Annotated in this window: 46 protein-coding genes, 1 tRNA gene and 1 pseudogene (1 of these 48 running past the window's edge); 17 read left to right on the forward strand and 31 right to left on the reverse strand. The window is 40.1% G+C overall.

All coding sequences use genetic code 11. The features are described 5' to 3' along the window. Window positions 1–56: 56 nt before the first annotated feature. A complete protein-coding gene (locus HMPREF2794_RS04015; protein WP_055269571.1) occupies window positions 57–2681 on the reverse strand; it encodes a hypothetical protein in 2625 nt (874 codons plus the stop codon). 405 nt (window positions 2682–3086) lie between these two features. Between HMPREF2794_RS04015 and HMPREF2794_RS04020 the strand changes: the two genes are divergently transcribed. Both HMPREF2794_RS04020 and HMPREF2794_RS04025 read left to right on the forward strand, forming a co-directional pair. Beyond that, window positions 3087–3662 (forward strand): helix-turn-helix domain-containing protein, encoded by a 576-nt coding sequence (locus HMPREF2794_RS04020; protein WP_008761981.1) that lies wholly within the window; start codon window positions 3087–3089, stop codon window positions 3660–3662. 35 nt (window positions 3663–3697) lie between these two features. Continuing rightward, complete coding sequence (locus HMPREF2794_RS04025) at window positions 3698–5347, forward strand: AMP-binding protein (RefSeq protein WP_055269570.1); 1650 nt, start codon at window positions 3698–3700, stop codon at window positions 5345–5347. A gap of 87 nt (window positions 5348–5434) precedes the next feature. On the opposite strand, the gene HMPREF2794_RS04030 is transcribed toward HMPREF2794_RS04025, so the two are convergent. After that, a complete protein-coding gene (locus tag HMPREF2794_RS04030; RefSeq protein ID WP_055269569.1) occupies window positions 5435–6517 on the reverse strand; it encodes a mannose-1-phosphate guanylyltransferase in 1083 nt (360 codons plus the stop codon). Window positions 6518–6681: 164 nt separating this feature from the next. Here HMPREF2794_RS04030 and HMPREF2794_RS04035 point away from each other — a divergent pair. Together HMPREF2794_RS04035 and HMPREF2794_RS04040 are read left to right on the forward strand one after the other, a co-directional pair. Then, a tRNA-Leu gene (locus HMPREF2794_RS04035) sits at window positions 6682–6765 on the forward strand. 175 nt (window positions 6766–6940) lie between these two features. Continuing rightward, window positions 6941–7750 (forward strand): Fic family protein, encoded by an 810-nt coding sequence (locus HMPREF2794_RS04040; RefSeq protein ID WP_004291350.1) that lies wholly within the window; start codon window positions 6941–6943, stop codon window positions 7748–7750. Window positions 7751–7775: 25 nt separating this feature from the next. Here the strand turns inward: HMPREF2794_RS04040 and HMPREF2794_RS04045 are convergent, their stop codons facing one another. The 12 genes and pseudogenes from HMPREF2794_RS04045 to HMPREF2794_RS04100 all read right to left on the reverse strand — a co-directional run bounded on the left by HMPREF2794_RS04045 (window position 7776) and on the right by HMPREF2794_RS04100 (window position 21085). After that, window positions 7776–8516 (reverse strand): NERD domain-containing protein, encoded by a 741-nt coding sequence (locus tag HMPREF2794_RS04045; RefSeq protein WP_070750979.1) that lies wholly within the window; start codon window positions 8514–8516, stop codon window positions 7776–7778. Between the two features lie 9 nt (window positions 8517–8525). After that, window positions 8526–8969 carry a hypothetical protein gene (locus HMPREF2794_RS04050; RefSeq protein ID WP_004291348.1) on the reverse strand — a complete coding sequence of 148 codons (444 nt, stop codon included), beginning with the start codon at window positions 8967–8969 and terminating at the stop codon, window positions 8526–8528. Between the two features lie 55 nt (window positions 8970–9024). Next, on the reverse strand, window positions 9025–9744 hold the full coding sequence (locus HMPREF2794_RS04055; protein WP_005649593.1) for a hypothetical protein: 720 nt from the start codon (window positions 9742–9744) through the stop codon (window positions 9025–9027). Between the two features lie 318 nt (window positions 9745–10062). After that, complete coding sequence (locus tag HMPREF2794_RS04060) at window positions 10063–11466, reverse strand: mobilization protein (RefSeq protein WP_009037362.1); 1404 nt, start codon at window positions 11464–11466, stop codon at window positions 10063–10065. 210 nt (window positions 11467–11676) lie between these two features. Further along, window positions 11677–12633, reverse strand: coding sequence for a toprim domain-containing protein (locus HMPREF2794_RS04065; protein WP_009037361.1), 957 nt, complete (start codon window positions 12631–12633; stop codon window positions 11677–11679). 232 nt (window positions 12634–12865) lie between these two features. Continuing rightward, window positions 12866–14056: a primase-helicase family protein gene (locus HMPREF2794_RS04070; RefSeq protein ID WP_004291344.1), complete on the reverse strand. Its 1191-nt coding sequence runs from the start codon at window positions 14054–14056 to the stop codon at window positions 12866–12868. Between the two features lie 4 nt (window positions 14057–14060). After that, window positions 14061–14375 (reverse strand): helix-turn-helix transcriptional regulator, encoded by a 315-nt coding sequence (locus HMPREF2794_RS04075; RefSeq protein WP_007763424.1) that lies wholly within the window; start codon window positions 14373–14375, stop codon window positions 14061–14063. A gap of 169 nt (window positions 14376–14544) precedes the next feature. Beyond that, window positions 14545–15486, reverse strand: a complete 942-nt coding sequence (locus HMPREF2794_RS28810) for a DUF6043 family protein (protein ID WP_009037360.1) — start codon at window positions 15484–15486, stop codon at window positions 14545–14547. A 7-nt stretch (window positions 15487–15493) separates the two neighbouring features. After that, window positions 15494–16831 carry a site-specific integrase gene (locus HMPREF2794_RS04085; RefSeq protein ID WP_009037359.1) on the reverse strand — a complete coding sequence of 446 codons (1338 nt, stop codon included), beginning with the start codon at window positions 16829–16831 and terminating at the stop codon, window positions 15494–15496. Window positions 16832–17231: 400 nt separating this feature from the next. Further along, window positions 17232–18419 (reverse strand): annotated as a pseudogene (locus HMPREF2794_RS04090) (DUF418 domain-containing protein). Between the two features lie 161 nt (window positions 18420–18580). Then, window positions 18581–19357 (reverse strand): class I SAM-dependent methyltransferase, encoded by a 777-nt coding sequence (locus HMPREF2794_RS04095; protein WP_055269566.1) that lies wholly within the window; start codon window positions 19355–19357, stop codon window positions 18581–18583. A gap of 78 nt (window positions 19358–19435) precedes the next feature. Continuing rightward, window positions 19436–21085, reverse strand: coding sequence for a sigma-70 family RNA polymerase sigma factor (locus HMPREF2794_RS04100; protein WP_055269565.1), 1650 nt, complete (start codon window positions 21083–21085; stop codon window positions 19436–19438). 294 nt (window positions 21086–21379) lie between these two features. Here HMPREF2794_RS04100 and HMPREF2794_RS04105 point away from each other — a divergent pair, with 294 nt between their 5' ends. Both HMPREF2794_RS04105 and HMPREF2794_RS04110 read left to right on the forward strand, forming a co-directional pair. Then, the gene (locus tag HMPREF2794_RS04105; RefSeq protein WP_070751020.1) at window positions 21380–23332 is read left to right on the forward strand and encodes a dynamin family protein; all 1953 of its coding nucleotides are present in this window, start codon (window positions 21380–21382) and stop codon (window positions 23330–23332) included. Between the two features lie 10 nt (window positions 23333–23342). Next, entirely contained in the window at window positions 23343–24512 is a 1170-nt protein-coding gene (locus tag HMPREF2794_RS04110; protein ID WP_070750981.1) for a hypothetical protein, read from the forward strand. Window positions 24513–25085: 573 nt separating this feature from the next. Here HMPREF2794_RS04110 and HMPREF2794_RS04115 read toward each other — a convergent pair. From HMPREF2794_RS04115 to HMPREF2794_RS04170, 12 genes are all read right to left on the reverse strand, one after another. Further along, window positions 25086–26567, reverse strand: coding sequence for a serine/threonine-protein kinase (locus tag HMPREF2794_RS04115; protein WP_070750983.1), 1482 nt, complete (start codon window positions 26565–26567; stop codon window positions 25086–25088). Between the two features lie 15 nt (window positions 26568–26582). After that, complete coding sequence (locus HMPREF2794_RS04120) at window positions 26583–27647, reverse strand: PP2C family protein-serine/threonine phosphatase (protein WP_010535597.1); 1065 nt, start codon at window positions 27645–27647, stop codon at window positions 26583–26585. Window positions 27648–27653: 6 nt separating this feature from the next. Beyond that, window positions 27654–29393, reverse strand: coding sequence for an FHA domain-containing protein (locus HMPREF2794_RS04125; RefSeq protein WP_070750985.1), 1740 nt, complete (start codon window positions 29391–29393; stop codon window positions 27654–27656). Window positions 29394–29410: 17 nt separating this feature from the next. After that, window positions 29411–30685, reverse strand: coding sequence for a protein kinase domain-containing protein (locus HMPREF2794_RS04130; protein WP_070750988.1), 1275 nt, complete (start codon window positions 30683–30685; stop codon window positions 29411–29413). Next, a complete protein-coding gene (locus tag HMPREF2794_RS04135; RefSeq protein ID WP_070750990.1) occupies window positions 30682–31515 on the reverse strand; it encodes a double zinc ribbon domain-containing protein in 834 nt (277 codons plus the stop codon). The genes HMPREF2794_RS04130 and HMPREF2794_RS04135 overlap by 4 nt, the downstream gene beginning before the upstream one ends. Window positions 31516–31591: 76 nt before the next feature. Further along, window positions 31592–32272 carry a BACON domain-containing protein gene (locus tag HMPREF2794_RS04140; protein ID WP_246839584.1) on the reverse strand — a complete coding sequence of 227 codons (681 nt, stop codon included), beginning with the start codon at window positions 32270–32272 and terminating at the stop codon, window positions 31592–31594. A 104-nt stretch (window positions 32273–32376) separates the two neighbouring features. Then, window positions 32377–33912 (reverse strand): serine/threonine protein kinase, encoded by a 1536-nt coding sequence (locus HMPREF2794_RS04145; RefSeq protein ID WP_070750994.1) that lies wholly within the window; start codon window positions 33910–33912, stop codon window positions 32377–32379. A gap of 388 nt (window positions 33913–34300) precedes the next feature. Further along, window positions 34301–34573, reverse strand: coding sequence for a CXXX repeat peptide modification system protein (locus HMPREF2794_RS04150; RefSeq protein ID WP_070750996.1), 273 nt, complete (start codon window positions 34571–34573; stop codon window positions 34301–34303). A gap of 23 nt (window positions 34574–34596) precedes the next feature. Next, on the reverse strand, window positions 34597–35352 hold the full coding sequence (locus tag HMPREF2794_RS04155) for a CXXX repeat peptide maturase (protein ID WP_234076468.1): 756 nt from the start codon (window positions 35350–35352) through the stop codon (window positions 34597–34599). Window positions 35353–35553: 201 nt separating this feature from the next. Next, window positions 35554–36750, reverse strand: coding sequence for a radical SAM peptide maturase, CXXX-repeat target family (locus HMPREF2794_RS04160; protein WP_070751000.1), 1197 nt, complete (start codon window positions 36748–36750; stop codon window positions 35554–35556). A 64-nt stretch (window positions 36751–36814) separates the two neighbouring features. Further along, window positions 36815–37108 (reverse strand): hypothetical protein, encoded by a 294-nt coding sequence (locus tag HMPREF2794_RS04165; protein ID WP_130061598.1) that lies wholly within the window; start codon window positions 37106–37108, stop codon window positions 36815–36817. A 209-nt stretch (window positions 37109–37317) separates the two neighbouring features. Further along, the gene (locus HMPREF2794_RS04170; protein ID WP_070751004.1) at window positions 37318–39141 is read right to left on the reverse strand and encodes an Ig-like domain-containing protein; all 1824 of its coding nucleotides are present in this window, start codon (window positions 39139–39141) and stop codon (window positions 37318–37320) included. 670 nt (window positions 39142–39811) lie between these two features. Between HMPREF2794_RS04170 and HMPREF2794_RS04175 the strand changes: the two genes are divergently transcribed. After that, window positions 39812–40564, forward strand: coding sequence for a LytR/AlgR family response regulator transcription factor (locus HMPREF2794_RS04175; RefSeq protein WP_070751006.1), 753 nt, complete (start codon window positions 39812–39814; stop codon window positions 40562–40564). 211 nt (window positions 40565–40775) lie between these two features. Beyond that, window positions 40776–41459, forward strand: coding sequence for an energy transducer TonB (locus tag HMPREF2794_RS04180; protein WP_010535585.1), 684 nt, complete (start codon window positions 40776–40778; stop codon window positions 41457–41459). A gap of 119 nt (window positions 41460–41578) precedes the next feature. On the opposite strand, the gene HMPREF2794_RS04185 is transcribed toward HMPREF2794_RS04180, so the two are convergent. Beyond that, entirely contained in the window at window positions 41579–42571 is a 993-nt protein-coding gene (locus HMPREF2794_RS04185) for a FimB/Mfa2 family fimbrial subunit (protein ID WP_070751021.1), read from the reverse strand. Window positions 42572–42687: 116 nt separating this feature from the next. Between HMPREF2794_RS04185 and HMPREF2794_RS04190 the strand changes: the two genes are divergently transcribed. The 3 genes from HMPREF2794_RS04190 to HMPREF2794_RS04200 all read left to right on the forward strand — a co-directional run bounded on the left by HMPREF2794_RS04190 (window position 42688) and on the right by HMPREF2794_RS04200 (window position 44219). Next, on the forward strand, window positions 42688–43311 hold the full coding sequence (locus HMPREF2794_RS04190) for a hypothetical protein (RefSeq protein ID WP_055269552.1): 624 nt from the start codon (window positions 42688–42690) through the stop codon (window positions 43309–43311). A 51-nt stretch (window positions 43312–43362) separates the two neighbouring features. After that, window positions 43363–43926 (forward strand): cob(I)yrinic acid a,c-diamide adenosyltransferase, encoded by a 564-nt coding sequence (locus tag HMPREF2794_RS04195; RefSeq protein ID WP_070751008.1) that lies wholly within the window; start codon window positions 43363–43365, stop codon window positions 43924–43926. 71 nt (window positions 43927–43997) lie between these two features. Beyond that, the gene (locus HMPREF2794_RS04200) at window positions 43998–44219 is read left to right on the forward strand and encodes a DUF2795 domain-containing protein (protein ID WP_002558131.1); all 222 of its coding nucleotides are present in this window, start codon (window positions 43998–44000) and stop codon (window positions 44217–44219) included. A gap of 81 nt (window positions 44220–44300) precedes the next feature. On the opposite strand, the gene HMPREF2794_RS04205 is transcribed toward HMPREF2794_RS04200, so the two are convergent. From HMPREF2794_RS04205 to HMPREF2794_RS04215, 3 genes are read right to left on the reverse strand one after another with little or no spacing between them, the layout of a single operon-like run. Then, complete coding sequence (locus tag HMPREF2794_RS04205; RefSeq protein ID WP_022300889.1) at window positions 44301–45488, reverse strand: porin; 1188 nt, start codon at window positions 45486–45488, stop codon at window positions 44301–44303. A 15-nt stretch (window positions 45489–45503) separates the two neighbouring features. Further along, the gene (gene ansB / locus HMPREF2794_RS04210; protein WP_070751010.1) at window positions 45504–46562 is read right to left on the reverse strand and encodes an L-asparaginase 2; all 1059 of its coding nucleotides are present in this window, start codon (window positions 46560–46562) and stop codon (window positions 45504–45506) included. Window positions 46563–46591: 29 nt separating this feature from the next. Next, complete coding sequence (locus tag HMPREF2794_RS04215) at window positions 46592–47902, reverse strand: anaerobic C4-dicarboxylate transporter family protein (RefSeq protein WP_010535579.1); 1311 nt, start codon at window positions 47900–47902, stop codon at window positions 46592–46594. Window positions 47903–48079: 177 nt separating this feature from the next. Between HMPREF2794_RS04215 and HMPREF2794_RS04220 the strand changes: the two genes are divergently transcribed. Next, window positions 48080–49513 (forward strand): aspartate ammonia-lyase, encoded by a 1434-nt coding sequence (locus tag HMPREF2794_RS04220; protein ID WP_022300890.1) that lies wholly within the window; start codon window positions 48080–48082, stop codon window positions 49511–49513. 113 nt (window positions 49514–49626) lie between these two features. On the opposite strand, the gene HMPREF2794_RS04225 is transcribed toward HMPREF2794_RS04220, so the two are convergent. Next, the gene (locus tag HMPREF2794_RS04225; protein WP_010535577.1) at window positions 49627–51078 is read right to left on the reverse strand and encodes a calcineurin-like phosphoesterase C-terminal domain-containing protein; all 1452 of its coding nucleotides are present in this window, start codon (window positions 51076–51078) and stop codon (window positions 49627–49629) included. A gap of 260 nt (window positions 51079–51338) precedes the next feature. Here HMPREF2794_RS04225 and HMPREF2794_RS04230 point away from each other — a divergent pair, with 260 nt between their 5' ends. The 5 genes from HMPREF2794_RS04230 to HMPREF2794_RS04250 form a co-directional block, all read left to right on the forward strand. Beyond that, on the forward strand, window positions 51339–52709 hold the full coding sequence (locus tag HMPREF2794_RS04230; RefSeq protein WP_010535576.1) for an FAD-dependent oxidoreductase: 1371 nt from the start codon (window positions 51339–51341) through the stop codon (window positions 52707–52709). 280 nt (window positions 52710–52989) lie between these two features. Then, window positions 52990–53955: an SMI1/KNR4 family protein gene (locus tag HMPREF2794_RS04235; protein WP_055269550.1), complete on the forward strand. Its 966-nt coding sequence runs from the start codon at window positions 52990–52992 to the stop codon at window positions 53953–53955. Window positions 53956–54092: 137 nt separating this feature from the next. Beyond that, complete coding sequence (locus HMPREF2794_RS04240; RefSeq protein ID WP_010535574.1) at window positions 54093–54668, forward strand: porin family protein; 576 nt, start codon at window positions 54093–54095, stop codon at window positions 54666–54668. Window positions 54669–54870: 202 nt separating this feature from the next. After that, window positions 54871–57327, forward strand: a complete 2457-nt coding sequence (gene priA, locus HMPREF2794_RS04245) for a replication restart helicase PriA (protein ID WP_055269592.1) — start codon at window positions 54871–54873, stop codon at window positions 57325–57327. A gap of 58 nt (window positions 57328–57385) precedes the next feature. Beyond that, on the forward strand, window positions 57386–57671 hold the 5' end (the start) of the coding sequence (locus HMPREF2794_RS04250; protein ID WP_010535572.1) for a DUF4091 domain-containing protein. 1511 nt of this gene lie beyond the right edge of the window; only the first 286 of its 1797 coding nucleotides appear in the window; its start codon is at window positions 57386–57388; the stop codon falls past the right edge of the window.

The following is a 57671-nucleotide window of genomic DNA, read 5'->3' on the forward strand; positions in this document are numbered from 1 at the left end:
GTTGTGCCAGCGTTTTGACACAACCTCTTTTTTTATTGTCTTCAATGAAGGGTGGATTAGTATTTTATGCTGTGCACATTGATTGCAGCCGGCTGTCCGTTGTATAGTGCTTCACAACTAATTGTCAGGAATGTAGACGAGTTCGCATTATTACAGCGAATGATGGCTTTTCCATTCTTGTCAGTGGTAACTTTAGGGTTCCAATAGATTGTACGGCGGTGGTCATTGCCTTGTCCTTTACTGATATCCGGATAATAGGGTGAATAAAATTCGATAGGTTGGGAGTAACCTTGGATTTGTGTGTTTCGAATACCACGTGACTGGTACTTCTTTTCCGGGTCCCAATTGTCGATAGTAGTGATATAGCAAATTGCATAGCTATTCTTTTTTCTATCAAAGGAAAAGGGGGAATCTAGATAACTTTTTAAGGCTTTTTCTTCAAAAGGGGAAAGTCTGGAAGTTTCCAAATGTTGTTGTAGGCTTTCATCACTTAGATAAAAAGTCTTGTCGTCATCTATTCCGGCTGTAGCTGACGGACCGTCGCAAATCATAACAGATTTTATTGCATCAATGCTTTTATCTATAAAAAGTTCTCGATCAAATATCGGATAAAGGACTCCATTTACCGTACATAGCATTGGATGACCGTTATATGACATGGTCAACAATGGAAAATCTGCATCCCAACTGGATTTTACTTGAATATTAGAATTCAGTGTCGCCATTAACCAAGGAAAATAATCCATGAATCCTCCTCCATCACGTATCTGGTCCAATTCCTTCGGTATATCATAATAGGCTCTGACAGATTGTTCAAAAGCGAGAATTTTTTTGTATTTTGTACGCTTGGCTTTCACCATAACCTGATTCAATACGTGGGCATCGTGTCCTATAATAGAATCTAAATAAAGAGAATCGGAGAGATGGCTCCACCAACTAAGAGCACTTATGTCTTCCCATTTTGGATGGAACTCTTCGTAGCTATACTTACGCAAATCAGGTGCAAAGTTACGAAAAAGTAATATGTTTGTTTTCCGATTCAACTTTTTCCCTTTCCGGCGAGTTTGGAAGATTGCACTCATGGATCCAGTAAAGGTATCCATTGGGATATGGAAAAATCCCAAAGAGTCTGTGAGAGTAAAGCCTGCTGCCGATACTGTGTCTTGTCGGGCAATAACACTTACAAGTATATCTTTCTGTTCTTTGTTTCTTAGAAAAGATGTTATCTGTCCGTGTAAGGTTAACCTTGTTTCTGGCAAATAGGCAGGCTTTTGGGGAATACTACTGATGGCTTGGCTTATATCATATTTTCTCCATCCGTGAATCATCAGTAAGATGTCTAGTGCCACTCTCCGCTTGGGGGAATGGTCTACGAAATAATATCCGGGTTGATGGATATATCCTTTCAGATCTGATGTAAGCAGCAAATCTGTATAAATCGTCTGATCGAATCGTTGGAAATCTGATTGTAAAGCGTCTCGGATGGCTACGGAAAAGTGTCCTTGTATCGGTTTACCGGTATTGTCTTTCATTGAGATATGGTATTCAATAGGTTCAAAAGGATAGTACAATGCATTGGGGGATGTGGCTGTTAACTGTAAAGATGGAGAAGGCATCACATAGCAAAAACGCTCGCATAGCGTTGCCCCATTGCTATTCATTAAAGAGAGTTGTATGACTCCTCCCGGCAATCCCTGAGTGGATAACGGGAGATGATATACTGTTTGATCTTTAAAATCAATGGTCTGATACATGAGCGGACGTCCTTGATGTGATATGAATAAAGCCAGTGTATCTTTGAGACTTGTCGAATTTCTGAGAACTTTGATGACTAATGCTTTTTCTTTAGATGTCACATTTAGCACATATCCTCTGGGTAATGCCTTTGGCAGCTGAAATGAGTATTTTTTATCTTGATAGGTCACTACAGCTTTGGCTTGTTTGTCTGTAGGGGTGTATATAAAGCATCCCATACCGTTGTGGAGGGTTGTAAATTGCGCAAGTTCTACATCATCCGGCCCATAAACAGTTCCTGAAATGCCTACTGTACCTTCTTCTTTACTTGTCGCTTCGAATGCAACGACTGAAGGTATTCCCTCTACTAATTGTCCACCTTCCGGGAAGAATCGAATCATGAAATCTTTTTCTTTTGAACGTGGACGTTGCTTCATAGATTCGTCCATTCGGTAGGTGATGATGCTCCGGTTTTCGTCTACTTCGCTCCTCCGTTTTCTATATACAGGGATCGTACGCGAGAAATATTGCTTTTCACTGAATGCCAACATCCATTTCGTATAAGCCCTAATCTCATAAAAACCGGAGAATAAGGCTTTTGTCAGTATGAATTGTCCTTCTCCTTCTCCATCCCGCAACTGTATAATTTGTCGTTCGGCAGTATTTCCTAGTTGGTCTAATAGTTCTACATAAAGTGGGGTACTGATTGGGCTAGGCTGGTTTTGCTCGGCCGTTACTACGTATGCCTTATACCATATTGTGTCTCCGATGTAGTAACTGGTGTTGTCCAAATGTAGATAGGCCTTCTCGCGTGGATATGCATCAGCGTAGGCTTGTGAACGGGCAAAGTAAGTTGCGAATATCGAATCCGCAATTTGCTGGCTATGAATTTGCACGGCTATACTTGATAGGAGGCAAAGGAGGGTGATTATGGGGCGCCGATTCATTGCGTTTTGAGTGATTAGTAATTTGAAGGTAGTGGAACGTCAAATGTTAACATAACTATACTTGTTTAGTCACGAATAGTTGCAAAATGAACAGTTGGACCATAATGACTGTGAATTGATTGTGTGTGTTCATAAGCTATATATATTTAGAGGTTTAACAATAAGTACTTATGATCTATAGTTTTACAAGAAAGGAAAAAATAATGATAATATGAAAATTCCGAGTTTAATTAGTGTTAATCTCCAGTCTATATATTACTTAATCCATTTTCAAGGCAGGTAGGTGAAAAGAGATATATTATGGGAGATATTTTAGGATTATAATTGTGTTCATCTAAAGATTTTGCTATTTTTGCAACCTAATTATTCTAATTTATCACCTTTGCTAACTAAAAAACTTTCAATATGGATACGAGTAAGATTGTTGGAGAGAAAATTAAAGCGCTCCGGGAAGATAAATCAATAAGTATAGAAGAATTGGCACAGCGTTCGGGTTTGGCTATCGAGCAGATCGAACGTATTGAGAATAATATCGATATACCTTCGCTTGCACCACTAATTAAAATAGCGCGTGTGTTAGGCGTGCGTCTGGGTACTTTTCTTGATGATCAGGATGAAATCGGTCCTGTGGTATGCCGTAAAAAAGAGGCTAAAGATGCCATCAGTTTTTCCAATAATGCGATTCATTCACGCAAGCATATGGAATATCATTCGTTGTCTAAATCGAAAGCGGACCGTCACATGGAACCATTTATCATTGATGTGATGCCGACAGAGGACAGCGACTTTGTGCTTTCTTCTCATGAGGGAGAAGAGTTTATTATGGTCATGGAAGGGGTTATGGAAATCAGTTATGGTAAAAATACCTATTTGCTGGAAGAAGGTGATAGCATCTATTATGATTCCATCGTTCCCCATCATGTACATGCTTACGAGGGACAGGCTGCTAAAATATTGGCTGTAGTCTACACACCGATTTAAAAAAATATCAGGTATCAAATATTAAGAATAATCTCATGCAATTATTTGAACGTACTCTTGGACAATGGCTGGAACATTGGGCCGAAGAGACTCCCGATAAGGAATATATCGTATATTCCGACCGTAATCTTCGTTTTACCTGGAGTCAGCTGAACCAGCGTGTGGATGATATGGCGAAAGGACTGATCGCTGTTGGTGTGGAACGTGGTACTCATGTCGGCATATGGGCAGCGAACGTGCCCGATTGGCTGACATTGCTGTATGCCTGTGCCAAGATTGGTGCGGTATACGTCACAGTAAATACGAATTATAAGCAGTCTGAACTGGAATATCTTTGCCAGAATTCTGATATGCATACACTTTGTATCGTTAATGGCGAAAAGGACAGTGACTTTGTGCAAATGACGTACACGATGCTTCCTGAATTGAAAACCTGCGAACGCGGTCATTTGAAGAGTGAACGTTTCCCATATATGAAGAACGTGGTATATGTCGGTCAGGAAAAACATCGGGGAATGTATAATACGGCTGAGATATTGCTATTGGGGAATAATGTGGAAGATGACCGTCTGACTGAACTCAAAAATCAGGTAGATTGCCATGATGTGGTAAATATGCAGTATACATCAGGAACTACCGGTTTTCCGAAGGGAGTGATGCTGACTCATTATAATATTGCCAACAACGGTTTTCTGACTGGTGAACACATGAAGTTTACGGCTGATGATAAACTTTGTTGTTGTGTGCCGCTGTTCCATTGTTTTGGAGTGGTGTTGGCTACGATGAACTGTCTGACTCATGGTTGTACGCAAGTGATGGTAGAGCGGTTTGATCCGCTGGTAGTGCTGGCGTCCATTCATAAAGAACGCTGTACGGCCCTCTACGGGGTGCCTACTATGTTTATTGCCGAGTTGCACCATCCGATGTTTGATCTGTTCGATATGTCTTGTTTGCGTACTGGCATAATGGCCGGTTCGTTGTGTCCGGTTGAACTGATGAAACAGGTAGAAGAAAAGATGTATATGAAGGTTACCAGTGTATACGGACTGACAGAAACAGCTCCCGGTATGACTGCAACCCGCATCGATGATTCGTTTGATGTACGTTGTAATACGGTAGGACGTGACTTTGAATTTACTGAAGTCAGAGTAATTGATCCCGAAACTGGAGAAGAATGTCCGGTAGGTGTGCAGGGAGAAATGTGCAACCGTGGATATAATACGATGAAAGGATATTATAAAAACCCGGAAGCTACGGCTGAAGTGATTGATAAAGATAACTTCTTGCATTCGGGCGATTTGGGTATTAAAGATGAAGACGGAAATTACCGGATCACCGGGCGTATCAAGGATATGATTATTCGCGGTGGTGAAAATATCTATCCGCGTGAAATTGAAGAATTTCTTTATAAGCTTGATGGAGTAAAGGATGTTCAGGTAGCAGGTATTCCCTCTAAGAAATATGGTGAAGCGGTTGGTGCATTTATCATCTTACAGGAAGGAGTGGAAATGCATGAGTCAGATGTACGTGATTTCTGTAAGAATAAGATTTCCCGTTATAAAATACCGAAATATGTCTTCTTTGTGAAAGAATTCCCGATGACAGGTAGCGGTAAAATTCAGAAATTCAGATTGAAAGACCTTGGACTGCAACTTTGTAAGGAGCAGGGGATAGAAATTATTTAAATGAAGAACTAAAAATGAAGAATGAAGAATTGCTATGCAGCATATAGCGCAGCTGATTCTTCATTCTTCATTTTTAGTTCTTCATTCTTAAATGAAATCGTCTCCCAGTTGCATCTGGGCGTCATTTACATACTTGCGGATGGAATGTTCTTCGTCTTTACGGCAAATTAGCAGGACATTGTCCGATTCAGCTATCAGATATCCTTCCAGTCCATCGATTACGGCGAGTTTACCTTTAGGGAGTACGATCATATTATCTTTTCCATTGTATATCAAAGAATGGCTTTTTAACGTTACATTGCCTTCCCGGTCTCTTTCTGACAAATCGTAGAGTGATCCCCATGTGCCCAGATCAGACCATCCAAAGTCGCCCAAAGATACATATACATTGTCTGCTTTTTCCATGATGCCGAAGTCGATGGAAACATTGGGACATGCAGGGAAGTTTTCTTCAATAAATGCTTTTTCTTTGTCGGTGGCATAGATGTTTTTTCCTGGTGCCAGTTTGGATGCTAATTCGGGAAGAAGGATTTCTGTGGCTTTTATGATAGTATTGACATTCCACATGAATAATCCGGAATTCCAGTAAAATTCACCGCTTTCTACGAATACTTTTGCCAATTCCAACTCCGGTTTCTCGGTGAATGTCTTTACTTTGTAGAAGCCATCGCCAGTTGGTTCGTCAATTTGTATATAGCCATATCCGGTTTCAGGTCGGTTGGGTTTGATTCCCAATGTCAGTAACTTCTCAGAGTGAGAGACGAATCCCAATCCTTTAATGATTGCGGCACGAAATTCTTCTTCCTTTAAAATCAGATGATCTGAGGGGGCAACTACGATATTCGCATTCGGGTTTAAAGCACGGATATGATAGGCAGCCCATGCGATGCATGGAGCCGTATTTCTTCTTGCCGGTTCCAATAATATCTGTTTCTCATCCAATTCGGGAAGTTGTTCCTTTACCAGATCGGCATACATTGCATTGGTAACAATAAGAATATTTTCGGTCGGGATTACTTTTTGAAAGCGGTCGAAGGTCTGTTGCAGGAGTGAACGACCGGTTCCGAAGAAGTCAAGAAATTGTTTGGGCAATGTTTTGCGGCTAAACGGCCAGAAGCGGCTACCGATACCACCACCCATAATCACGCAATAATTATCCATGTTTGTCATGATAGTGACTCTATTTTTAAATGTTTTTGCTAATGTACGGTTTATTCTCTAAATACAGAAGTCTTTGGGGCATGTTTTATTATTTTTTGCTCCTTTTTTTACTCAAACTATTGTGGAATCAAAATATTGTCGTATCTTTGCACCGCAATTGAGAAATCAAGCATGCCCAGATGGCGGAATCGGTAGACGCGCTGGTCTCAAACACCAGTGGATTCACTTCCATCCCGGTTCGACCCCGGGTCTGGGTACAAGAAAGAAAGCTAAGTATTTGATAATTCAATACTTAGCTTTTTCTTTTGCTTGAATTTTCCCCACATTTTCCCCACACGTGCAAAAAATATAGCAGTAAGTCATTATTTCTTTTGGTTGAACGTAGTAAATAAGTTACCTTTGAAAAGAAATAAAGCCTATTAAATAAAAGTAATGGAACAAGGTGTTTGGCAAGAAATAGAACTGTTGTACCAGAAGTTTCAAAAACTTGGTATCAGTGAAGCGGTGGACTATGACAAGTACTACCTTTATTCTCTCATTACCCATTCCACAGCCATAGAAGGCTCAACGTTGACCGAACTTGATACGCAGCTTCTCTTTGACGAGGGAGTAACAGCGAAAGGGAAACCGCTTGTGCATCATCTGATGAATGAAGATTTGAAGCAAGCGTATGAACTTGCCAAAACTGAATCAGGCAGTCTTGTACCTATAACTCCTGCTTTTCTGAAAAGGTTGAATGCAATGTTGATGCGTACTACTGGCAGCGTTCACAGTGTGTTGGGCGGCTCTTTTGATTCTTCTAAAGGAGAGTTCCGTCTATGTGGTGTTACGGCTGGTGTTGGTGGACATTCTTATATGAACTATTTGAAAGTTCCTGCTAAGGTGGATGAGCTTTGTGCGATTCTTCAAGAGAAGCAAAAAAAAATGGGAACACTTCGAGAACAATACGAATTGAGCTTTAATGCCCACCTTAATTTAGTAACTATTCATCCGTGGGTGGATGGCAACGGAAGAACGGCTCGATTACTGATGAACTACATCCAATTTTGCTATCACCTTTTTCCGACCAAAATATTTAAAGAAGATAGAGAAGAATATATTCTTTCCCTGCGCCAATGTCAGAATGAAGAAACTAATCAGCCGTTTTTGGACTTTATGGCAAGGCAGTTGAAGAAATCACTTTCTATAGAAATTGAACGATTCAATGTATCACGAAAGAAAGGGTTTAGTTTTATGTTCTGATACTATATAAAACAAGGATTGCTATTTATGAGTTTATGGTAAACTTGCATGTGGGAAAGTTTGAACATTCATAGAAAGTGCCGTACTTGCCTTTCCTCAAAATGAGATGTCCTCCGCATTGAGGACAAACACCTTGATTTATTAGGCGTGAACTTCTGTATTGCCGAGCCTTTGCGTTATGCTTATGCTGTTTTAGTTTCTCTTTATCAGCGATTATGCGATTCTGGTTAATTGTCTGTATTATCCAATTTATGGTCTCCTGATTAAGAACAGCAGTTCTGTATTGTAATATAGCACGTTTTAGATTATATCTGTTTACAACTATGTTATTGTCAGCATGCACTTTTAATTCCGCACTGTTATTGAAAACGACAATTGGAATAAAAAGTATATCCGTTGAACATTTGAGCAAATGATGCAAAAATCTTACATGTCCAGCGTTTTGTTTTATCGGATTGTAAAATTGATGTTTACTTTTATAGATGGTTTGCGTCCAGTATTCACCGTTCTCTCTGCCCAAAATCCAACCTTTATATCCCTTTGTTTCAATTACAAAGACACCATAAGGTGAAACTGCAATATGGTCAATTTGTGTTGAATATCCGTTACTTTCGAATAGTAAATCATTAAAAACAACATACTCTTCTGGTAACTCTTGAATCTTGTTATTCACAAGTTTTTCAGAATACTTGCCTTTCCACATTGGCATCTTCAATTTAATAAAGATTACCACTGCAAAAAAGATAACGGTGATGGCAATATGCATATTACTGATTTAATAGATTCTTTTTATCCATCTTTTACTTGATTCAAATCCCCATTGAACATGCCATCTTCTTCCTGTTACTTTATCTAACAAAAGAAATTGATATATATTTTTTGTTGGATATAATTCAAATGTTCCACAGCCTGTACCAAGAGATAGGTCTTCGTTATTAAGGGTTGCAGAACCTTCTTTATCATCATCCAAAGACCATTGTACAATTTCTATTTTCCCCGTCATTGTATCTAATTGCAGAAAATTATATATATTTTCTGTTGGATATAGTTTGTATCTATCAAGTCCATGCATACGAAAATCTATATCTTCTACAATAGCATGTATTTTAATCAAAGTAGAATCATTAACTGTTTTGGTATGTGAAATGGAACTTTCATTTTGTGCAAAAACACATAATGGAATTAAAAATAAATAAAAAATAATCGTAAGTTTCTTCATAGGTAAATCATTTAAGTGATTAAAATTAAGGGTAATAGTATAGCTATTACTGTATTTATTTCTTCCTATTTACATCCCATTTGAAAGTATAAATATAATCTCCGATGGGAATGTTTACAATCAAAATCTTACCTTTTTTCCTTTTAATATTCATATAGCCAATAATAGCTTCATCGGGATAAATAGTTGTGGTTTTTAAATATCCTTGTTCACGTATAGTTCGGTCATTATCCATCATTTGTCCTAATGTAAGCATTTGATTGGTAGATGCGACATTTGCTTGGTATGCTGCATTAGCGTCATAATGATTGGTTATGGTAGTGTAAGCATAACCATTAGAAGAATAAGACGTAGAATAGGATGTTGAATATCCTGCTGTTCCTGCATTAATGCCGGCAGAGATTCCATATAATGCCATAGCCCATGCTTGTGAGCGTTTTATTTTTTTTTGATATTCTTCATTTGTATATACTTCAAGTTTTAAAGTATCATCTTTTTTTGTTAGTAGATTAGAGTGTACGCTATCAGGTTGGAATACAATTGGGGTTTCACTTAAATTCTTGATAAAAATATCCAAGTGATAGTATTTTCCATAATCATCTTTTTCCTCAAAGCATGAAAGACCTACAACAAAATCATTTTTGTTTAAATAAGCCCAAAATTTTCCATCATTATATTCTGTCAGGATAGAATCGTTTTGGGGGTATATGAATGTTTGGGCTTTACATATGGTTGAAAGCAATAAAAATATTACCACGCATATATTCTGTTTCATATCAACTAACTGTTTTAATTATACACCTCCAGCTGCCACAAGGACTTTATAATATCACGAAGCGTGGAACTGTAATGCCACCTCTTTGAATGAAGGTCCTGAGAAAACCTTTGTGTACAGATGTAACAATAGCAGCCCACGCTATAGCGTGAGAACCACTATGCTATTCTTGTACACGTTTGAAAGTTTCTCAGGTTTTCATTCGCAAGAAATAAGCATAACGCTTCTTCTAAATTCTAATATGTCTTGGAAAGAGTAGCCTCAATCCGCTTACAAAGATATGCAATTTTATTGAGGTACAATCAAATACTATCAAGATTACATTCTGAATCCTCTACTTTTTCTTGGTTCTTCTGCTGATTGTCGCAAACCATGCCTTAATTTTTCCCATTGCTCTTTGAACCATTCACCTATCGGCTGCCTGTTTATAGTTAGCACTAATTTGTTTTCATCAACCGAACTCTTCTCTATCTTGAAAACATCATTCTTGATTTCAAATCTTCGTCTATGCTCTTCGGAATAGATTTTTCCATTACACCTGATAGCTTCTTTTTTGGTCAAAAGACTGTTTACCATATCTTTGGTAAATCCGATGGCATAGCAAAGCTTTTCCATTCTCAACATCTCTTTGAGCAATGGAAACCAGTTGAATGCTTTTTCAAGAATGGTGTTCAATCGCGATATTTCCTTGTCTTTGGCTTCAAGCTCTTGATTATGTATTCCTTGCAGGTTACGAATCTGCTTGCCATGCTGTTCCTGCATTTGTTGTATCTTGGCTTTTAATTCATCAATACCTTTGTCACGCTTGGCAATTTCATGATGTAAATTCTCGTTGGTTTGTTCCAAATCTTTCAATTTACCGCTGCCGAAAAGAGAACCGACACCGCTGGTTATGGCAGTGGCTACATCGGTAGCTGCACTTTTGAGTTTGTCCGTGCGTATCTCTGCTTTTACCTGTTTGAGTTCCTGCTCGGCAAGGCTTACCTGTTGTTCCTTGTGTCGCTTGGTTTCCTCTATACGTTGCAGTTCAGCTTTCTGCTTCTCTATGATGAAATCGTTTCGTTCCAAATGCTCCTTACCCGTGACAGCTTTTGCCTGACCACGTTCCATCAGGAGAATATCGGAAGCCAAGGTCTGCATGGTTGCCATATCCTCGTCATTGAGCTTTCGGCTCTTTCCGGTTTCATGGTTCATCCAGTCGAATACGATATGAGCATGATAGTTCGGTTTGAACCATCTGTTTCCGACTTGGAAGCTCTCTTTGTCTTCTGCTTCCGGCTGACCGTTCAGCCAATGCCCTTCGTCTTTGTGCAGGAAAATTTGTAGCGGAGTGATACCCCAGCGTCTTTGGCACTCTTCACCGAATTTGCGTACATCAGCCAGTGTGGTGTCCGGTCTGATAAGCAATACTCCTTCACGGATGGGTGAACATCCCGCCACCTTGATAATTTTTCCATTCTTTCCCTTGCGTTCCCTTTCCTTTTCCTGCATGGCACGTCCGGTCTTTTTCTTGACCATTTGCTTGATATTGTTATAATGAGTTTGCAGTTCGGGAGTGCCGAAGTCGGGGTTTATCCACTGTTCGTTATCGGTGGAAAGTTCGGGAACGACATAGATTCTGGACTCCCCGATATTACGCATATACTCGGCAGTCCTTCGGTTGTGCGCCTCGCTCGATGCGATTCTGCAAGGCTTGATATGTATGCTTGATTTTGTTGCCATAGCTTCTTTTCTTTGTTTGCAATTGATTATTCTGCTTGCTTTCGCAGAGGGGTTCTTAGGGGTAACCCATAAGCGGAGATTGCAAAGAGAGGGTCACTCTTTGCTCGGGGTTCTCAGGGGTGAAACGCCCTGAGTGGGTCATTAGGGCAAAGCCCTAATCCCCTCGGGAGAGCCCACAACTACGAAAGCGGAGCGTGTAGTTATAGTGGGCTATAACCGAAAGCCGTTTTTCTTTTTCGGTGACTGGCTGCTCACTTCTTTGACGGATTGGAGCTGCCCTTTTTTCTCAGCCTGTTTCTGTAAGTATTCGTTCAAGTCCTTGCATCCGCTGTAAGTCTGTGAAGCGTCACGGATGTATTGGTCTCTGCCGTATTCCTTGCGGATTTGTTGGAGGGCTTCCATGCCTGCATGGTCGTTATCAAAAAAAAAGTGGATGCGTTCGTAGCTGCCCAACGGATAGAGAGCTTTATTCACATTCGATACGGAATTTAATACGATATAGTCCTGTCCGTCCAACTCCGGATAATTTGGGCAGCTCTCCTGTCTCAATGTCAGAAAGGAGAGGTAGTCCATAAATCCCTCGAACACATAACAGGTATTCCTCGCTTTCCCAGACTGTCTGATGTGGGAGATTTCCTTTGGAGCGATGCAGCCCTTGAAATAGCGGTTGCGAACCTCAAACCCACCCGAAGCATTGGGAAAGGCGATGGCAAAGTACCGCTTGCCGTTGTGGGTGAAACGGGCTTCACTACATTCTCTTTTCGCCAGTTCTGTATTTATTCCTCTACCTTGTAAGTAGGCAAGCAGGGCAGGAGATGACAGCGGAACAATCTCCAACTGTTGGAAGCTCGGCTCAGAAGAGCTTTGCTTGCCAAAAGAAAAAGATACCGGGCGCACGTGCGGTGTCTGCTCTGCTATCCGTTTCAAGATGTAAGGTACATGGTCGGTAGCGTACAGATGTGCAGCTAGTGCAATGATGTTTCCGCCCTTTCCCAAACCGAAGTCATACCATTGTTCACGTTCGGTATTCACTTTGAACGATGCTTCACTCTCTTCCCGAAACGGAGATTTGTACCAAAGGTTGATACCTTGTTGTTTTACTGGTGAATAACCCAAACTGTGCAGGTAGTCGGCTATTCGTATGCTTTTAGCTTCTTCTATTGTCATTTTCTTGCGGATTTGTTGGTGAATGAAAAAATGATGATTTGATGAATTTGGAATTTAACACACTGTTAAACAGCGTTATATCGGCTCATCTTTTTCTCATCAGATTGCTTGCCAAAAGAGAAATGATGTTTTCTTTTTTCATCAGCAATCGTTGTTGATGAGTGTTTGATGAATACATATCTATCTGTAAGGCAATATATTACTTCCCTTATTCATCATTTCATCAAAATAATTAGATAGCGGTCAGTTGTTCTTTCGTTACCGTATAAAACCGACCAGTTTTCCTTTTCGGCTCATAGTGGCACTCACGATGGGGTGCGAACTCATAAGCGGTGTAGGATAGCGAATTGTGTGCGGAAGTAAGTTTCCATACTTCCTGCACAACTTTCCTCACTTGATACTTTTCAACCTTGACCTGTGAATAGAGTAGCAAGGTTACAAGGTCGTTCAGGCAGAATGATACGCTTTCCACGTTCATGTTCGACATGATGTCAAGCAACAACTCGGTCATTTCTATTTCCAGTCGGTTGCGGTTGCTTCGGATTATTTTCTGCAAGGCTGCGGTATGTGTCAGTCTTGGGTTGAACCACATACGGCTTTCCTGTGTTGTGGATAGTTCCCTTTGGGTCAGGAAATAAAGAAATGCGGGTATTTCCGCTTTTAGCTTTTGCAGAAAGTTGGTATCATCACTCTGCAACGGCATTATCTTCCGCACCCAGTAGCGTGTTTCTCCTGCGTCTATGAGTATGGGCAGATATTCGTTGTTGGAACATAGCACGAACTTGGCGAAGAAAGCAATCTCCGTTCGGTCTTTGCCTTTGGCTTCCACCTTGTAGGTGAAAGTGGTGCTCAGGTTTTTCAACCGTTCGCTGTCTTCCCTGCGGTTGAGCAAAACTTCGTCCACAACGATTAGCAGCTTTCCTGCCCAGTCGGAATTGAATTGGCTGCGGAAATCTTCGTTGGTGTTGAAAGTCACGTTGTTCTCAAACACGGCTTTCAGGAAGTTCAAGAACGTGCTTTTGCCTGTGTTGCGTTCTTCTGAAACAAGTAGGACAATAGGCAGCTTCTGTGTCGGCTGTAGATACAGCAGTTGCATATAGTCCATACCCAGCTCGTATTGTTCCCCGAAGATGTGTCGCATCAAGGATTGGATGTGGGAGAAGTCCCCCTGCTGCGGTTTATGCTCTATAGGCTCGTAAAGGTTCAAAAATCCCTCAATCTCCTTTTGGTAGTTCAAATGGTTGGGAACGGTGCAAAAGCCGTCATACTTGGGGACGGTGGCAAGATAGTTCTTTCCATAGTCCTGCCGTAATGTGCTGTTGTTCCATACGACACGTTTCTTTTCATAACCGCCATTAGCGCATGGCTGATTGACCACCTTGTATAAAGTTGTTCCTACGCGCATATATTCTTCCTCCTTCATAGGCTTAGATTAAAGGGTTGTGTTCACCTAAAATTCTCTGAATGTCGGATTGTCGGTATCTGACCTTGTTTCCAACCTTTACAGGCTTCAGATAGTTTTTCTTAGACCAGTGCCAGAGTGTGGTATCACAAACACCGCACATCTTTTTCACTTCCTCTTTGGTTAGATACTTCTCCTTTCTTGCTTCCGCAATGGCGGTAGAAAGTTCATGCTTCGCACGGCTGATTAATTGGTTGGAGAATAATAGCAAATCTTCTCCTGTTACTTCCAACTTGATGTTGCCGTTCCCGTTTTGGATAATTGCCAATAAATCTGTCATAGGCTTCTTGAAACTGCCGGTTGTAAGACTTCCCGTTTCGGCAGTATTATAAACGAAAAGCCACTACCCCGATTAGGATAGTGGCGCAAATATATAATGAAAATCAATCGTAAAACAATGATATTCAATTCGTTAAATTCGTAAAAATGAAAAGCGAATTAAACGAGTTTCAATTGGATAGATAGGCTTTCAATTCCTCGATGGCTTCATGGTCTTCACCAATGTCTTTTACCAGTTTCTTGCTGTTTCCAAGTGGTGAAATGAGATTTTTGTATGCTTTCTGGATGCCTCTTTCGTGGACGATTTCTTGTTCCTTGAACTGCTCGTGCAGTGCGTTTCTGAAAGTCTTGATGGGACACTTCCGCATGAAGCGGTATTCCACCAGTGCGATAAACAGCCGTGCTATATCTGTTTCCGTAGCATGGGTTTTCAATCGTGTGCCAATTCTTTCAATCAGTATGTCATGCCTTTCTATCAGAAGTTCTGGCAACGTGCGTGTGTCGGCTTTGCGTCCTGCGGTCTTTGGCTGTTCTTCCTGCAACATATCTGTTTCTTCCTCGTCCATGTCTTCATCTTCTTCTATTGCCCATTCCACAAGAGAGTTTTCCTCAATGGCTTTCTGTTGCTTCCTGAATACTTGCCAGTCCTCTTTGGTTCTCATGCCATTGGCGATGCTTTTTCTGATAATGAATTTGACCATGCCGGAAACAAGCCATTTGTATAAGGTGGGAATATCCTTTCTTTTGGTCAGTTCCTCACCCTGTTCCACCATGCACTCATAGCTTCGTCCGTAATAGAGCCATGCAAGCATGGCAGGAACAATGCTTCTCTTGTTCGGGGTATGAAACTCATTCACTATTTTCTCGGCAAGGTCTGATTGTAAAAGAACATTTTCCAGTTCCTCGAAATCAGGGTTTCTATCATCGCCTATTCTCTTGCGTGCTGCTTCTTTATATTTCGGAACAAGCCTTACAGCCGTATTGAAAATATTGAAGAACCCTTTGAACTTCTTGTCGTTCATTTCTTCTACGAAATCGGCATATTCATCCGGATGGCTGTCGAGCCATTCCTTTATCAGTCTTTTGAAATTGTCATATTCCTGTTGTCCCATACAAGTATCAGTCTAATAGTTTTACAAGGTCTTTCTTCATTTCTTCGTCAATATCCCTGTATCGTCTGAAAGCCTTGCTTCCCTCCTTGTGTCCCGACAGTGCGGAAACAAGGTTCGGGTCTTTCACTTTTTTATAGATATTGCCGATAAAAGTACGTCTTGCCAAGTGGCTGCTTGCCACTTCATAAATCGGTCGTTTGATTTCGTTGTGCGTCAACGGATCTAAGATTGTTACGATGCGGTCAACTCCAGCCAACTTGAATATCTTTTTTATGGCGTCATTGTACTTTTGTTCGGATATGAACGGCAATAGTTTCCCCTCATATTCTTTGTAGCGTTCAAGGATTTCTTTCGCTTTGTCGTTAAGTGGAACACGTACCGTAACCGGATTCCCCTCTTTGGTTTTCTTGGGAATATACTCTATGGCTTCATTGACCACATTTAGTTTGGTCATTCGGTACAAGTCGCTCACTCTGCATCCTATCAGTGTCTGAAATATGAATATATCTCTCTGTATTGCCAGTTGTGGGGTAGCTGAAAGGTCGGCATTGAAAATTCTATCTCTCTCTTCAAGTGTTATATAATAAGGTGTACCGTATGTACATTCTTCTATTGGGAATTTGTCGAAAGGTCTGTTTGTGGTACGCTTGTTATCGAAGCACCACAGGAAGAATGTGCGTATTCTTGAAAAACAGTCTATCAGCGTGTTCTTGCTTCTGGGCTGTGGTGTCCTCTTTTCGGGAATGGCTTCATAAATGCTCGGGTAAAGTTCATAATACTGGTATTCGTTCTGAAAGAAATCCCACATATCCCGAAGCGTGTCAGGTGTTACCAAATCCACGTCAAAGATAAAGCCCTTTTGTCCTCTCTTTGTAGCCCTTACATATAGTTCATAACGCAGTAAGGCTCTTTTGACAACCCGGAAATTTTTCTTTCGTACTTCCGACAAAGGGTGCTTGTTTAGAAATTCATCGAATAGTTCTCCAATGGTAGGCTTGATAACCACTTCCTCCGGCAAAAAATATTTTTCAGGATGGTAAAATTTATCAAGTGTTGTTTTTAGCCATTCTTTGTCTATTGCTTCCTTTTCTTGTTGATATACCTTCTCGATATAGGTTTTCAACTGGCGTATCTCTTCATTTATATGGGTACGCATTTCTTCATTGCAGACAGCTTTCGTTTTTACACATTCGTCTTTATCATCCCATAGATTGGGATTGATGGCTAACTGAGTAGGAGCAACGGAGTCTAACTGCCTTCCGTTTCTAAAACGGACATAGATTGTAGCCATGGATTCTGTATCATATCGCTTGGCTGCTTTTTTAATGATAAAGGTTACTTTCATAGACTTTCAGGTTGAATTTTACTCTGCTGCAAATATAGATATTTTCCCCACATTTTCCCCACATCTGCTAAATATTTTGCAATTCGATTAACTTGGATTAAAATTTAATAGAATTGTAATATATTGAAATACAGTGTAATTGCGGCGTTTTCCCGCATTTTTCTTTTTACCCACATTTTCCCCACTTTAATTATTTCAAATGCGGGTCTGGGTACCACGAAAAGCTAAGAATTGAGTAATCAATTACTTAGCTTTTTTGTTATAGGGCATTTCTTTCTAATGTGCACTATCAGAAGTTTCCCGATATTTTCTATAGACTGTGTTATTTGCAGCAAAAATACTAAAAAGGTGCAATTCACTTTTACGATGAATTGCACCTTTTCTTATCTCTCAGTATCATTTATCCCTTACCTACCTTTATCCAGGTTGCTTTCTTCCATAGCCATTCTAATGGACCCTGACGATGTGAACGAAGCCACCAATTGCAGAAAAAGTATTGTATAAAGAATACACTTACACCGATAAGAATACATGCTGTAATGCCTGTATGCAGATAAAGTCCTAATCCCCAGTTGTAAAACAAGAACCCTCCGATTAAAGATTGTGACAGGTAGTTGGTCAAGCTCATGCGTCCATAAGGTGCAAATTTATGAAGAACATTCTTAAGGGTTGTCAGGTAATAAACCAGTATGATACCTGCAAACATGATTCCTGTAAATGCAATATTTGACAGTGACTTGCATAGAAGGACAGAAGGTACAAGTAGTGCTTCGCGACTTATAAAGTCGGGGAGTATATTTATCAAACCATAAATGGGGAAAAAAGCGGTAACGGCTATGATGAATACTTTAATCCAGATTTTTATATTCTTTTCTGAATAGAGAAACGCGTTGCTACGCCCAATTATCATACCTACCATAAACAGACCGGCGGTTTGAGTAACTCTTCCGTGTAATAGCATCCAACCCATATTGGCAACATTACCCGTCCATATGGCAGTTTTGCACATTTCGAGGAAAGAACCTTCTTTTTGAGCAGCATTGACTAACTCCCAGTATGGAGCATCAAGATCAGCATTGATAATATAGTCGGGGTTGATGAGTGCATAAATTATTTGTCCCAACTCAATAGGCTGCAGGAGAAGAATAACTGCTATGATTGTGACTGTGCGGGTAGAAAGCCGACAGACTGCGATCAATACATAGCCCAACAATGCATAGAGTATCAATATTTCACCGGGAAATAGGGCAGAATTGATGCAGGCTATAAAAAGAAGTAATACTAACCGCCAGGCAAATCGACCACGAAAATCTTTTCCTTTTTGTTTTTGTGAGTTGTCTTGAATAAAAAAGCTAAATCCAAAAAGCAATGCGAAAATGCAGTAGGCTTTACCGGAGAAGGTAAAAAACACACTGTCCTAGATTACTCTGTCTGTAAATATCAGAAAGTTGCAGGTTTCTTCCGGAAAGCTATTAAGACTGAACCGTTCGATAAAATGGATAAGAGTAATCCCCATTACGGCAAAACCACGTAATACATCTGCTATTTCGATACGATTATTACTGGGTAGTGTACTAGATAAGTGCATACTTTTTAGAGTTATAATGTTAACATGTTTTTTATTTCAGATGCAAATTTAACGTACGCCCTCCATATTTCAGGAAAAATACTGTTCAATAAAGAACAAAATATGACCTTCAGGGGCTTTGTAGCATCTTGGAAAAGGCAATGTTTTATAGTTGAACCATGCTATGTTGGTTTTATCAAATAGAAACAACTGGTACTGAATACATTTCTTATGAAAGGAATATGTGCGATTATTCTGTTTAGTTTGCGTGGGGCTAGTCCAAATTTAATTTTGTAGTGCGGGTTGATGAAGTATAACTGTTCATTGATGATTTGATAGCCAGTCTGTTTTACTGTTTTTCGCAGCATTTCTATTGTACATCTGGTCTGTTTGATGGTTAGCAATTCTTGGATCGTGCTTTCTTGTTCACTGAAGATTCTCAAAATTCCTTGATATAAAATGCGAGGTAACAGATGGATAAATGGCATATGAGAGATAACTTTACTTCGTGCAATCTGCTGATGACCGCCAAATGGCATTTGCCAGGCAGGAAAAGCGATGAAGATAACACCGTTGGGAGATAGATAATTCTTTAAGCTGTGCAGAAATAACTCTTTGTTGTCGATGTGTTCTATTACATCATGTATGAGGATAAGCGGGAAATGTTTCTGTAAATCATTTAATAAGAAGATATCAGAAGCAATAAAAGTTCCTTTTTGCTTTTTGGTAATGAAGAAGTTTTTTGCCTGTTCAATTCGCGAGACGGCAATATCGATTCCAATGGTGTCACAACCTAGTTCAGCGAAAGGAAGCAGATTTCCTCCTTCGCCACATCCTACTTCCAATACCTTGTTTGGCAGGTTGCCGATATTCTTTTTTATATAAGGTATATAATAATTTCTCGTAGTGTGAGCTTGTTCCTCAAAATAACGTTCGCGGTTTGTATGTCGTTCCTGCATTTGATTTGTCAATTGTTTCTAGGGTTTCTATAGTTATGATTCACGATCGGCCAGAAGACTGCATGACAGAATGACTTTTTACCAGGAAAAACGAATACCTACAGGAACGGTGAACGTAACCGGATGTTCTTTTCGGATGGTACGCAATGAACTTCCATCGGGAATATAATAATTGATAGTTGGTTCTATGTAGATGCTGGTATGGGGTGTAAACTGATATTGTACACCTGCGCTTGCATTGACTGACCATTGTAAAGGCGCCTCTAATGTCTGATAACCTAAATTAATGGGTACACTGTCTGTTACATGGGAAGTATGCAGTGTACTTTTTAACGGGATCTCCATTTGGAAACCGGCTGTCGAGTAGAATGAGAGCCGTTTGTAATTTCCAAGTCGGTAAGAAATACGGAAAGGGATACCGATATAATGGAGCTTCTGTGTTTCCTGAATGCGGTATTCTTTTCCTGTGGTGAACTCTGATTTTAGATAGGTATATTGCAGTCCGGTTTCTATGCTCCAGTGGTGGCTGAGTTTTTTGTTGAATGAGAGCCCGAAAGTGATAGGGGTATCATGATGCTGATGTTCTATAATCCTTCCACTATTGTTCTTGGCAATTGTCATTAGCGTCAGCGAATCACCTAAAGTCCCTTCTTGATGGCGGGTGTTTAAATAGTCATAATATTCTTCCCAGGTATTGACTTGTTGGGGGAGCCCACTTTCCAAACCGTCAGAGTGTGGTGTTGCTATCAACTTATATAGGTTTTGTGCCAGCTGAGGCCCAACTGACCCTGCCAACATTATTTTCCATTTTCCTGCTTTCTTCTTTGGGGGTGAGGCAAATTTTCGGCTTGAATATGAGAAGGCAATCGTTTGGTCTGTAGGCTCCCATATAAAAGACGGTTTTACGGCAGGCAGTTTATCTGCCGGGTCTTTTCTTTCAGAGATGGCAGATGATATTGTTGCGGCTGTGTCTGATGCCAATCGGGGAAGATTTGTTAAAGTGATATTATAATGCTCCTCTTCTTTGTAATGGGGGATATATCTGGAAGAAATTGTATTTTCATTTTCCGGCTTCTTCTCTATTTTCGATTTCCGGATAACATTTTTCGCCCAATGATTAGTTTTAGTATCTCTTCTTTTCCAGTCCAAATAGTCATGTATCATTGGGAAAAGGAACAAAATCACTAATATGAGAATCTGTTTGTAATCAGAAATCATCTTTTTAAGTAATCCTTTTGCCCTGAATAATTGGGAAGAGGAGGAATGCGGAGCTATATTCAGCAGTTTTCCTATTTCCTTGTGAGACAAACCTTCCAATATTGCCAGTTTGAATACTTTGCTATATCCTTCCGGTAACTTCTCGACCATTTCTGCTATCTTATCATAAGGAATGGAATCAGATAATGGAGGATTATCGACAGGTTCCTCTTCTTCCGCAATGTCTGATAGGGAAATAGAAGTGTTTGCGCTATTTTGGTTAAGATATCTTAGTGATATATTCTTCATGATTGCCCCCATCCAACTTTCCAGTTTCTCAGGGGTACGCAGTGAATCAATCGAAGTGAAAATGACAATGAATCCGTCGTGTAGGAGATCTTGTGCGATTTGTTTGTCTGGCACATAATGAAGGCATATTTTCATCATCTTGCCCGAATAAGTTTTATAAAGCAGGCCCAAAGCCAGCTCATCGCCTTCTTTACATAAATCTACAAGTTCTTTTATATCCATGTGCATGTATTATTTTAATATGATGGATAGAAACCCGAAAGACTGCATGACTCTTTCTGTTTTAACATTTATAATATGTGGCAACATGTTGGATACAAAGAAGTGAGACGCTTAGTTACTTCATGATTTTTAGCGGTTTAAGAGTCCGTTCTCATCAAATAATAGAACTTTACCGCCAGTAATTTACTTTTTTGTGGGCTATACATTTTTTATTTCCCGGCAAACTGCTAACTTTATCTCAATATTATAATAATGCATGGAACAGCGGTTGCGCTATCATTGAAATTCTTGTTTATGAGTAAATACAAATTTATAGAAGAAAAAGTAGAAACAATGTCTCTGCCGGAGCTCAGGGTATTCTTGAATATACTGAAGAATAAATCTCAGGAATTGATGTCAACACTGGAGATAGCGGGGAGGATAAAGGACCTGGAGATTGTTTATAAGTCTATTCAGAAACTGACAAATCGTGCTTCTGAATTTGACGGAGGCTCTTTTCTTATATTGGTGGTTGGACCTGTGAAATCGGGAAAATCTACTTTAGTCAATCTGATAGCACACGCTCATGTCAGCCCCACTCATTTTCTGGAGTGTACGGTGCGTCCTTCTATCATATCAAAAGGACAGGAAGAATCCATTACTTCCATCTTCTCTACCGCCGATAAAGTCAAAAGGTTGGAACAGTTTGACTCGGTCATTGATAGTCTGCGCGGATTTGAGAAACTGGAAAACATTCCCGAGATAGGTATCGAGAAGAAAGAACTGAATGATATTAATTTGGATGCCTGTGTTTCACTGGCTTTGGAAGAAAGCGTAATTAATGCGGATCATACGTTGGTGACATCTATAACAACGTCCGGTGGGGAGCTTCTGAAAGATAATATATTTTTGGTGGATATGCCCGGACTGGACGGTGGATATGCAAATCTGGATAATCCCATTTATGAAACGATTTCTCAAAGGGCAGATTTCGTGATATTTGTGCAAAGTTCAAATTCTGCTATATCGAAGGTTTCCAATCGTTTTCTGAAATTGTTGCAGGAGAATAATCCGAAAGTTCCGGTTTGTCTTCTGCATAACGTGTTTGAAGCGGCCTACTGGCATTCGGAAGAGGAGAAGCAGGCAGTCATTAAAGCGCAGGTAGAATTTGCAGAGAATGAAATGGGGAGACGGAATTTCCAGTTAAAGGGGAGTATATACAGCTTGAACTTGGGCAAAGTGGCGGATGCTGCCAGTTATGAAGGGGTGGAAAACCTTCAGGAAGAAGCTGCGAAGTTTCAGGAATTTGAGAAGGACTTGTATGGCAAGGTAATCTCTAATAGTACTGACATACGTCTGCGAAGTGTAATAGGAAGAACACTGAACCAATTGGAAAAACTGGATAACTCAGTCAGTGACCTGATAGGCAAACAGAAAGCAATCGATGAAGAATACCGGGCTGCGGCAGCTTCGTTTGACGAATTACTTCATCAGGCAAATGAGCTTGGTTATGATGGGGGTGATTTTAGGAAAATGGTGCAAGTGTATATTGATGATGATTTGAAAGAGTTTGTGGAAATCGTGAAGGAGTATTATGACTCCGCATGCAATTCCGCCTATGCAGGTGGAGCAAAGGGAAAGGAGGCGACCCGCGCCATTGTTACAAAGTTTATGGCTGATTCGTCAGCGGCAATAAAAAGCAAGTTTCTTGATTCTCATGAACATAGCCTGGTCCGGCAGTATCTGCGGAAATTGTCTAATTTGAAAGATGATGTGTCTTTTATAGAGAAGATGAATGCTTTCTTGAAACAAAAAGGTTGTATGACTTTTGAATCAGTGTCGCAAGTAGCAGATTTCCCGATGGTCGATTTTGATTTACAGGGGGCTTTTGATGTGAAGAATATCAATCATCCGACGGTTCCACATATCGGAATCCCCAATCCTTTCGGAACGTATTCGATAGCGGAAATTCAACATTTTCTGAAGAAGGCGCTGGAGTGCATCACCGGAATCGATCATACGCATACGGGAAGAACAGTCAAGGGGTATCTTCAGTTGACTGTCGGGAAGAGTATATGCAAAGCTGCCAATGATCTTTATGATCAGTATGTACCTGTACGTAAGCAGTGTATCATTGATTTTCTGGAACGGCAAAAAGAGGCGTATCTGGGAGAATTGGTTCCTGATAAAGAAGAATTTGACAGGAAAGACGCATTGCTTCGGTCGATAAACACACAAGTTCAGAGTTTTAAAGATTCAATAAGATAAGAATAGGTCTATGAAACGAAATTTATTAATTATCACCCTCCTGTTTTTAGGCTCTTTTGTGATATTATTGTTGGGTAATATCATTATAATAGGTGAGAAAATCGCTTCCTTATCTCATGTAGCATGGGCAGAGTATGCTTTTTACGCATTGATTCTGATTGTATTTTATGCTGTCGTTATACGTCCGGTGATCCGGGTGCATCGTGCTCCGCAGATGCCGGCTTTGTCTATTGACGGAGAGTGGGATACGGCACAACTTATAGCGTTCGGGCATAAGCTGGCGGATAATTGCAATTATATATCTAAAGATAAAACGTGTCCCGAGTTAAGAAAGCTGCATCAGCAGAAACTACGTGAAGACTTGGAACGTTATGCTACGGATAAAGAAGAATTGGTACAGATATTGAGTGATGAGTTGAAATTGCGTATTGAGGGTGGAGAATTGCGGGAAGCTTCAGGACCACGTGCAGAAGATATGCATTCAGTCCGTATCATTGGGATCAACCGTCGTATTATAGAATGGGCAAAATCTGTTTTTATGATTACCGCCATCTCGCAGAACGGAAGACTTGATACTGTCTCAGTGCTTTATATGAATTATAAGATGATAGAGGATGTGATCATTGCCTCCGGTTTTCGTCCTACCCGGCAACAACTGTTCCGGCAGTACGTCAATATATTGGTTACTTCTCTGATGACTTTTGTTGCATCCGAAGTCTTTAATGATATGGGTTCGGTTGCTCCCTTCGAATCATTGGCAGACCCATCCTCGGATGCTGCGTCCGATATAGACTTGTCCGATGCTGCTGTTGATGGAGCCGATGTAGATCCGGATGATATTGGTGATACCGTTTCGGGAGGTACCGGCTTTTTGAGTATTCTGTTCGGCGTGAAAATTCCGGGTGTAGTCATAGGTTCTATATGTGATGGAATAGTCAATTCACTGATGACTTTGCGTATCGGTTATGTGACACGTAACTATCTGGTAGATGGAATGAATTCATTAAATGGGATCAAGGCCAAAAGAAAAGCGAAGCGTGCAGCCGTGAAGGAGGCACTGAAATCTTTGCCTAAAGTTGTCGTGGTAGGTACTTCTTTTGTGGGAAAGGGAGCGATGAATATTATTCTGAATATTATTGGCGGTAAGAAAGTGAAGGAAGTTGATGAAACGAGTCATTAAATATAACTTAAATTTGATATAAATCAGAATCTTTTCATTGGAATCGACTCAAAAGGTTGATTCTGTCTCCATTCTTTTTCTTTTGGAAGAAGTAATCTTCGTGGGTGGAGATAATAGATGGAAATAAAAGACTTTCCCATTTTTTATATTCTCTTTCACCATCTTCTGAGGCTCTTTATTGCATTGGTAGTTTATGCTGGTTTGTTCGTTATCTATTATAGGTTTGCGTGTTGTCTGTTAATAGAAAAGCTCTTCTCTTCCTATAGTAAAGTTCCTTTCTTTGGGCAGTAAAGTTGTTTTTTCTAATGGTAATCTATAAACGCAAGCTTCGTTTATAAAATTGCAAGCTTCGTTTTTATAAATGAAGGTTACGTTTATAAAAACAAAGCTTGCGTTTATAGTTTGTAATAGATAAAAATTAAGTTATCTATTAGAGAAAAGGAAGTTTAGTTCCGATAGAGTGAAACTTATCTATTAATACTTCAGGTGATAAGCATTAATGATTTGGACTACACAAGTGGTGACAGGTGATAGAGAAAAGGATGAAAATAATCTATATATTGGAATTGGTGCTTATAGACCGAAACTTACTCTAGTGCTTTTTTTGACGTGTATTTCCTGTGCCGGATGACTCTCCATCATTCCGGACTCTATTTGTTGAATTGCCCTTTTGGCTTTATAAGCGAACTTTCCTTTGGGATATTGTCGCAGATATTTCTCATAATCGGTTATGGTCTGACAATTGAGGAACATATGTTCTTCCTCTTCTCTTTTGACTTTTTTTGTATCAGGAGCGGGGGAAACGATTTCTACTTTAGGCTTTGGACGTGACCAGGAAGGATGCTTTGCTACTATTTCTTCCGTTTTAGGTTGTTCCGCTTCTATAGTATCTACACTTATTGGGGCGATTACTTTATTCTTTTGTATTTCTTTTTTTATGCTGTCTTCTGTCAATATCCTAATTTTCTGTTTCACAAATTCAGCATGGGATGAGGCAGGATAATGATTCAGGAAATGTAGGAAATCTTCTGTTGTTTGGCAGGCATTATATCTGCGTTCTTCCTCTATACTTCCGAAGAATGCGGAAACTCCTTTGATCAGCATGAATAGGAATAATATGCTGAGAATAATCCATCCTGCCATGCGTTTGTTTATATTGGAGAGACGAATTCTTTTTTGTAAACGTGATGGTGCTGGTGGGAGTGGAGGTGTTGAGGTATGTACCGCTGATGGTGAATGCAGATGGTTTACTTCTTGCTTTAGCATAGAGTTAGCATAGTTATAAGCTTGTTGAGCTGTGGGACGATCCCATGTGTTAAGCGAGAGACATGCATGAAGAAACTGGTCCAGTTGGGGAGAATAGCCGTTATCTAAGGCTGGGATACGTGCACCATTCAGTTGGACACAACCACCCATACCTTCCCATAAAATGTGACCGGTCAGCAATTCGTAAATACTCATGCCTAAAGACCATATGTCGCTGGTACCTGCAATAAATGGTTTCTCAGAAAAGTGTTCCGGTCCCATATAAGCAAGTGTTCCGGAACTTTTTACTTTGTTAGTACTTTTACGGAAAGTATGCTCTAATTTGCGGCTAATGCCGAAGTCGGAAATGATAAATTTACCATCATCACCGATTAGAATATTATCGGGCTTTATATCCTGATGGATGATTGGCGGGTTTTGACTGTGCAAGAACATGAGTCCGCATGATACGTCACGTATGAAATGCCAGATTTGCTTTTCGGACATTTTACCGATCAAGGTAGCGGAGGAACCATTGGAACAATAAGGCATTATCAGGAACGGACATCTTTCGAATACATCAAAATGATTAAGATGTAATAAGTTGGGGTGATGCAATTTATAGGCAAGTTTGAACTCTTCTCGAAAGTCTTTTATGCCGTTATCATCTAACAGGCCATAAAACTTTATGGCAACTTCTACATCTGCCAATGTGTTTCGGGCTAACCAGACTTCTCCGAAGCTTCCTGTTCCTAACTTTTTCTTCAGCTGATAATGTTCAGCAAATATGTCGCCACTGTTGAACTGCATGTTTTTTTAAGTTTGTCAATCTGGTTGAAGAGAGATCGCTGAGGTATCTGTTTCTGTAACAATGACTGTATCTGCCGGATCAATCTTAGTTTTCCACTTTGCATATAGCTGTGGGTTTTTATAAAGATACCCCCCCAGTAACAAAGCTAAGGCAAAAAGTAATAGAACTATTTTTCGAAATTTATGGTTATTTGGTTTGCTGAATACAGTGTTGTTCAGATTAGCTTTGGGCTCGTCCGTCTCTTTCCGGATAATGTGACAAAGTACTATCGTAACATTGTCATATCCGCCGACAGCAAGAGCGGCTTCTATCAGTTGGTCTTTACAGGCCACCAAATCATTTTGATTTTCCTCAATGATTTGCATAATTTCTTCATCGTGACATAAACCGCATAAACCATCGCTGCAAAGCAGAAAAATGTCATCGTTTTTTAGATTGTAAGAGCGGAAATCGGGATTGGAACGATTGGTCGGATCGCCTAAACAACGAGTTATGACATTGCTATAGGGGTGGTCAAAAGCATTCTCCGGATCCAGCTTGCCTTGATCGACCAAGTCTTGTACGTAGGAGTGGTCCTTGGATAAACGGCAGAATCCCGAATTGCCATTGAAAACATAGCAGCGGCTATCACCGCACCAGCTAATATAGGCTTTTTCGTTTAATATCCAGGCAATGACAATAGTAGTACCCATGCCTTGGGTACTACTATCTTCTTTACTTGCATTGACAATATTTAAATCAGCGGCTTTAATAGTCTTGGTCAAGAATTCTTCAATAGCTTCTTCTGTAGCCATCTCACCTTCAAATGTTACGATCTTGTCCAGCTTTTCTGGCGTAAATGCGTTTTGCACCGTCTCAATGGCAATGGCGGATGCAACTTCTCCGGCGTTAGTGCCACCCATTCCGTCAGCTACTACCAGTAAAGTGCCATACTTGCCTAATGGAATGGTTTCGGAGGATTGAGGAATGATCCATTCCGATTGGCTTAAATCTCGGTTTACTACGAAGTTGTCTTCGTTGTTTTTCCTGACTAAACCAACATCGGTGCCTGCCGCTAATTTAATTTCTATCTCAGACATAATTTATTAATGTATTACATTTCTTATTGGAACCAATCGGTCTTTGCCTTGGACACTTCCTACCATGACACCAACAACTTTATATCCTTCCTCGTCTAAATGAAAAGCCGGTGAACCATAATAACCTTGTTCGCCTACTCTATTCTGTAATATGATAGTACCATTATTGGTATCATCAATGTTAGTTCTGTCATTGAAGTGAGACGGGATAGGATTGTGAATATTAGTGTTACCTGTATATCCGACCATATGAATTTCAGAACCTCCACTTAGATTGCCGGATGCTGTTGCATCAAAAGGTATTCCTTCTCCATAAGTACCTTTACCTCTGATATAAGCGTAGCTGCGAGAAGTCGGTGAATATATTTTGACTTTTACGTAGTTTCTACGGCTATATGTGAATTTAATACCTTGTTTCCTTAATAATACTCTAAGTGATTTTGTTACTTCTATTTCGTGAGTCACATCATCATAGCTACGATCAACTTTAAAGTCGGTATTAACAAATGTGATGGGTTTTCCTGTGCCTTTTGTACTATATGCGCGATAATGGATAATAACATTACAACCTCCTCCGACGCATTCGGCTAATAGTCTGCGCCACAGTTCTTTCCATTCAGTATTTGTGAAAACCCACGGCTCTACGTTTTGCCTGTCTGTAACAAATGTACCATTGTCAAGCATAAAGCCTGTTCCGCATACTATGTCTGATAGTTGAATGCCTGGATCAAAACTGATACCGTCTTTTTCTATATCTATTCGGTCAATCTTAATGGTATAGATGTGATCATAATAATCTTTCAGATCTTTTGAAACATTACTGTTTTGTTCTTCTGCCACATCCGATTCTACATTATCTTGAATTTTCGCCTGTTGAGTTGTCTGTGATTTATAACTGGCTTCTTCTGCTGCTGGTGTTGCATTTTCAGCAGCTATGGTGCTCGAAAGGTTGTCCAAGTCAGATTTTACTTTATAGAAACTGGCATTTACATTGCCTAATTGATTATTTACACTAGCTAACTGTGACTTTAATGCTTCTGTATTTCCATCACTATTTCGTAGTTTAGCTTCTAGTTCCCGTTGTTGTGTTTCTAAAGTTGCGCGTTCTGTTCCTAGTGAGTCCAACTGATTTTGATAACCTCTTAATTGCAGTTCTTGTTGTTCAGTTTTCTCTGCCAGTAACTCATTTTTCACACCTAAGCTGTAGTTCCATGCAGCCAGACCGGCAACAGCCAGTACAAAAACAATGCCCATAATAGTCAATGCCGTCTTGTAGGGACGTAGAGCCTGTTTACGGAAAAGGCTCATTCTTTCCGTCAATCCGATGCTGGAAGTTAATGCTTGGCGACCTTGCGGAACAATAAATCCCAAACGTGGTCCTCCTACAGATAGTTGTATCTCATCTCCGGTTTGTAAATAGTAAGAACCATTAATCGGATGTCCGTTCACTAACGTCGGATTGGAGTGTGAGAGATGAATTAATTTCCAATTTTCACCATCACGTACAATTGCAGCATGTTTGCGGCTCACTGTTTCGAAATTTTCATCAAAGCGTACTTGGCAGGAGGCATCTCTACCTAGTTCTACTTGGTCGACAATGATTTTTTGAGATTCACCTGCCTGATGATACTTTGATGGAGTCTTATGCTCCAGAATGAAGTAAGTTCTACCTGAGGCACCCATCAATGCTCCCATACCGGCACCTACTGAACCGGCTAAGGTACGTTTGTAATTTTGTGTATCCATACTACTTAATTATATAGTTAATAGTTTTCAAATCTCATTTTTATGTCTCCAATAGATATGATATCGCCAATTTTTAGCTTGTAACCTTGTTGGGTAACCTGTGTAGAATTGACATAAGTGCCATTGCTGGATTCCTGCCAGACTTTTTGTTCCTTTTGCCATTGTCCGTCCCGAATAATCCAGTGGTCACCGGAAGGTGTTGTTTCCAGAGTACAGTGATGACGTGATATATAAGTACTTTGTAGCTCTTTTATCGACAGTAGGTTATCTGATTCTCTGCCAATAGTTAATATTCTGCTGCCACGTGTAACCAATTCGCTTAGTTGATAAATCTTCCCATACTCTTCACCTTGCATGATGCGCATGCAAAAACCGTGTACTATTTGTGGTGGACAATATCCTTTTTCCATAAAGATCTGTTGGGTCTCCGGCAGATATTTCAAAACTTCCTTGACGGATTGAAAGCGGTTTTTTAAATCGGGATTAAGACAGCCTGAAAAAAGTCGATCCCATTGCTTCCCGTTTTTTATCTGTGCTAACTTCCGGCGGTTCCAGTCTCCATCTTTTCCTCGCTTTTGGTATAGAGCCAATTCATTATGGCTGGTTAATTCACCAAAGGGCAGGCTACCGGTCAAAAGCTGGAAGGCTAATACTCCAAAAGAAAAAATATCTGTAGTAGGTAGAACTGTGGCTTCACCTCGCATACGGTTCACTTGTTCGGGGGGCATATAGGCATAAGTTCCAAATATTTGATTGGGTTTGCCGAAAATGTTACGTTCCGTCATGCGTTTATTTCTATCGCCCGCTATGCCGAAGTCTGTTAGCGCAGCTACTCCGTTCCTCTTAAAAAGAACATTTTCCGGTTTTAAGTCGCGGTGGACTTTTCCTCTGATATGTAAAGAATGTAGGCCAAGAAGGATTTGTTGGCAAATTAAAGGGATTTTACTGTTTTGAGAGCCTAAATAGGGTGTCAAATCTCCTCCCGGGCAATACTCCATGACGATATAGGGATTGCCCCCAACCATGCCATAGTCTATAGAACTCACCAAATATTCACAGTCTATCTGCCCAGTTTTGAATTCCATTTCAAAACGATCTGTCAATGGTTTCCGTATTTCGGGTGGAACCTCCCAAAGTCTCAATAGTTTCAGCGCATAGTCCTTACCTGCGTTGTCCGTAACTCGGTATACTTTACCGAAAGAACCTTCGCCTAATGTTTTGGAAACTCGATAACGGTTATCGATGTATTCTCCTACATTATAATCACATCTATCGACAGATTGGTTGGTCACAATGAATCACTTTCAAATTTAAATCTTCGGTCACCTAATACGATAATATCATCAGCTATGATCTCTATTTTTCTGTTTGCCTGAATAAAGGTTGTCCTTAGTTCACTCCGGTCGAGCAGATACCAATGTCCATCTTCGAAAACTATTTCTGCTTGTTCCTTTGAGGTGATGGTCCGGTTGGATACTTCTGTGTTTTCCCGGTTCAAAATGATCGATTTTCCTTCATATTCAATTTTCTCTGGGGGAATGTTTTCATTCTCTTCCGGGATTATTGTTAAAGAACAGCGAAGGGGTATTTCTTCCGTTTCCGTTTCTGCTATGTTTTTTATTTGTCGTCGGATGGTAGGGCGATGTACACGGACACCACAGTGCGGGCAAAACGAGCAAGTCATATCTATTTCCTTTCCGCATTCCTGGCATACAATTTTTTCTTCTGATATAAAGGTTACTTCGTCTTCTATCTTTTTTTGTGTATGTTCTTTGTTTGCGGGTTTGTCGGTTCTTTCTAGAGGCGTACCGCAACAAGGACAACTTGTAAATTCTCCTACTATTGGATAATTACAGTTAGGACATTCTGTAGCAGGCTGTGTGATGGCAGAATGGTTATCGGATTCATTCAAAGTAGGGAACACAACCGTTTTTCTGCATTTTTCTCTATCGGGATTTGCATTTAACACTGTGGGTTTGGGAATTGCTTCTCCATAACCTTCTCTTGAAACAAAATCATTTTGATTGTTGGCATAACCTGCCGAAAGACTCAATGGTTGTCCACATTTTAGACAGACCGTTGTATCAGATAGATTGTCCCAACCACAATTCATGCATCTCATAAGAAATTATTTTAATTGTTGAACCACTTAGTATAAATAAGTCGAAATCTTTGATGACGATTCATTTATAGTCATCTTAGAATAAACCTCCTTTTTTCTGCGAGAGGATAATAGAAGCAAATTCTCCTCCTTTGGTTTTTACCGTCAGAGTTCCTACGTTAGCTTTTTTGGTTTTATCTACTTTTAGAATCAGTTTGCTACTGTCCTTCGCTGTTACTTTTGCTACTACTTTACACCAATCAGGAATATCTGCTACTTCCCACTCTGTATTGGTTTTTATTGGCAAATCTTTTATTTCACCTTTAGAACTGAATTCCAATTTGTCTAATTCTATATTGATACGTTCTTTTTGCCCGCTTTGAACAATAGTGACCGTTTTTTCCATTTTCCCGTTGCTGATGCTGACAATCGCTTTACGTTCTGAGGTTAGCTCGTTTATTTCGCAACTTACAGATAAGATTTTGTCACGAGGAACCACTTTACACCAACTTGTATCTGAGGTCGCAGTCCATTGTTCCGGCTCACTGTCTATTTTGATATATTCGGCCTTTGTAGTTTCGTAACCAAATCTTATAGAATCTTTGTCAATTGTAAGTCTGGAGACTTCGATCATAGGGACGGGGGTAGACTTAGAAGCAGGCTTTAGTTTTTCCTCACATTCCTTGATCTTACTTTTGCAATCTTGCTCCAGTTTGCTGTCACATTTCATTGCTGCATTAAAGGCCTTGATGGCTTCCCTGTATTTTCCTTTTTTCATGCTTGTCTCTCCTTTTTGGTAGATGGCTGCACACTGTCCCCATGTGCTTATAGGCATAGCAAGAGCGAAGACTAAAATAATTAGTTTAATACATTTCTTCATGGTTATTTATTGTCTATGTTTATATATGGTTCTATTTTTTTTGCACGATTTTCGAAAACTTTAGCTGCTTCTATTTCGTTATACTCTTTCATGGTATCTGCCTTTCCTATGAACATATGGTATGCAGAATCTAATATAATTTCCACTTGCTTTATTTGATTTTCTGCAAGATCCATGTATCCTTCCTTAGAAATAAAAACAGAATCTTTATAAAGATTTACCTCACGATACTTCTTGATAGCATTTATATAGAAATCTTCAAAAACGGAATCGTTGTTTTGTCTTAAAGGATCAATAGTGTATCGGAAAATATTACCTTGACTTTTGTAATTATCGCCTTCTCGAATGATTGCCTTGCATATGCTATCGTTAGCATTGGTTTTTGAAGTCATTTCTTGTTTTGGCTCCGGTGTAGGTTCTTTCCCGCTTGTTGCCAGGTAGATAGTAACAATGGTTGCACATATAATTATAATAGCCGCAACAAGAATGAGTTTGCGATGCTCTCTTTTAAACAGCGTAGAAACTCTCTTTTTTATATCGGATGATTGCATAACAGGAAATTCTGCATCAGAATTAATGGATGAGGACTCATGATTATCCTTTAATTCAAATGAAGAATTTGCTTGTCCTTCTGGAGCTTGAATCTCATTTATCTCATCTTTTGATGAAAGATCAGGGGACGTTTGTTGTGAACTTTGTATATTAAAGGGCGCTGAATTTCCATTGATATGCTGGAAGGCATAATCTGCGATTTGTCTGGCCGTAGGTCTGTCCCATGTGTTTAGAGCAAGACACTTATAAACGATATCCTTAAGTTCTTGTGAATACTCCTCATTATTGATAAGTGGAATATCCGCACCGTTTTTCTGCAACAGACCTCCATGATCACCATAGGGAGGTAAACCCGTTAGCAGTTCGTACATTGTCGCCCCTAATGACCAGATGTCACTTGCCATAATAGGGGTAGGGGATTGACCGAAACGTTCGGGTCCCATGTAAGCTAATGTGCCTCCACTTAGTTCTTGCCCTTGATTTCTACGTAATGTGCTTCTAATCCGTGTACTGATCCCGAAGTCGGTTATCATATACCCGTTTTCATCATTAATTAAAATATTATCAGGTTTTATATCTTGATGAATGACAGGAGGGAGCTTTGCATGAAGATAGGCTAGTCCTTCGGCAACATCATGAAGTAGATGCCAACTTTCGGTTTCTGTGATTCGATTATTGTCAGTGAGGTATTTGAATATAGACCCATTTTTACAAAAGGGCAGAATCAAATATGGCATTCGCTCCCAACAATCATAATAAGTAGGATGTAATAAATTGGTATGATTCATATCGAATACCAAAGAAAATTCTTGTGTGAAAAGCGAAATACCCGCATCATCAAGTCCCATGCCCGGAGCATATATTTTGATAGCGACTTTTACATCTGTAAGTTTATCCAGTGCTAACCAAACTTCCGAAAAGCCTCCTCTTCCCAATTGTTTGAGTAGTTCGTATCTATCTGCTATAACTTGTCCTGTGTTTAACATAAAGCTTATAGATTAAATGGAAAGATATGTTCTTTTACGGAGATAGCCTTCCCATAGATAATTTATTAGTTTGTTTTTATAAGTGTCTTTTATTAAGTATATGATATTGTTGATCTTAAATCAATCATATGTCTGTATATGCAAAGTAATAAATAAAAAAGTGAATAAAAAAACCGATAAAAATGGGATTTGGATTAAAGTGCGTTTTTTGTGACTTATGTTGCAAAATGTAATTCTATGCTGTATTTTTTTGTTCTATATTTTATGAACAGGAACTTGGAGTGCTATCTAGTATCCAGCTATTAAAGATTCACCCAGATATATATTTGATAATATAATTCCAAGTGAAAATTATTCTATATTGTATATGAAAATAAAGATTTGCAGCTTAAGGATATATTAAATAAATTTCACATGTTTCAAAATTAATCTCCCAATTTCCATTCTCATGACTTTCCCATTGGTATTTTGCAGCCATTATATCCCACCATTTTTGGAATTTTAAACCTGTATTACCTAAATCTCTTACTAACTTTTCATACAAGGTCTCATGTTCCACCATCAATATTTTAGCTAATTCATTTAAGCCATTACGGCGTTCAAAAAGAGAAAGTATCTCATTTTTCTCTTCTTCTGTTACTTTACCTACTAATTTCTTCATAAATTTCTATATTATAAATTACATTACCATTCTTTTCTAATATCAAAAGGATCTAAATAATCAATCATCTTAATTTTTTGATCCGGAAGGAATGATTGATGTCGACGAATATTTTCTAGTAGCATTCTTGAAGCATTTCGTTCTAAATGTGCTACAACACATTGCTCATGTGATGGTGTATTTACTTCCATCGTTGTTTTATTATTGAGCCAAATGCAACGTTGACATTGGTATGAATCACAATTACGACACAGAGGAGCATGATCGAGCCTGTAAAGTTGAGGATTCTTAATATCCAAACCACACTTTAGGTCTCCAACTGAACACGAACCTTCCTGATAAAATGCTGGACAAATATAAAACTTACCATCCGGAGCCAATGTGATACTTTCCCATCCTGCATTGCAATTATTCATTTTCTCTAGCATCATGCGATCTGTCAGGAGATTAAGCTGTCCCTCTTTCCCTTCTGCATAAAGCTTTTCAACACCATCGGAAAGTGTATTCAGTACTCTTTGGTAATCTTCGAAATCCTCTTTGTCAAATGTTTCAATATCCGTAATTATTATATTGAGGCGGACAACTTTCTCCAAAATTTTAATAACAAGATCACTATGGTTGAAGAAATCATCTTTGGGTACACGCCATATATAAATAGTCTCTTCATTAAATAATAAATTTTGTACATCTTTCCAATCACTTATCACCACCATATCAGTTTTTTTAATTTCAACAGCAGTCGATAAAGAAATTTTGTTGTGTAAAACTGTTTCTATCATGTTTATGTACTCTTGTGGAAGAGCGTAATCCGGATAGATAAACTGAAGCGTCAGATTCCTTTTTAAGGAAAAAAGTATAGCTTCGTTCAAGTCACTTAACGATATCAGTTTCCTTTCAGTCTTCTTATTCGTATAATGACAAAACGAAGTAGACGTATCATCCAATAATACTATTAAATATTGAAGCATTGCATTTTTTCTTTATACAGTTTGGAGACTCTTATTCACATCGTCCATTCCTTCTAAATTCAACTTGAAATGAAGTTTATTCCAGTAGTAGTTGTTAGCATGTACTCGTGCCTTGTGCATCTTACAGATTGCAGTACTGCGTTGATATATGGTAGGCGTGTCTGCCGTATCATAATTTTCACCTTGACACCATGCACATCCTCCCGCCACTTCACAGTCAATGCACTCCTGAGTGCTCTGAGTGCAGCGATCAAGAGTCAGAAACGGACGAAGTTTATTTTCATCAATTCCATCATACACGTTCCCAATAATCCATGCCTTCTTATTACGAAGTGAATATTGCGCAAAGCGTGTACAGGGGTAGAAGTTACCCGCAGCATCGACAGCAAGCATCTTTCCGGCACCACACCAATTCTGATTTTGCAGCACGCAATCCAGTGATTTGCCTACAAACTCGCTAAAAAAAGAACATGCATAGTCATTGTAATAGCCCTTCTCGATAATGGCATCGGCCAGTTGTATCAGTTGGTCTTCGAATAAAAGATCATCCCCCTCTTTCCACACATCTTCGAAAACACAGTTAATATTAACTTCATGAATACCTAAAGAGTACAAATGAAGTACACTCTCTTTGATATATGGAATATCTGCACTACTAATGGTTACTTTGGTTGCTGCTTCCGGAAATTGCTTTAACCAAAGAGGTATATTATGTGCCACATCTTGATACGATCCTTTACCGGATATTTTATAAATGCGATTTAGATCATGCTTTATCTCAGTTCCGTCAATTGTAATGCCGACGCTCAGATGTTTTCTGTTTTTCTCAATAAACCGCTGAACCTTATCCTCATGATAATTAATTCCATTGGTGGAGAAACTGAAACGATAGGAGTTGAACCAATGATGGTTATGGCTGAACATTTCGACCTTTATATAATCACATATTCTATCGATCAACTCAATTTCGAGGAAGGGCTCACCACCAATGAAATCCCATATTACAGACTCTTCCTTAAACTCATTTTCACGACTAAGAATATAATCTATAGCCTGCTTTGCTATCTCCCAAGGCATCCTTTCTTTTGAATTTTTACCTACGAGATAGCAATACTTACAGGCTAGTTGGCAATCCTTTGTCACTATAAAAGTAACAGTTTTACCCCCTCCTGATTTCCATGAAGTTATTTCTTTTTTATATTGTGGCATTTCTATTTACTAAGAATTTTGCAATACCCTTTGCAAGTTCCTAAACAAGAAACCTTACAATCTCCTACACAAGAACTTGCGCATTGTCCCTTGCACGTAATGTTACATCCAGTTCGACATGTATCATTGCAATTCTGAGCACAGGCACGATTACAGCTATTGCCACAACCAGAGCATGAGGATGATTTGGCAGAGTTATCGCAGTCATTTTTGCAATTCTCAGTACATCCGCTACTGCAATTTGAGCTACAATCTGAGCAAGATGAAGATTCTGCTGTATCGTTACAGCCATCATAGCAACTATCATTACAGGTAGTTTTACATCCACCTCCGCAGCCATTTGCAGAGGTCCCGACACAACTATTACTGCAATTTGAGCCACAACCACTTTGTGCAGTACCGGTACAACTATTGTTACAGCCTAGTGGTTCTTCATCTTTACTACAGCTACTCAAAATCGTAGGTCCCACCACTACAATTCCTAAAAAAGGAATTGTACGTTTGATTACTTCTTTTACAAATTTCCGACGTGATATATTCATCTTAAATATTAACTTATTAAATTCATCAATAAGATCTCACATAGCATTTTTGAGGTACTATCAAATGATATCGAAGTTTATTCTCAATATTTGTAAAAAGGATCTCTTCATCAGATAAAAAGTCAATATAAGTCGACGCTCCCTCATAGCTCCAAACTCCTAATTCTTGTTTTACAGCAAAAGTACCTGTCCCGTTTTTTATATAAATTGATTCAGAATAATCAGTTGATTTAGCTATAGTAATCGATGAATAAGGCGTTTCTACAAGATATGTGTCTGTAAGTTTAATATTGTATGTATAAGTATAATAAGCTTTATATCGTGTATACTTAATTTGTTGTTGATCAAACCAATCATATTTTTCATATCTATCTACTTTCCGACTAATATAGAAATCTTTTCCCATAGTTTGTACGGAAATCTCATCTTCATAATACTCCACGACTGAACCTACGCGACTATAGGGCCTCATATAGTAAGTTGTACCTTCATCAAGCCCTGCCAAAGTTACATGATATTTACCATCAACTCCCTTAGTAGCCGTTGTTACATTATCAGTTATCTTAGGGTTATTAAACTTTCCATAGCATACATTAATCGTATTTACACCAGCAACACCAGGGGAAACTAAAGTAATTTTATCTCTATATATATCTGTTGGCTCAAAATGAGTCTTAATAACCCCTGTGGTAGAAAATGTACCTTGCTCTCCATAATGCACCTCTCCTTTTATCTTAGCATAAATACGCACGTAATAAGTTGTTTCTTGTGCTAATTCATTCAAAGTATATGCAATACTCGTATTAGATAACACTACTTTTGTCTCGTTTATCGTCGGCATTTGAGAAGTGGAATAACAAATCCCCGTTTCTTCAGTTTGGAGGCCGAAAGTTTTAATCGTTCCTTCAACATAGGCTGTATTAGTCGTGATCGAAGAAACCTTGGGCTCAGATATTTCAACTGGCACCTCTGTTGTAAACGTTGCCTGATCTCCATACTTGACAGAGCCATCAACAATCGCATAAAAGCGTCCATAATAAGTAGTGCTAGGTTCCAAATTGACCAATGTATAAGAAACTTCATCACCGGTCAAAACTACCTTTGGGTTATCTACAGTTGGAGATTGGGAAGTGGAATAACAAATTCCGCCCTCTTGAATCTTTACACCAAACGGTTTAATTGTTCCTGTTATAAACGCAGATATAGAAGTGATATCCGAGATTTCCGGCTTAGAAATATCTACTCCCTTAGCACGAACTTTTATTTTGCAAGATGCCGTTTTCTCGCCATCATTAGTCTTTGCCGTAATAGAACTTTCTCCCTCTGTTATAGCTGTCACCATTCCTTGTTCATCCACAGATACTACCTTATTGTCACTAGAACTCCATGTAACGCTTTTATCTGTCGCAGTACTCGGTTCTATAATTACCTTCAATTGCAAATGCTCTCCAGCTACCATACTTGCATCAGTCTCTTCCAGTGAAACTCCCGTTACATTAATAATTTTATCCGTAACCGTTACTAGGCACTTTGCTGTCTTTTTACCATTAAGTGCAGTCACCGTTATGATACTTTCTCCTAAATCAACAGCAGAGACCATTCCTGTTTCATCTACAGATGCAATATTAGGAGCACTAGAACTCCATGTATGACCCTGATTGGGGGTATCAGCAGGTGTAAAAGAAGCAATCAGCCTTTCTCCCTTCCCTTTTTCTAGAATTAAAGAAGGCTTGTTCAATGCAATTTCAGGTGTTGTTACCAAATCATCGTCTTTATCTTTGCTACAACTCTCTACAGATATAAGGGTAATAAATAAACAGAAAAGTAAATAGTAATAATATTTTTTCATGTTTTGATGTGTGTATATTGATTAATAATGAGACAAAAATAAGAAAACAAAGAAAATAAAAAAAACGCAATAAATATGAATCGTGATCATGCAGCTATTTCGGTGGTTAAGCAGAAAAAAAAAGAGATTAAGTGGATAATAAAAAATCATCTAGGTTCTTTGTTACTTTTGTGCGGGACGGAAGTTAACTCAAAATCGATTTTTGTTTTATTATATTAGCAAGCCGTTTATGATGTAATAATACAATAGGGTAAAGGTGATGAAGAACCTTTAAATTATATTGAATTTAGATTATATATTTGATTTCTATAAATGATTAGATGTGTAGGGCGGCGTTGTTAGATGATAGCTAAGAGTCTATCCTATGAAGTACGACATAATTTATTGCCCGCTTAATCACGTTTTTTATCCAATTAGTTGCCCGAAACGCTGGTATAATCATATTTCGTATTTATCGCATTTTTTTTGTTTTCTTTGTTTTCTTATCTTTGTTTGATAGTAATTAATATGAATACGCATTCAAAACATGAAAACTTCATTGGAAATGTTGATGATGTCACTCAGTCTTATTTTAGACTTTATAGTAATAAAGATGATAGTAGTGAAGGAGGATAATATAATTGGAAGATTACATTTATATATGAAATAGCTGATACTAATTATCATAGACATGGATAAGTATAAAGTTGTTATAGTTGATGACGATGAAGTAGCTCTTAAGAAGTTAAGCATTGAACTGAGAAAAAATCCATACTTTTCTTTAGATGGAACTGCCCGAAATGGTAAACAGGGAGAGAAACTTATTACCAAAATACAACCAGATTTGTTGTTTTTGGATGTGGAAATGCCGGATATGACTGGTTTGGATTTGCTACATGATCTGCATGACAACATTTCATGGGGTATGCGGGTGGTTTTCTATACAGCTTATGAAAAGTACATGATACATGCTATTAGAGAATCTGTATTCGATTATTTGTTGAAGTCTTTCGAGGGGCAGGAGTTGAAAAACATTCTTACGCGTTTTATGGCACAAATGGAAACAGAACCAAAAAAGGTATTGCCAATAGGAGCATCATTGTATATGGGGCAAACATTCATAGTATTTACACCAACTAATGATATGCGTGCCTTGCGTCCGGCTGAGATTGTTTTTTTTCGTTATTGCGCTGAACGTAAACAATGGGAGGTGATACTTAACAGTAAATTATCAGTGGTGTTACGACGTGGAATGACTGCCGAACAGATAATCAAATATTCGCCTTGTTTTGTTCAGATACACCAATCCTATATTATTAATATTGATTATTTGATGATTATAAAGGATAATAAGTGTATACTCTATCCACCCTTTGATAACGTGACAGAATTACTTCTTTCCAGGAAATATAAAAAAGAGTTGCAAGACAGATTTTGCTTGTGAACTGAGATAGTAAGGCAGAGTGCCATTTCATAAATTTTATCCAAAAGAAGGAAAAAGAATGAAATAAACAAGAAGCAAAGTTACATCCTATCCATAAAAATACTATATTTATTGCAGCTAGAGAGCACTTTAAGTAATGCTTAAGAAGGAAAACGAAAAGTAGTATATATGCTATATATTTTCTATTATTAATTACTTAAACACATTTTTTATGGAAGCCAAAAAATCAAAAAAGGCTGCAATTGAGAATCAAAGAGGTTCTTGGTTGTTGATGGGTTTGGTTGTTGCGCTTGCTTTCATGTTCGTATCGTTCGAATGGACACAGCATGATGTAAGAGTTGCGGCACTATCATCTGATGATGAATCCATCTTTGTAACGGAGCTCGTTCCAATCACATTCCCTGAAGAAAAACTGGAACCGCCCCCTCCACCGGAAACTAAAGTAACAGATTTGTTCGAAATAGTAGATGATACCGAAGAGGTGACGGATAATGTTTCAGTAGTACCAGACAATGTGAATGAACCTTACAAGGTTGTTTGGGTACCGCCAGTAGTGGAAACTGCAGAAGTTGAGGAAGATGTTATTCACGTAAGTGTAGAAATCATGCCTGAATTTCCTGGTGGTTCAGCAGAATTGCTGAAATATTTGAGTACTCATATCAAATATCCGACAATGTCTCAAGAGATGGGCTCACAAGGACGTGTAATTGTTCAGTTTGTTGTAGACAAGGACGGGTCGATTACTAGTCCGACAGTTGTACGAGGGGTAGATGCTTACCTGGATAAAGAAGCTATCCGTGTGATAAGTGGAATGCCCAAGTGGAAACCCGGAGTACAAAACGGTAAGAAAGTTCGAGTAAAATATACTGTGCCTGTAGTATTCAGACTACAGTAATTACTTGAAATAGATGATTAAAAGGGTCGGTCCACCGCGGGAGCCGGCCCTTTTTCTTGAAACTATCATTGTATTTAATCGCTGAAATCAGATTCTTTAATTGCTGAACTGTTCATCGATCAGTTCAAACTTGGCACCTCGATTGTTTCGCTCTCTTCCTGCCAATTGTCTATCGTAAAATTTCCGGTTTCCTCCTCCGAGAAGATGTCGCCTAAAGTTAATGTTAAGGTGAGCCGGGTATTTGCTTTTAGAGGAGCGCTCAATGTTTGCTTGAAGGTTTTTACAGTTCCGTTTTTTAGCGTAATAATTAATTGGAATAGAGGGCTTGTAGCCGATGGGAATAACATGACAGTAGCATTGCTCATCTGTGTGCCATCTGTGGAAAGTACCAAAGGGAAGGTGACTGTTTTGGTTTGATTGACCGGCTCTGCGGTATACAAATTCAATTTCTCTGCAATACCTCCAATATTTACTTTCATGCCGGAGATGCTGGAGCTTAATATTCCGTTGTTTTTGTCTTTGACAATCACTTTCAAACCTGCGACTTTTCGTTTCATCGCTGCGTTTAACTCTTCCGTACCGATATTGGCGGGCTTCACCGCATAAACCAGATCGAAAACAGGATAATAGGTCGTATCAGGAAGGTTTTGCCGGAGCCCGAAATACTGCTGAGACAGATCGCCGCCGAGAGTCAGTTGCGGGTCCTTCACTGCCGGATTACTATAGATTGGTTCCTCATATTTAGGAGTTCCCCAATAAATCATATTGTATGTTCCTACAGGAAGTGAGATGGCACGTGCGGGGTTTCCAAGAGTGTTTCCGTCTTTTAAGGTGTACATACCGGGAAATGGAGTCAGTACATCTTCCACATAGTTTCCATAATAAATGGAAGTGCCTGCCTGGCAGGGATATACTTCTAATATTCCGCTCATCGGACTCTGCGCGTTATCCGGTGTATTGACCGTAGCGCGTACTGTCGGGCTGATAAGTTCATTATTTCCTTCTCCGCCATTATTCCCGTTGCCGCCTTCGACGGGCAACATCGGATTATCACTCGAGCAACCGGCGAAGATAGCTGCTGTCAACGTTGCCAGAAAAATTGTTTTCTTCATAATTCGGATCAATTGTTTAGGTTATGATTTCCCCTTATAACATTTTTCTTCCGAATTGGTTCTATGCGATAAAAAAACATATCTTTGTGCTACGAATGAAAACGAATAATTGTTGTATGAATCTTCTACTTTGTTTAAAACGACCCTTTATCTGGCTTTCCCGTTTCCGCTATCGTTGTGGATATGGCGTACACTCGCCGTTTGCTTTTAGCTTGATTACAGATGTGATTTATGAAAAGATGCCTTATTATGCTTACTTTTCATTGAAAGAAGAACAGAAGAAGATGATAAAAGAACAGGGATGGTGCAAAGGAATACAAAAAGTCAACCGTTTCCTGTTCCGGCTGGTGAATAGAGTGCAGCCGGCTACTATTATAGAGGTGGGGCGGCCTTCCATATCTTCTCTGTATCTGCAGTCGGCCAAACCCACTGCCGGGTATCTTTTTGCTCCCGACCTGTCGGAGTTGTTTCTGGATGCTGGTGTTCCGGTTGATTTTCTATATCTGAATGATTATCAGAACTCTGAAATGCTGGAGGAGGTTTTTAAGGTTTGTGCACGCCGTACAACTTCAGAAAGTGTATTTGTCATTCATGGCATTCATTATTCTAAATCGATGAGGATGTTATGGGAACGGGTGCAAAAGGATGACAGGGTGGGAATCACTTTTGATTTGTATGATTTAGGTCTGCTTTTTTTTGATACAACAAAAATAAAACAGCATTATATTGTCAACTTCTGAGAAGCCTCATACGTTAATCTTATATATAGTAATAATGAAAAATAGACGTTTATGAAAAAGAGCCTTGTATATACAAAGACTGGGGACAAAGGAACCACCAGCCTCGTTGGCGGAAGCCGCGTGTCGAAGACCCATATCCGTTTGGAAGCTTATGGGACAATCGATGAATTGAACTCGCATTTAGGATGGTTACATACTTATTTGTTGGATGAGTCGGATCGGGATTTTATATTGGGCATACAGCACAAGTTGTTTGCTATCGGTTCGCATCTGGCAACCGATCAGGAAAAAACTCAGTTGAAGCCAGCTAGTATTATTACTTTAGAAGATATAGAACGCATTGAACAGGAAATTGATAAGCTGGATGAGCAACTTCCGGAACTCTGTGCCTTTATTATTCCGGGAGGAAGCCGCGGGGCAGCTGTTTGTCATGTTTGCCGTACTATCTGCCGGAGGGCTGAACGGCGTATCCTGACCTTATCCGAAACTTGTACAATATCTCCGGAAATATTAGCTTTTGTCAACAGATTATCAGATTATTTGTTTGTTTTATCCCGAAAAATTAATTTTGATGAACAAAATAGTGAAATATTCTGGGATAATAGTTGGAAATGATAGATTTTATTATACTTTTGCCGGAAAATAAAAAATAAGAAAATTAGTATTCACTTTTAATACTCAAGATTATGTATTGGACATTGGAATTAGCATCAAAACTGGAAGATGCTCCCTGGCCGGCAACCAAGGACGAATTGATTGATTATGCTATGCGTTCGGGTGCTCCTCTTGAAGTTATAGAGAATCTGCAAGAGATGGAAGATGAGGGCGAAATCTATGAGAGTATCGAAGATATTTGGCCGGATTATCCTAGTAAAGAAGATTTCTTTTTCAATGAGGAAGAGTATTGATTTAGAAAAGAAACCGAACATATAAAAAATACCCGACAGCTGTTCAAAAACTGTCGGGTATTTTTTTATTTTGTGATGAGCTTAAAAGACCGGCATCTGCCAGATGAAGCCTACAGAAATCCGGTTGGTACTGTAGTTTTCTTGTCCCAGCACTTTGGCACGCGAGGTGAAGTCGTAAGAACGCCCTACATAGGTTACGAAGAAATGCAGGTTTGTTTCCATCGGATAAAATTCGATACCTGCGAGATATCCCCAGGAAGTACGGTAGTTTCCTTTTTCTATTCCTTCGGAGGCTTTGGTTACAGAAGCCGTTTCATACATTCCTTTTACGAATGCATTCCATTTCGGGAGGAAACGGTAGTTACATTTGGCTACTACTGATAAATAGCCTGTGTCAAACGCATTATGTCCGCCCGGACGACCGACGATGTTTGTGATAATCCCTTTGCGGTCAATATCCTCTTTTGAGTACATAAAATCAATGAAAGCATTCCATTTTCCCAGATTCAATTCATTTCCTACGGCATAGTAATACATATTGTGGTCTTTGGCCTCGTTCATGACAGAAGCGGACCAGCGGGTTTTAAATACATTATTAAAATTGCCAACCCAGTTTAAGGTGTAGACCAATGGCATTTTTCCGGATTTCAAATCGGGAAGATTGCCTTCCGCATCCTCTGTGATGCCATAAGTGTTGTCGAAGGAACTGTTGCGGCTGTTCAATATCTGTAGATTAAGTTGCTGGTCCGGAGTCATATTATAACCGACATTCAGACCGGTCAGGAAGTTACTCATATAATCAATCATATCGCTGTATTGATAGACATCAATCGGATTCAGATCGAACTCAAAGCCGCCATAGTTGGCACTTTGCTTACCGGCAAACAGATTGAACTTATCATTGAGTTTGATGCCGATACCTGCCCAGTCGATGGAGGTCGGGAGGTTGTCTATCATGTTGTTTCCGTCGTTCGAACGGTTGAGGCGCTGGCGATAGCGGTAAGAAAGCCAGTTGTTGATATTTCCTTTTGCTTCGATGCGTAGTTGATGCATATTGAAGTCGCCTTCCTGAAATCCGTTCTGGAAATGAGCGTCGAAGCTTCCTTGCATATTCAGGTATAAGTTAAACTTATCCGTTTTCTTTTTTACATCTGTCAGTTTCTCAAAAAGGGGAGTATTGGGGGAGAATTTATCTTTCTTCTCTGTCGTTTGGGCATATATAGCCTGTATGCTACCCGCGAGGAGTAGCATAAGCATTAGTTTTTTCATAAGTTGGTCCGGTTTTTAGTATTCGTTAAAGTATTCCTGAATTTGTTTCCAGTCCGTGGTTTTGGTCAGTGCAAGCATTAACAGTACACGTGATTTTTGCGGATTCAGTTCCTGGGAAGCAACAAACTGATACTTGGCGTCATCTACTTCAGCATCGAGCGTGGTAGGACCTGTCGGTACACGAGAGGAGCGAACAACTACAATTCCTTTTCTGCGGGCGTCTATCAATGACGGGAATATATTTTTGTGGATATTGCCGTTTCCGACTCCTGCATGGATGATTCCTTTGTATCCATTGTTGAGGAATGGAGTCATTATATCAGCTTCGATATTAGAATAGCTGTATACGATACCGACCTTCGGTAATGAAGTAAGGCGTGTTACGTCGAATACCGATTGTGTGGTATGTTTCTTCAGAGTGATCTGGTTATAAAATACTTTTCCGTTCAGCACATATCCCAATGCACCGGAGTTAGGAGCTTGGAAAGTTTGTACATCGACTGTGTTCATTTTAACAACGCTTTCTGCACCCAGAATCAGACCATTCATGGCAACCAATACTCCTTTGTCTTTCGATTCTTTGGCGGCGGCAGTAACTACGGCATTATAAAGATTCAGCGGTCCATCAGCACTTAATGCTGTGGATGGACGCATGGCACCTACCAATATAACCGGTTTGTCACTTTTAACGGTCAGATTCAGAAAATAAGCAGTTTCTTCCATTGTATCCGTTCCGTGAGTGATCACGATTCCGTCGATGTCCGGTCGTTTCAATAACTCATTAATTTTCTTGGCGAGTGTCAGCCAGACTTCGTCATTCATGTCCTGTGAACCGATTCTTACAATCTGTTCGCCAGTTACGTTGGCGATATCTTTAATTTCGGGGACTGCATCAAGCAATGCGCTGATAGCAACTTGCCCTGCCGTATAGCTGGTACCTGTAGCCGAGCTTCCCGTGCCGGCAATGGTTCCTCCGGTGGCAAGAATATGGATATTCGGTTTTGCGGCAAATGCCATTGTTGCGGACAATAGTAGTGTGACTACTACCAGACCTAATTTCTTGAATTGTTTCATAACTGAAATGAGTTTAGGTTAATAATATATTAGAATATTTGTATAAAAAGCAGCCCTAAAGCAATAGCGACTACAGTAGATACTAGTCCGGGCATCATAAACGAATGATTCAACACATATTTGCCGATTTTTGTTGTCCCAGTGCGGTCGAAATTAATGGCTGCTACTACAGTCGGGTAGTTCGGGATAAAGAAATATCCGTTGACTGCCGGGAATAAAGCAATCAGCATATACGGAGAAATTCCCAATGCAATGCCCAACGGCATCAATGCCCGTACGGTGGCTGCCTGACTGTATAACAGGATAGACATGACGAACAGTGCGATACCGAACAGCCATGGCATCTGGCGTACAACACCTTCGATAGAAAGAGTCAGTTGTGCCATATTGCCCTGAAGGAATGTGTCGCCCATCCAGGCAATACCGAAGATGGCGATAACAGCCTGCATTCCGGCGGGGAATACAGAACCTTGCGTGGCCTTGATTCCATCCGTCTTGGTGACAATCAGGATGATGGCTGCCGCAGACAGCATGACGATTTCGATAATGGAAGACATGCCTAGTGTGACGATTTCGCCATCGATCAGGAAACTGGGGCGCATGCCTTCAAAAGACCCGAAAAGAACAATAAAGGCAGTCGCCAATATAAAGATGAGTACGGAAAGCATGGCAGAACGTTTGTTCCTGACATCTTTGATCTCTATCTTCTTATCATTGAAAAGACCGTCTTTCAGGCGTTTCTGATATTCAGGGTCTTCTATCAGTTCTTTGCCGACTTTCATGGAGAATAAAGCACCTACCAACACACCTATGATCGTGGCAGGAATGGTTATTTTAAGTATATCGAACAAAGTGATGTCAAAGCCGGCCAATAATCCGAGTAAAGCTACCGTAGCAGCAGAAATGGGACTGGCCGTAATAGCTTGTTGTGAGGCGATCACTGCAATGCCGAGCGGACGTTCCGGACGAATCTTAGTTTCGGTGGCTACCTCTGCAATGACAGGCAATACGGAGTAAGCTACATGTCCGGTTCCGGCTATGAAGGTGAACAGGTAAGTTACCAGCGGACTGAGCAGTGTGACGTGTGAAGGATTTTTGCGCAGCAAATGTTCTGCTAGTTTCACCATATAGTCGAGTCCTCCGGCAGCCTGCATACAGGAGGCAGCGGAAATGACGGCGGCAATCATCAACATAACGTCGATAGGAGGTGCGGTGGGTTGTAAACCAAAAACGAACGTAAGTATTCCCAATCCTACTCCTCCCATGACACCGAGTCCGATGCCCCCAAGGCGTGCACCAATAATGATAGCTGTCAGAACAAATGCTAGTTGTAATATCATCGCTTGTTGTTTTAAGTTTCAAACAAAGATAAAAGATTTATCTTCGTTTTTTCTCTGTTTCTAAGATAAACAACAAAAAAGTTATTGAATAGTTTTTGCATATTTATTAAAACAATAACATCTTTCGCTGGTTATTATATCAGCTAACGAATGTGTTATTGTTATAAAACAACCGATATGAAACAAGAATTATCAAAAAAAACTCGAACAGAGAGCGACTTGATAGGTAGTCGTGAAGTGCCCGAAAGTGCATTGTACGGAGTACAGACACTCCGTGGTATTGAAAACTTTCGCATCAGCAAGTTTCATTTGAATGAGTACCCTTTGTTTATTCAGGCATTGGCTATCACAAAAATGGGGGCTGCTATTGCCAACCGTGAATTGGATTTGCTGACGAAAGAACAAACGGATGCTATCCTCAAAGCCTGTAAAGAAATACTGGAAGGAAAGTATCACGACCAGTTTCCGGTGGACATGATTCAGGGCGGAGCCGGAACTACCACCAACATGAATGCTAATGAAGTGATTGCCAATCGTGCGCTGGAACTGATGGGACATCAACGCGGAGAGTATCAATACTGCTCGCCTAATGACCATGTGAACCGTTCGCAGTCTACCAATGATGCTTATCCTACAGCCATTCATATTGGCCTGTACTATACACATCTTAAATTAGTGAAGCATTTTGAAACTTTGATTCAGTCTTTCCGTAAGAAAGGGGAGGAATTTGCGAATATAATTAAGATGGGGCGTACTCAACTGGAAGATGCCGTACCGATGACGCTCGGCCAAACCTTTAACGGATTTGCCAGCATTCTGGAACATGAAGTGAAGAATCTCGATTTTGCCGCACAGGATTTTCTGACGGTCAACATGGGGGCAACAGCCATCGGAACCGGAATTACCGCAGAACCGGGATATGCGGAGAAATGTATTGCTGCTCTGGGTAAGATAACAGGACTGGATATCAAATTGGCGGATGACCTGATCGGAGCTACTTCGGATACTTCCTGCATGGTGGGATATTCGTCAGCAATGAAACGCGTAGCTGTTAAAATGAATAAGATATGTAATGATTTGAGGTTACTGGCCTCCGGTCCCCGTTGCGGCTTGGGAGAGATTAATCTGCCTGCCATGCAGCCGGGATCTTCCATTATGCCGGGAAAAGTAAACCCTGTTATTCCCGAAGTGATGAATCAGGTCTCTTATAAGGTAATAGGAAATGACCTTTGTGTGACTATGAGCGGAGAAGCTGCACAGATGGAACTGAATGCAATGGAACCGGTGATGGCACAATGCTGTTTCGAATCTGCGGATTTGTTGATGAACGGTTTTGATACGCTACGTACTTTGTGTATCGATGGTATCACTGCCAATGAGGAGAAATGCCGTCGGGATGTACATAATAGTATAGGTGTAGTGACTGCACTGAATCCTGTCATTGGCTACAAACATTCTACCAAGATAGCCAAAGAAGCATTGGAGACCGGTAAGGGAGTGTATGAACTCGTATTGGAACATAATATTCTCTCTAAAGAGGATCTGGATACGATCTTAAAACCGGAGAATATGATTAAGCCGGTGAAACTGGATATTCATCCGAATCATTGATTGATATGAATAAAATGAGAGGTCAGCTCGAATCTACGGGCTGACCTCTGTGTTTTGTACCACTTGTGGAGTTATATGGTATTTGTATCAACCTTGTTAACAAGAACTGACCGTTATAGCTCAACTGTTTGACGGAAGCTTTGCCCGAAGCGGTTGGTCGCTGTAATTTCGATTTTCTTCACCTTGTCCGATGATGGACGTACACGGAAAAGATGCAGCGTATGGTAACCTGTCCCTTTTCCTTTCTTCATAGTGATGAAATCCTGATCCTCATCATCAAAAGCTTCCAGTACTCCTTTCTTTTCTATTCCGTCTTCGTAGTATTGGACAGTCCAGGCAGGATCATAATCCCATATATTGACTACCAGATACTCCGGCTGTGATTGAAACTCTCCCGGCTTGTATACACGAAATTGATAGTCCAGCGGGCGTCCGGTTGCTTTATATTGCCAGGAAATGTCATCTCCTTGTACATTAACCAGTAAATAGCCGTTTGGTGCTCCGCAACGGTTCACATGGCCTGCCCACCACGCGCCGCAGGCTGCACCTATATTATGCTCATAAATATCAGGAGTAATAATCCGGTTTTCGTAGAAATGGGTATGTCCGGAAAAAATATGCACCTTATAGCCTTTCAGTATCTCAAAGAGCTGGGCAGCATTGCGGGCATTACCTCCGCCCTTGTGAGAACGATTAGCGACAGGAGCATGCACGTTCAGTAACACCAGTGAACCGGGTTGGACATAACTGAGATCCTTTTTCAACCATTCAAGCTGTGCCGGAGTGAAGTTCTCTTCATATTTCTTTTGTCCGTGATAATCGATATCCTTCATTGAAATGATATGTACTTTTCCTACATTGAAAGAGTAGTCTGTAGGACCGAAGTTCTCGCCAAACGCATATTCACCCCATTCGTCCGGGTTTTGTGAATTGCTCAGTGCGGCATATTTCAAGTCAAAATCATGATTTCCGATGGTGTGGTACATTGTCAGGTTCAGTCCGGAGATTGCATCTTTGTAAGGTGTGAATAATTGCATCGCATCCCATACGATATCTCCCAGCATCATACCGTATACTTCTTTTTCATTGAGTGTACGTAAGGTCGCTTCCAGATCGGGTACGGTTTCCATACGAAAGCGCTCCAGTTGTTTCTGGTTTTTTACTTGTGGGTCGGAGATGGCTATGAAAGTAAAGTTGTCATCCGGAGCCGTCCTTTTCTCTAATTCGAAATCATGTCGGTTTGTCTTTTTTGATTGATCCAGTCGGGCATAGTATCCGGTAGGAAGTGCATTCTTAACTGTGGGTTGATAATCTGCCGGTACCGACACATACACAAACTTGGATTGGTTGAAGTCGGATGGAAGATAATAATATCCTTTTTCATCCGTTTGAGTGAAGTGAACTCCGTCGGTCACTACTACCCCGGAAATCGGACTTTTACGGGTATCGGTTACAATACCTTTTACTGTCATTCCTTTTTTGGAAGGAATGTTGGCTGCATAACTGCAAGCTATCGAGATAGATAACATTAGCAGGCAGGAAGATAAACATCTGACTTGTTTCATCTGTTCTTTTAATATGTTGTTTAACTTAATTAGATATGCAAAGAGAAAGGATTGAGATGAAGTGCAAATGACAATGAGATTACATCTTTGTATCTTCTCTTCTTTTTGTTGAAAACGAAGTTATTTAACTCTTCGCGGGAACAATTGCCAATTCATCCGGTAAAATGGTTATTGATAGTCTCTCGGAAAGGTGCGACCTTTGCAAATGTCAATGAGATACTGACATTAATAAGATAATTTCTAATTAAAGATATATAGATATGAAAGCATTTGATGTTATTATTATTGGTTTCGGCAAAGGTGGGAAGACTCTTGCGGCTGAATTTGCAAAGCGCGGACAGAAAGTTGCTGTTATAGAACGTTCTGATAAGATGTATGGTGGTACGTGTATCAATATTGGCTGTATTCCGACTAAAACATTGGTGCATCAGGCGAAAATCGCTTCCGGTATGGTGGGAGTCACTTTTGAAGAAAAAAGTGAGTTTTACCGTAATGCTATTGCTGTGAAAGATTTTGTGACGGGTATACTGAGAAACAAGAACTACCATAACCTAGCGGATCATCCGAATGTGACGGTTTATACAGGTATGGGCTCTTTTCTTTCTGCAGATACCGTTGCTGTTCGTACCGCTACGGAAGAGATAGTATTGACATCCAAACAAATCATAATCAATACAGGTGCGGAAACTGTGATTCCGTCTATTGAAGGAGTTGTGGATAATCCTTTTGTATATACCAGTACTTCAATCATGGAACTGACCGCTCTTCCACGTCATCTCGTCATTGTCGGCGGTGGTTATATCGGGCTGGAATTTGCGTCTATGTACGCCTCTTTCGGCTCTCAGGTAACGGTACTGGAGAGCTATCCCGAACTGATAGCCCGTGAAGACCGCGACATTGCCGCAAGTGTGAAAGAAACGTTGGAGAAAAAAGGGATTGTTTTCAAGATGAACGCGAAGGTGCAGTCTGTGAACCATACATCAGAAAAAGCAATGGTTGCTTTCACTGATTCGCAAACAGATGAGGCATTTGAACTTGAAGCCGATGCCGTGTTGTTGGCTACAGGGCGCAGGCCTAACACGAAAGAGCTTCATCTGGAAGCTGCCGGAGTAGAAGTGGATGCACGTGGAGCTATCATTGTAGATGAATATTTGAAAACAACGAATCCCCGAATACGCGCGGTGGGTGATGTGAAAGGTGGTTTGCAGTTTACTTATATTTCATTGGATGACTATCGGATTATCCGGGAAGATTTATTCGGAAAGGCGGAACGAAAAACAAGTGATCGTGATCCGGTCAGTTATTCCGTATTTATTGATCCGCCTTTGGCCCGTATTGGTTTGAATGAGGAGGAGGCCCGTAAGCAGAATCTCGATATTATCGTAAAGAAGTTACCTGTTATGGCGATACCGAGAGCCAAGACTTTGGGAGAAACAGACGGTTTGTTGAAAGCTGTCATTGATAAGAATACAGGAAAGATATTGGGTTGTATGCTGTTTGCACCTGACTCCAGCGAAGTTATTAATATCGTCGCCCTCGCCATGAAGGCAGGGCAGGACTATACCTTCCTGCGCGACTTCATTTTTACTCATCCCAGCATGAGTGAGGCATTAAATGATTTGTTTTCGTAATAGTGTAAACCGTTTGCCCCAGTCGTACCACTAAGTGCATCTCACTGGTACGACTGGGTATACTTGTTCTTACATAAAATCCTCCCCCTCGTCCGGCCTTGATGAAGCATTGAAGTTAGATATTTGCATCTTCCCATTTTCTCTCTGTTTTTCAAAGTACTCGTAAAAAAATGAAATAAATAAAGGAAACAAATTGATGATGTTTGTTTTTTTGTATATTCGTGAAAAGTGGTAAACACACAAAGCAAAACTCAAAGAATACAAATTAAAAACAGCGATTATGAAAAACAGGACTTTTGAAGATTTTGATTTTACGGACTTTTGGGATGATGACGAATATGCAAAGAATGGATATATTGGTGAATTCCCTACGGAAGAGATGATAGAAGAAGTAGAACGCGAACTGGGATATAAACTGCCCGAGTCCTATATCTGGTTGATGAAACAGCATAACGGTGGAATACCTTTCAATGTCTGTTTTCCTTGTGATGAACCGACTAGTTGGGCGGATGATCATGTGGCTATTACCGGCATTATGGGAATGGACAAGGATAAGATGTATTCTCTTTGCGGACAACTCGGAAGTCGTTTCATGATTGAAGAATGGGGGTATCCGGATATTGGAGTGGCTATTTGCGACTGTCCTTCTGCCGGGCATGATATGATTTTCCTTGATTATCGGGAGTGTGGTCCGCAGGGAGAACCGAAAGTCGTTCATGTCGATCAGGAGAATGATTATTATATCACTTTGCTGGCCGATAACTTTGAAGATTTTATTCGTGGACTTGTCAACGAAGAAGTGTTTGATACGTTGGAAGAAGATGAAAGGAAAGAGTTGGAAAAAGTTCGTACCGCAGCTTTCTCGCCACTTCTGTCTGATTTATGCTCGAAGTGTGATAATCCCGTCGATACGGAACGATGGATTCGTAAAGTATCGGAAGAAATCGTAACTGATAAAGGATTCTTTGCACTTCATGCCGATACACGCTCCTATATGCTTTACGACATTCAATTATGGCTTTATACCAATGTCTATCCCGATACTACGGAAGAAGATTATTTATCTGCCTATAAAAAAATAATAGCCTTGGACGGTGAATTTAGTACGGGAGGATATGCTCCGGATTTTGTTACTGACTGGCTGACGCGACGTAAGGAGAGCGGTATTATTACTTGCAATAATGGTATTGTTTCAATGACGACGGGAGCAAAGGAAACCTTACTGGCTGACCGGGATAAGATGTGATTCTTGATTGGTAAATATAAAGGTACAGGGGCAGGATTGGATGAACAACAATGTCTCTGAAACGAACAAAGAGCAATAATTTGTGTTTATTTATTATAAATATATATCTTTGTCCCGAATTATAAACACGTAAATTTATGAAAAAGATTTTTGGTGCTTTAATGATTGCCGTATGTATCGGTATGGCAATGCCTGCCCAGGCACAATTGCATTTTGGTGTAAAGGGTGGTTTGAACTTGTCTAAAGCAAGCTTTTCAGATGTGAAGACAAACTTTAAAAAGGATAATTTTACAGGCTTCTTTATCGGTCCGATGGCGGAGTTTAATATTCCGGTGGTAGGACTGGGAGTAGATGCGTCTTTGCTTTTTGCTCAGAGGGGTATAAAGATCTCTGACGGGGGCGAAGAAGCTACTGTTAAGCAGAACGGTCTTGATATTCCGGTCAATTTGAAATATAATATTGGTTTGGGAAGCCTGTTAGGTCTTTATGTGGCTGCCGGTCCTGATTTTTATTTCGACTTTGAAAAGACATCAAAGGTTGATAAGAAGAAAGCGGAAGTAGGCATTAATGTCGGTGCAGGTGTGAAGTTGCTGAATCATTTACAGGTAGGTGCCAACTATAACATTCCGTTGGGTAAGACTGCTAGTTTTGAGGATGTTGAAGGTTCATACAAGACCAAGACTTGGCAAGTATCCGTTGCTTATATTTTCTAAGCAATCTGTTACTTTATATACTATCAAAGAAAGAGCTTCTGATCTAAGGAAGCTCTTTTTTTGTTCCGGGATTTTGTGCAAAGTGTCAGCCGGTGAATCTGAATTTATTTTCTCAGATTCTTGTTCTCAGGCAATTTTTCTTTTCAGTGTTCTTCTTTCCTCTTTTAAATCCCCATTTTTTTATTGTACTTTTGTGCTTGCAATGAAAAAGTATGTAGATGTCATATTACCATTACCGCTTCCGAAATATTTCACCTATTCTCTGCCGGATGAATGTGCGGAAGAGGTCGAGATCGGTTGTCGTGTGATAGTTCCTTTCGGACGGAAGAAGTTTTATACAGCTATCGTTCGTAATGTTCATTATTGTGCTCCGACGGAGTATGAGGTGAAGGAAATATCAGCATTGCTGGATGCTTCTCCTATTTTGTTGCCCACTCAGTTTAAATTCTGGGAATGGCTGGCGGATTATTATCTCTGTACGCAAGGAGATGTTTATAAAGCGGCACTTCCTTCCGGCTTGAAGTTGGAGAGTGAAACGATCGTGGAATATAATCCTGACTTTGAAGCGGATACACCATTGTCAGAAAGAGAACAGCGTATTCTTGATTTGCTTTCGGTAGACTCCCAGCAGTGTGTCACTAAACTGGAGAAGGAGAGTGATATGAAAAATATCCTTACCGTCATTAAATCTCTGCTGGATAAAGAAGCCATTTTTGTGAAAGAAGAATTGCGTCGTACTTACAAGCCAAAAACAGAGGCAAGGGTACGATTAGCGGGCTCTGCTGATGAAAAGAGGCTTCATATCTTGTTTGATATCCTGTCCCGTGCTCCGAAGCAGTTGGCGTTGCTGATGAAATATGTAGAGTGTTCAGGAATATTAGGAAGAGAAACGCCAAAAGAAGTTTCGAAAAAAGAACTTTTACAACGTGCGGGTGTATCTCCTTCTATTCTGAATGGTCTGGTGGAAAAAAAGATATTTGAGATTTACTTTCATGAGGTCGGTCGGTTGAATCAGCAAGTGAAAGATGTGGTTGAGTTGAATGCCTTGAACGAGTTTCAGCAGCGGGCACATGATGAGATCATACAATCCTTTCAGGAGAAAAATGTCTGTCTGCTTTATGGAGTTACATCAAGTGGTAAAACAGAAGTATATATTCATCTGATAGAAGAAACGATCCGTCAGGGAAAACAAGTGTTGTATCTCTTGCCTGAAATAGCGTTGACAACTCAAATCACAGAGCGTTTGCAACGGGTATTCGGTTCTCGTTTGGGGATTTATCATTCCAAGTTTCCGGATGCCGAGCGAGTAGAGATTTGGCGCAAACAACTGGGAGAGAAAGGGTATGATATTATTCTGGGGGTCCGTTCTTCCGTATTTTTGCCTTTCCGTGATCTGGGATTGGTCATTGTGGACGAGGAGCATGAGAATACATATAAGCAACAAGATCCGGCTCCCCGTTATCATGCACGTAATGCAGCTATCGTACTGGCTGCCATGTATGGAGCTAAAACACTTCTCGGAACTGCCACTCCCTCTATAGAAACATGGCAGAACGCTACCAGTGGAAAATATGGATTTGTACAGCTGAAAGAACGATATAAAGAGATTCAGTTACCGGAAATAATCCCGGTAGATATCAAAGAACTTCATCGCAAGAGGCGGATGGTAGGACAGTTCTCACCGCTGCTGATACAATACATGAAAGAGGCACTGGAGCAGAAAGAACAAGTCATTCTCTTTCAAAATCGCCGCGGATTTGCACCGATGGTAGAATGTCGTACTTGCGGCTGGGTGCCGAAATGTAAGAACTGCGATGTGAGCCTGACTTATCATAAGGGAATCAACCAACTGACATGCCATTATTGCGGCTATACCTATCAACTGCCGAAATCCTGTCCCGCCTGCGAAGGTACAGAACTGGTCAATCGTGGTTTTGGAACGGAAAAGATTGAAGATGATATTAAGGTTCTTTTCCCGGAAGCGGCTGTGGCCCGCATGGATCTGGATACTACCCGTACCCGTGCTGCCTATGAAAAGATTATCGCCGATTTTGAACAAGGGAAAACAGATATACTGATTGGTACGCAGATGGTGTCGAAAGGGCTGGACTTTGACCATGTAAGTATAGTAGGTATTCTGAATGCCGACACCATGTTGAACTATCCGGATTTCCGTTCTTACGAACGTGCCTTTCAACTGATGGCACAAGTGGCGGGACGAGCCGGGCGTAAGAATAAACGTGGGCGGGTAGTGCTGCAAACGAAGAGTATTGAACATCCTATTATCCACCAGGTTATCGGCAATAATTATGAAGAAATGGTGGATGGTCAGCTCGCAGAGCGGCAAATGTTCCACTATCCTCCCTACTATCGGTTGGTATATGTTTATTTGAAGAACCATAATGAATCACTGCTGGATCAGATGGCAGCGGTCATGGCAGATAAGCTAAGAATGGTGTTCGGCAACCGGGTATTGGGACCGGACAAACCTCCCGTTGCCCGTATCCAGACCTTATTCATAAAAAAGATAGTGCTGAAGATCGAACAGAATGCTCCGATGGGACGTGCACGCGAATTGCTGCAACGTATTCAGAAAGAGATGCTGGAAGATGAACGCTATAAGTCTCTGATCGTCTATTATGATGTAGATCCGATGTAGCCCTCCATATAGATCTCACTAATTTTCTCTTATAATAACCTTTATAAATTAATTAACCATGAAACGACTTACGATTTATTGCTTAACATGTCTTATTGGTGTGAGTCCTCTTTTTGCTCAACAAGGAGTGACTCAGTGTGGAACCTCTACGGGGCAACCGAAATTTCCAATAGAGACTTACGAGGAACTGCCTGACCCTACGCCCCCCTCTGACAAAGAATGGGCAGCAGTGATTACCACCCAGGTTTCCTGGGGAACTACCGATGTCCGGTATGCGAAACACAAACTCCCCCAGTTGAAGAAACAGCAAATTGCAGTCTTGAAAGGCTGGCGCGGCGAACGTG

It is taken from the genome of Bacteroides sp. HMSC067B03 (assembly GCF_001811315.1).
GTDB classification, from domain to species: Bacteria; Bacteroidota; Bacteroidia; order Bacteroidales; family Bacteroidaceae; genus Bacteroides; species Bacteroides faecis.

What these genes read in the sequence shown, in the direction of transcription:
- HMPREF2794_RS04015 (WP_055269571.1), bottom strand. Translation starts at nt 2,681, where the DNA reads ATGAATCGGCGCCCCATAATCACCCTCCTTTGCCTCCTATCAAGTATA.
- HMPREF2794_RS04055 (WP_005649593.1), bottom strand. Translation starts at nt 9,744, where the DNA reads ATGAAACAGAATATATGCGTGGTAATATTTTTATTGCTTTCAACCATA.
- HMPREF2794_RS04095 (WP_055269566.1), bottom strand. Translation starts at nt 19,357, where the DNA reads ATGCAGGAACGACATACAAACCGCGAACGTTATTTTGAGGAACAAGCT.
- HMPREF2794_RS04075 (WP_007763424.1), bottom strand. Translation starts at nt 14,375, where the DNA reads ATGACAGATTTATTGGCAATTATCCAAAACGGGAACGGCAACATCAAG.
- HMPREF2794_RS04225 (WP_010535577.1), bottom strand. Translation starts at nt 51,078, where the DNA reads ATGAAACAAGTCAGATGTTTATCTTCCTGCCTGCTAATGTTATCTATC.
- HMPREF2794_RS04235 (WP_055269550.1), top strand. Translation starts at nt 52,990, where the DNA reads ATGAAAAACAGGACTTTTGAAGATTTTGATTTTACGGACTTTTGGGAT.
- HMPREF2794_RS04065 (WP_009037361.1), bottom strand. Translation starts at nt 12,633, where the DNA reads ATGACAATAGAAGAAGCTAAAAGCATACGAATAGCCGACTACCTGCAC.
- HMPREF2794_RS04195 (WP_070751008.1), top strand. Translation starts at nt 43,363, where the DNA reads ATGAAAAAGAGCCTTGTATATACAAAGACTGGGGACAAAGGAACCACC.
- HMPREF2794_RS04070 (WP_004291344.1), bottom strand. Translation starts at nt 14,056, where the DNA reads ATGAAGGAGGAAGAATATATGCGCGTAGGAACAACTTTATACAAGGTG.
- HMPREF2794_RS04030 (WP_055269569.1), bottom strand. Translation starts at nt 6,517, where the DNA reads ATGACAAACATGGATAATTATTGCGTGATTATGGGTGGTGGTATCGGT.
- HMPREF2794_RS04105 (WP_070751020.1), top strand. Translation starts at nt 21,380, where the DNA reads ATGAGTAAATACAAATTTATAGAAGAAAAAGTAGAAACAATGTCTCTG.
- HMPREF2794_RS04125 (WP_070750985.1), bottom strand. Translation starts at nt 29,393, where the DNA reads ATGGATACACAAAATTACAAACGTACCTTAGCCGGTTCAGTAGGTGCC.
- HMPREF2794_RS04215 (WP_010535579.1), bottom strand. Translation starts at nt 47,902, where the DNA reads ATGATATTACAACTAGCATTTGTTCTGACAGCTATCATTATTGGTGCA.
- HMPREF2794_RS04205 (WP_022300889.1), bottom strand. Translation starts at nt 45,488, where the DNA reads ATGAAAAAACTAATGCTTATGCTACTCCTCGCGGGTAGCATACAGGCT.
- HMPREF2794_RS04060 (WP_009037362.1), bottom strand. Translation starts at nt 11,466, where the DNA reads ATGGCAACAAAATCAAGCATACATATCAAGCCTTGCAGAATCGCATCG.
- HMPREF2794_RS04050 (WP_004291348.1), bottom strand. Translation starts at nt 8,969, where the DNA reads ATGAAGAAACTTACGATTATTTTTTATTTATTTTTAATTCCATTATGT.
- HMPREF2794_RS04220 (WP_022300890.1), top strand. Translation starts at nt 48,080, where the DNA reads ATGAAACAAGAATTATCAAAAAAAACTCGAACAGAGAGCGACTTGATA.
- HMPREF2794_RS04230 (WP_010535576.1), top strand. Translation starts at nt 51,339, where the DNA reads ATGAAAGCATTTGATGTTATTATTATTGGTTTCGGCAAAGGTGGGAAG.
- HMPREF2794_RS04025 (WP_055269570.1), top strand. Translation starts at nt 3,698, where the DNA reads ATGCAATTATTTGAACGTACTCTTGGACAATGGCTGGAACATTGGGCC.
- HMPREF2794_RS04180 (WP_010535585.1), top strand. Translation starts at nt 40,776, where the DNA reads ATGGAAGCCAAAAAATCAAAAAAGGCTGCAATTGAGAATCAAAGAGGT.
- HMPREF2794_RS04150 (WP_070750996.1), bottom strand. Translation starts at nt 34,573, where the DNA reads ATGAAGAAATTAGTAGGTAAAGTAACAGAAGAAGAGAAAAATGAGATA.
- HMPREF2794_RS04190 (WP_055269552.1), top strand. Translation starts at nt 42,688, where the DNA reads ATGAATCTTCTACTTTGTTTAAAACGACCCTTTATCTGGCTTTCCCGT.
- HMPREF2794_RS04135 (WP_070750990.1), bottom strand. Translation starts at nt 31,515, where the DNA reads ATGAGATGCATGAATTGTGGTTGGGACAATCTATCTGATACAACGGTC.
- HMPREF2794_RS04120 (WP_010535597.1), bottom strand. Translation starts at nt 27,647, where the DNA reads ATGTCTGAGATAGAAATTAAATTAGCGGCAGGCACCGATGTTGGTTTA.
- HMPREF2794_RS04170 (WP_070751004.1), bottom strand. Translation starts at nt 39,141, where the DNA reads ATGAAAAAATATTATTACTATTTACTTTTCTGTTTATTTATTACCCTT.
- ansB (WP_070751010.1), bottom strand. Translation starts at nt 46,562, where the DNA reads ATGAAACAATTCAAGAAATTAGGTCTGGTAGTAGTCACACTACTATTG.
- HMPREF2794_RS04140 (WP_246839584.1), bottom strand. Translation starts at nt 32,272, where the DNA reads ATGAAAAAAGGAAAATACAGGGAAGCCATCAAGGCCTTTAATGCAGCA.
- HMPREF2794_RS04040 (WP_004291350.1), top strand. Translation starts at nt 6,941, where the DNA reads ATGGAACAAGGTGTTTGGCAAGAAATAGAACTGTTGTACCAGAAGTTT.
- HMPREF2794_RS04240 (WP_010535574.1), top strand. Translation starts at nt 54,093, where the DNA reads ATGAAAAAGATTTTTGGTGCTTTAATGATTGCCGTATGTATCGGTATG.
- priA (WP_055269592.1), top strand. Translation starts at nt 54,871, where the DNA reads ATGAAAAAGTATGTAGATGTCATATTACCATTACCGCTTCCGAAATAT.
- HMPREF2794_RS04045 (WP_070750979.1), bottom strand. Translation starts at nt 8,516, where the DNA reads ATGCATATTGCCATCACCGTTATCTTTTTTGCAGTGGTAATCTTTATT.
- HMPREF2794_RS04115 (WP_070750983.1), bottom strand. Translation starts at nt 26,567, where the DNA reads ATGCAGTTCAACAGTGGCGACATATTTGCTGAACATTATCAGCTGAAG.
- HMPREF2794_RS04160 (WP_070751000.1), bottom strand. Translation starts at nt 36,750, where the DNA reads ATGCCACAATATAAAAAAGAAATAACTTCATGGAAATCAGGAGGGGGT.
- HMPREF2794_RS04175 (WP_070751006.1), top strand. Translation starts at nt 39,812, where the DNA reads ATGGATAAGTATAAAGTTGTTATAGTTGATGACGATGAAGTAGCTCTT.
- HMPREF2794_RS04185 (WP_070751021.1), bottom strand. Translation starts at nt 42,571, where the DNA reads ATGAAGAAAACAATTTTTCTGGCAACGTTGACAGCAGCTATCTTCGCC.
- HMPREF2794_RS04085 (WP_009037359.1), bottom strand. Translation starts at nt 16,831, where the DNA reads ATGAAAGTAACCTTTATCATTAAAAAAGCAGCCAAGCGATATGATACA.
- HMPREF2794_RS04155 (WP_234076468.1), bottom strand. Translation starts at nt 35,352, where the DNA reads ATGATAGAAACAGTTTTACACAACAAAATTTCTTTATCGACTGCTGTT.
- HMPREF2794_RS04110 (WP_070750981.1), top strand. Translation starts at nt 23,343, where the DNA reads ATGAAACGAAATTTATTAATTATCACCCTCCTGTTTTTAGGCTCTTTT.
- HMPREF2794_RS04100 (WP_055269565.1), bottom strand. Translation starts at nt 21,085, where the DNA reads ATGGATATAAAAGAACTTGTAGATTTATGTAAAGAAGGCGATGAGCTG.
- HMPREF2794_RS04020 (WP_008761981.1), top strand. Translation starts at nt 3,087, where the DNA reads ATGGATACGAGTAAGATTGTTGGAGAGAAAATTAAAGCGCTCCGGGAA.
- HMPREF2794_RS04145 (WP_070750994.1), bottom strand. Translation starts at nt 33,912, where the DNA reads ATGTTAAACACAGGACAAGTTATAGCAGATAGATACGAACTACTCAAA.
- HMPREF2794_RS28810 (WP_009037360.1), bottom strand. Translation starts at nt 15,486, where the DNA reads ATGGGACAACAGGAATATGACAATTTCAAAAGACTGATAAAGGAATGG.
- HMPREF2794_RS04200 (WP_002558131.1), top strand. Translation starts at nt 43,998, where the DNA reads ATGTATTGGACATTGGAATTAGCATCAAAACTGGAAGATGCTCCCTGG.